Source organism: Gordonia terrae, from assembly GCF_001698225.1.
Taxonomy (GTDB): domain Bacteria; phylum Actinomycetota; class Actinomycetes; order Mycobacteriales; family Mycobacteriaceae; genus Gordonia; species Gordonia terrae.
Map to the genome: position 1 here is coordinate 1,948,845 of NZ_CP016594.1, position 56,771 is coordinate 2,005,615.

Below are 56,771 nucleotides of genomic sequence, written 5' to 3' on the forward strand. Positions count from 1 at the left end.
CGCGTTCGCCCTCGGCGGTCCACGCCAGCGGCTTCAGTGCAATGGCACCGGATTTCGTGGTGGCGGAGAGCCCGGCCAGCATCGCGCCGAACTCCTCTTTGTTCTTGGTTCCGGAGATGCCCTCGATCCCGCCGCCCACCCACCAGGTGGCCGTCGGAGCCAGGTAGGACAGGATGGCGTCCACGTCGCCGCGGGAGAACACCTCCATGAATTCCGCGACCAGAGCCCTGTTCTGCTGCTCCGTGCTGACGCTTGCTGTACTGGTTGACACCGATCGGCCTCCTTGTGACTCCCCACCCTGCGGGGCAGGCGAAAAACTGTGTGCAACAACGACGTTATGGGTCGATGTGGTGTGAGTCACCCTTGCGTTCTGCGCCGGTTGTGGGTTGCCACAACCGGGGTGAGGTGTCGTGGGGCCGCGTCATCGTCCACCGCCGTTGAAGGTGTTCATGAGCCCGCCGTCGACGGGGACGATGGCGCCGTACATGTAGGTGGACAACGCGACATCGACGACGACCTGCGCGATCTCCTCCGGCCGTCCCGTCCGCCCGGCCGGGATGGACGAGACGATGCGTGCCCTGGCCCGGTCGCTGAGTCCGGAGGTCATGTCGGTATCCACAAAACCGGGGATGACCAGGTTGACCCGGATGTCGCGCGGGGCGAGTTCGGCGGCGAGGACCTGTGTCATCCCGCTGAGGCCGGCCTTCGCCGAACCGTATGCCACGTCGCCGGGAAATCCGCGAAACCCCACCACGGCACCGACATTGACGATCGACGAGCCGGGTTCGAGGATCGGGACCGTGGCCTTGCACATCTCGAAGGCGCCCGTGAGGTTGGTGGTGAGCACGAGATCCCAGTCCGCGCGACTCAGGTCGTCGACGCGTCCACCGCGGTGCACGCCTGCGACATTGATCAGCCCGTGTGCGCTGCCGTGCTGCTCCTCGACGGTGGCCAGCGCGCGGGCCACCGACGACGAGTCGGTGATGTCGGTCTTCAGTTCGAGGACCTGAGCAGGTCTGGTGAACGGAGTGGTCGACACGCCGCGGGCGAGCGATACGACAGAATCGCCTCGCCCGATGAGGTTCTCGGCGACCGCCCGGCCGATGCCGCGCGATCCGCCGGTGACGATCCAGACCCGTGGACGGGTGTTCATGACGTCAGGAAGCCGGTCAGTTCGGCGAGGTACCGGTCGCGGTCCTCGAGGAACGGCGCATGTCCGCACCCGTCGAATGCCACCAGGCGCGCATGGGGATTCAGGCCGGCCGCGGCCTCGGCACCGGCGAAGGGGACGAACGCGTCGTCGCGACCATGGAGCAACAGGATGGGGATGTCGAGCTCGCCGAGTTCCTTGCGCAGATCGGTTCGGGCGAGGTCGCGAAGTGTCTCGTCGCCGATCGGTCCCATCTCCATGAACATGCCCCAGATCCACTCGAGTACATCGGAACTCGGCGCCGTCGCGAACACTGCGGCGGCGACGCCACGGAATGTGTCGGCACGATTGGCGGCGGCTCCGGCCAAGACGCCGTCGACATCATCGGAGGTGCCGCCGAAAGGCCAGCCATCGGTCGCGGTGTACCGCGGCGATGCACCACCGGTGAGGACCAGCCCCCCGGCACGCGAACCGAGTGCGGCCGCCGCGGCGGTGGCGACCGCGCCGCCCAGCGACCAGCCGTTGATGACCGGAGCGGACAGTTCGAGGTGATCGACCACCTGCACGACGTCGTCGGCCAGCGTCGCGATCGAGACATCCTCGAAGTCGTTGTCGGAGCGGCCACATGCGCGCAGATCGACGAGTACGACCTCGTGTCCCGCGGTTGCGAGCGCGGGAGCGGTGGTGTCCCAGCAGCGGGTGTTGGCGCCCCAGCCGTGGATCAGCACGACGGGTCGCCCTCCTCCGCGGTGGTGCTCGAAGTAGATCCGGCGATCGTTCTCAACCGCGAGATAGCTCATGGACTTCTCCTTCTTCGTCGAACTCGATGTCGAAAAACCTGTCGGTCTGGGTGGCGGGTTCCTCGTGGCGCAGGGCGCGGGGAACCAGCGCCGGGGCGTCCGCGAAATGTGGCATGACATGTTCGGCGAGCAACTCCATGGACCGCACGACGCCCTCGTGGGCCATACCGCCGAATCGCATCCAGCAGATGAGATGATCGAGACCCGTTTCCTCACGCAGGATCTCGATCTCGCGGATGAGTCCGTCCGGGTCGCCGACGTAGCAGATCCCGCCCTCGCGCAGGCCGGTCAAGGACATCGCCCCTTCGGCGGCCGCTTCGGCCAACGCCGCGTATCGCTCATAGCCCGCGGGTGTCGCGTCACCCTGCGGGACCGCGGACATGACGTTGTCGAAGTACCACTCGAGGCTCGGCCGTGCCTCCCGGACGGCTTGTGCGTCGTTCTCGGCGAGATGGATCTGCCAGTTCATCGGGAAGTCGAGCGACAGCGGATCGCGGCCCCGGTCCATCAGCGTGCGTTTGGCGCCGACGACGAACGCGTTGAGCTCGGGCAGGGTCATCAGCGTCGGTGTCACCAGCATGTTGTGTCCGTGGTCGGCGACCAGGTCGAAGGTCTCGGGACTGATCGATGCCACATAGATCGGTGGTGTCGGCCGCTGCATCGGCGTCGGCCGGCAGTCCACGCCGTCGATGTGGAAGTGCCTGCCGTGGAACGTGTACGGCTCTCCGACGGCCTTGGTCCACAGGCCGGTGACGATCTGGAACGCCTCGTCGAAGACCTCACGGCTGACGCCTTGTTTGTCGGCGACGCCCATCGCGCGGAACTCGTGCGGTTGGTAACCGCGTCCGACGCCGAAGTCGAGCCGACCGTCGGAGATGACATCGACCATCGCGAAATCCTCGGCGATCCGAACCGGCCACGCGAGTGTCAGGTTGCTGACCGCGATCCCGATGCGCATCCGGGAGGTCCGGGCGGCGATCGCGGCCGCCGCCACCTGTGGCGAGGGCATCGACCCGTAGGCGCTGCCGTGGTGCTCGGCGAGCCACACCCCGTCGAACCCGAGGCGCTCGGCGATCTCGACCTGCGACAGCATCTCCGCATAGGCCCGGCGGAAGTCGCCATCCGGACTCTCCAACACGTAGAACAGGCTGAACTTCACACTGTCGACGTTAGGAATCGCCGTGCGTCACCGGAACGGGAGAATCCGCGGCGGTTGTGGGTTCCCACAAGTCGGGCGTCCCGGCGGCCTGCTCACGGAGCGCCCGTTTGTCGAGTTTCCCGACGCTCGTCCGCGGGAGACGGTCGACGGCGACGATCAGGTCGGGCACCCACCAGCGCGGGACCCGCGCGGCCAGCTCCGCCCGGACCTCGTCCACGTCGAGGCCGTCCTCGCCGACGATGTAGGCAACCGGTCGTTCCTGCCAGCGCGGATGCGGAACGGAGACCACCGCGGCCTCCTGGATCGACGGATGCTCGAGCAGTGCTTCTTCCAGGGCGACGGAGCTGATCCATTCGCCGCCGCTCTTGATGAGGTCCTTGGTTCGATCGACGATCGAGAGACAACCGTGTTCGTCGATGATCCCGATGTCACCGGTGCGCAGCCAACCGTCGTCGAACCTGTCCGGATGGTCCGCACGGTAGTAACCGGTGGCGACCCAGGGGCCGCGGATCAGGATCTCACCGCGGCTGATCCCGTCGTGGGGCATGACCTGGCCGGCGTCGTCGACGAGTTTCCACTGCAGGCCGGGCAGGAGCCGACCTTGCTTGCGGATGTACGTCCAGCGCGATTCCGGGTCGTCATCGGTCGAGGCAGGAGGGCGTGAGAAGGTCGCCATCGGTGAGATCTCGGTCATGCCCCATCCCTGGAAGACGGGCACGCCGAGATCCTCGAGGTCGCGGATGAGGCCGAGCGTCGGCGTCGACCCGCCCAGGACGAGCGCTCGGAGGCTGCTCAGGTCGGTGCCGGCCTGTCGCGCGTGGACGAGCAGGTCCACCGCCACGGTCGGCACCATGCCGGTGTAGGTCACCCGCTGGGCGGCGATGATGCCGGCGATCTGCGCGGGTGTGGGGTGCGGGCCGGGCAGGATCTGCGACGCACCGGACATCAACGCGGCGAACGGGACCCCCCACGCGTTGGCGTGGAACATCGGGACCACGAGGAGCGCGCGGTCGCGTTCGGAGATCGCGTGGCCGTCCGCGAGGCACGCCGCCATCGTGTGCAGATACAGCGACTTGTGGGAATACCCAACCCCCTTCGGGGCCCCGGTCGTGCCCGAGGTGTAGCAGAGCACCGCGAGGTCGTCGTCGGTGCGGGCGATGGGCGCCGCAAGCGGCTCGGCGGATCCGACCATCGAGTCCAGCGACGGTCGTCCGATGCCCCCGTCACCGTCACCGTTGCAGTTGCCGTCGCCGTCCTCGTCGATCGACACGATCGAGATGTCGGGGCGCTGCGCCCGCACGTCGTCGAGCTGGTACTCCAGCGACCGGTCGGCGAAGATCATCGTGTCGTCGGCATGGTCGACGATGTAGGCGATCTCCGGTGGCGAGAGTCGGATGTTGATCGTGTGCAACACGGCGCCGGCCAATGGCACGGCGAGGTAGAGCTCGAGGTGACGACGGTGGTTCCAGGCGAGTGTGCCGACCCGGTCGCCCGGGCGTACGCCGCTCGCGATGAGGGCGGCCGCGAGCCGCGTCACCCGATCGGCGTACTCGCGATAGGTGTATCGGAAGACCTCCGCACCGTCGATGTGATCCACGATCGCCTTGTCGCCGAACATGTCTCGGGCACGGAAGAGGAAGTCGGTGATCACGAGTGGGTGGGCCGCGGGAGTGGGTCCCTCGGCCCCGATCACGCGGGCACCTCGACCGCCGCCGCGGCGGCGAGTCTGGCCCGGACCTCGGGGATGACCGCGGTGGCCAACAACTCGATGCGTGCGCTGCCGCTGTCGACGTCTTCGCCGGGCAACTGCGCCCAGAAGTGGACATCCTCGATCTGCGGGGTCTGCGTCAGGAGCGTCGTGAGTTCGTCGACGGCGGTTGCGGGATCCCACAATGTGAAGGAGCCGGCGTCGACGAGCTGGTCGGGTTCGGTGAACTGCGGAACGGGTCCGAACGCGCCCATCTCGATGTACTTGTTGATCTGGTAGAGCGCATGGACGCCGATCCGCGACCATTCCCGCTCCGGGTCGTCGGCGATGATCGTCCACTGTCCCGCGAAGATACGTCCCTCCGAGCGGGGTCGTCCGAGGCGTTCGAGTGCGTCGAGGTACGAGGCGTGATGGGCGTTCTGGGTGCTGAGGAACCCGTCACCGATCCGCGCAGCACGCTCGATCGCCGGGTCGGCCATCGCCCCGACGAGAAGGTCCGGGGTGATCTCGGGGGTGGGGGTCACCGGTAGGGCCGGTTTGTGAAGGCGTTTGCCGTCGAACGGGTCGGCAGAGCCCGACCAGCATCGGCGCACGATCTCCACACCCTCCTCGAGCAGGCTCGGGCGGTTGATGAGACGCCGATCGAAGGCGGCGAACTCGGGTGCCCAATATCCCTGGCCCACGCCGAGCGAGAATCGTCCTCCGGTGAGCAGCGAGAGGGTGGCCGCGTCCTCGGCGAGCCGGATGGGATTGTGCAGCGGCGACACCACGAGGTTGGTGCCGATGCGCATGGTCGTCGTCCGATCACCGATCGCGGATGCGAGGAGGAACGGTGACGGGGTGTAACCGTCGTCCATGAAATGGTGCTCGGTCAGCCACGCCGAGTCGATCCCGATGGACTCGGCCCACGCGATCTGGTCGAGTGTCGCGCGATAGAAATCCCCGAAACCCCTGGTGGCGCCGTCACTCGCGGGGTTGCGGAAGTCGTACCAGAGTCCGAAGCTCGCGCTCGACGTTCTCATTGCATGTCCTCTCGACGCCTGTGTGGTCGATGTCACTCTTGATGATCGTCGTCGGTGACGGAAGGTCGCGCGGTCGTGGCCCTTGTCGGAAATCCCAACCGCGGAGATTCGGGGCGATGGAACCGGAGGGCGGCCGCGTGCGTCCAAGGTTCATGTCGTGGCGGTCCGCGTCGGGGTGGGTACGATCACGGCACGTCGTCGAGGGGGTGGGGACATGAACGGCACCGGCAGGCAGCGGATCGCGATGGACACCGCCCAGGTGTCGGCGGTCGCGTCGTACTACCGCAGGTCCTCACTGGTGCTGTCGGCGGTCGCCGACGATCTGGCCGCGCACGACTTCGGGGCCTGGGCTCGACAATCCACGGTGCGGGACGCCGACTCCGTCACCTTCGGACCATCGGCGGCGACCTACGCAGACATGACCACGACCCTGTCGCGCCGGTTGCGCGTACAGGCCGCCGCAGCCGCGGCGCTCGCCGACACCCTGCGCAACAGTGCGCTGACCATGGCCGACGGCGACGGCCGCGCGGCGGTGGAGATCTCGCGAGCGGTACCCGCGGCGGAGGTGGACGGCCGGTGAGGCGCGGCGCGGACTCGCTGTCGGTGCTGAGATCTGATGCCCGGGAAGGCGTCGAGGCGTTGATCGAGCTCGTGTCGGTGGGGCGCCTGATGGGGATCGGTGCGCCCGACGAGTCCACCATCCGCAACGGAGTGGGTGTCGTCGACGGCTTCGACATCGCGGCACTGTCCGCGGACAGTCGGGCCCTGGTGTCGGCGCATCGCGCCGTGTCCGAACAGCTCCACCATCTCCCCGAGCAGCAGGTCCGGCTCGACGACGGCTGGAACAGCGAGTCCGCGACCGTCGCGATCGCCACGGTCATCGATCATCAGCGTCGTGCCGAGTCGGATCTGCACATCCTGCGCACCCTCACCGAGGCCACCTCGGCCGCAGCGTCGGGTATCGACCGGTTGTTACGCACCTTCTATCTGACGCTCGCCCGGTTGTCGGCGCCGGCCGCTGCCGGTGTGCCGCCGGCAGAGCTGCCGCAGGCGGTGCTCACCGGTCGGGTGCCGATGGGGGTGGCGGTCGAGGACATCTCGTCGAGGCTTGCCCTGTTCACCACGTCGCTGGAGACCACGACCCGGGGTGTCGCCGGGATTCTCGACCTCCTGAACCGGTCCGTCGACGGCATCGACGACGAGGCGTATCCGGTCGACGCCGAGCGCTCGGGCCGCGTTCCGTCCGCGATGCCCGATCCGCCGCCCGCGACACCGGACCCACCGGTCGCGTCGGCGCCCGTGCACACCGTCGCAGCGCCCTCGCCGGTCACCCAGACGTGGCTCGCCGAATCGACCACCGAGGACCGAACCCACGAGATCGGTGCCGCGAGTGCATCCGCCGTGTCCGCGTCGGCACCCGACGAGGTCGAGGCAGCCCGCGCCGTCCCCGAACCCGATGACGGAATCGACATCCCGTTTCGGCTCGGCGGCACCGAGGGACTCGACGCACCCGTGGCCACCGTCGAGGAGGCAACCGCCGAAACCGGGCCCGCCGAAACCGAACCCGAACCCGCAGAAACCGGGTCCGCTGACACCGAACCCGCCGGTCCTGATTCACCTGCGCCGACACCGGACGCATCGTCCGACCGGTCCTCGGGTGACCTCGCCCTGGCAGGCGACCAGTGAACCTCGCCGACCAGATCGAGGCGATGGCCCGCACCGCGACCGCCGGTGTCGCCGAGGCATCGCACCGGTTCTCCGCGCAGCGGCGTGACCTCGAACTCGCGATGGCCGACCATCGTCGCAACGCGGTGCGGTCCGAGACACAGCGGCTGCGCGACGATCTCGAGAACGACGCCGATGCCGCGGACGCCACCCCGGGCATTCTGCTGCCGGCCGACGTGGCCGACGCCAGTCCCCATCTGCCGCCGCCGAACACATAGGCTGTCTGCTGTGCCAGGCAAGAAGCAGAAGCCGCAGTCGCCCGCGAAGCTGATGTCCGCGCTCGCCCGACGCGGCCCCCATCGTGTGTTGCGCGGCGACCTCGGGATCGTCGGAACCCCGGGCGTCGTCTTCACCCCCGCCGAGGGCGAACGACTCCCGGCCGTCGCGTTCGGCCACGGATGGATGACCTCGGTCGAGCGGTACCGCGACCTGTGTCACCACCTCGCGTCGTGGGGCATCGTCGTCGCCGTCCCCGCGGGTCAGCGCGGCCTGCTGGTGTCCGATGACGCGATGGCCGCCCAGCTCCGCTCGGCACTGTCGATCGTGACGAGGGTCCCGCTCGGCTTCGGCGAGATCACCGTCGACCCGCGCAAGATCGGGTTCGCCGGTCACGGCTTCGGTGCCGCCGCCGCGGTTCTGGCCGCATCGGAGGGCGTGCTGCACGGCCAGCCGCAACCGCAGGCCCGCGGGGTGGTCGCGCTGTTCCCGGCGCCGACGACCTCCGCGCTGCTGCCCGCGGCCCGTCGGTTGAGTGCTCCGGGCCTCATCGTCTCGGCCATCGGCGAACTCGACACCATCGACGGCAACGCGCTCCCGCTTGCGCAGGCGTACGGGTCGGAGTCGGCGGCCGACCCCCGGCCGGCCGCGGTGCTGCGCACCCCGCCGGGCGCCACCTCGCGCGGACTGATCGAGCACCGGTCCATCAAGTCGTTGCTCGGCGGCAACGGTGCCGACAAGAAGACCCACACCGCGGTACGGGCGATGACCACCGGATTCCTGCTGCACACCCTCGACGGCGACGACCGCTACGAGGCCTTCGCCGACGCCGACACGGTGCTCGGGAAGGTGCCTGCGGTGGATCTCGACGATCCCCCGGAGATGCAGGACAAGATCGCCAAGTTGCTGGGCGCGAAGGAACGCAAGCGCCGCCGCGCGGCGAGCCCGGTGCCGTCCGGTGCGCCGAACGCGGTGGTGCCCGACACCATCGAGTGACGGCGGTGCGGAATCACCCGATCGGGGCTCGTTGTGACCCCAGCTCGGGACGCGACGCGGCGCGCTGCCACTCCCGCGTCCGCAGGTACCCTGACTAGCTATGTGTGGAATCGTGGGATACGTGGGGCGGCGCGATGCCCTGGACATCGTCGTCGACGCGCTGCGACGGATGGAATACCGCGGATACGACTCGGCGGGCGTCGCGATCCTCGACGGCGAGGGAAGCACCGCCATCCAGAAGAAGGCGCTCCGACTGGAGAACCTGGAGAAGCAGATCGCCACTGTCGGTCGCGAATCCCTGTCGGGGACGACCGGCATCGGACACACCCGCTGGGCGACGCACGGCAAGCCGACCGATCGCAACGCGCATCCGCACGCCAGTGACGACGGCAAGCTCGCCGTCGTGCACAACGGCATCATCGAGAACTACGCGGAACTGCGCGCCGAACTCGAGGAGGACGGGGTCGAGTTCACGTCCGAGACCGACACCGAGACCGCCGTGCACCTCGTGTCGAAGTACTACGCGCTGGGTCCGACCGCCGGCGACTTCGTGGCCAGCGCCTACGCGGCGCTCCGTCGTCTCGAGGGGGCCTTCACCCTCGTGTTCACCCACGCCGACCACGCGGACACCATCGTCGCGGCGCGACGGTCGACACCGCTCGTGGTGGGCGTCGGGAAGGGTGAGATGTTCCTCGCGTCGGACGTGACCGCATTCATCGAACACACCCGGGACGCAGTGGAACTCGGCCAGGACGAGGTCGTGGTGATCACCGCGGACTCGTACACGGTCAGCGACTTCGACCAGAACGTCCGCGAGGGCAAGCCGTTCCACATCGACTGGGATCTCGCCGCCGCGGAAAAGGGCGGCTACGACTTCTTCATGCTCAAGGAGATCGCCGAGCAGCCGCGCGCGATCGCCGACACCCTCCTGGGGCATCTGCAGAACGGCCGCATCGTGCTCGACGAGCAGCGCCTGACCGACGACGACCTACGCGACGTCGACAAGGTGTTCGTGGTCGCCTGTGGAACCGCCTACCACGCGGGTCTGCTCGCCAAGTACGCGATCGAGCACTGGACCCGGCTCCCGGTCGAGATCGAACTCGCCAGCGAGTTCCGCTACCGCGACCCGGTGCTCGACCGGTCGACGCTGGTCGTCGCGATCTCGCAGTCCGGTGAGACAGCCGACACGCTCGAAGCCGTCCGGCACGCGAAGGACCAGAAGGCTCGCGTCCTGGCCATCTGCAACACCAACGGCGCACAGATCCCGCGGGAATCCGACGCGGTCCTCTACACCCACGCCGGCCCCGAGATCGGCGTCGCGTCGACCAAGTGCTTCCTCGCGCAGATCGTCGCCGCCTACCTGGTGGGGCTCGCGCTGGCGCAGGCCCGGGGCACCAAATACGCCGACGAGGTCGCCCGCGAGTTCGCGGCCATCGAGGCGATGGCCGATTCCGTCGCCCAGGTGCTCGACACCATGGAACCGGTGCGCGAACTCGCTCGCTCGCTGGCGCACCACAACACGGTGTTGTTCATCGGCCGACACGTCGGATATCCGGTCGCGCTCGAAGGTGCCCTCAAGCTCAAAGAACTCGCGTACATGCACGCCGAGGGGTTCGCGGCGGGTGAGCTCAAGCACGGGCCGATCGCCCTGATCGAGGACGGGCTGCCGGTGATCACGGTCATGCCGTCCCCGGACGGCCGCGCCGTGCTGCATTCCAAGATGGTCAGCAACATCCGCGAGATCCAGGCCCGTGGCGCGCGCACGATCGTCATCGCCGAGCCCGACGACGTGGCCGCCCGTGCGGTCGCCGACGAGTTCATCCCGATCCCGAAGACGCCGACACTGCTGCAGCCCCTGGTCTCGACGGTCCCGCTGCAGGTGTTCGCCGCCAGCGTCGCCCAGGCGCGCGGCTACGACGTCGACAAACCGCGGAACCTGGCCAAATCGGTGACCGTCGAATAGTCGATCCACGTGCCGATCCGCTATCTGACGGCTGACGAGGTCCGCGACGCCGAGCGGGCCTCGGGGGACCTGCTCACCGGCGGCGTCCTGATGCGCCGGGCGGCGCATGGGGTCGCCCAGGTGATCGCGGCGGAGCTGAACCGGACCGGCGGCTGCTACGGACGGGCGGTCGGCGTCGTCGTCGGTGCCGGGGACAACGGCGGCGACGCGCTGTTCGCCGGCGCCGAACTGTGCCGCCGCGGAGTGCGGGTCGCGGCGGTCCTCCTCGCTCCGGACAAGGCCCACGCCGCCGGTCTGGCGGCATTCCGCGCCGCCGGCGGACGGACCGGTGAGCGACTCCCCGACGGACTCGACGTGATCGTCGACGGCGTGGTCGGTCTCGGCGGCCGGGGTCCGTTGCGGACGAACGCCGCCGAGGTCTTCGCGGGTGTCGATCCGGACACCACGGTCATCGCGGTGGATCTGCCGTCGGGCGTCGACGCCGACACCGGCGAGGTCCACGATCCGGCGGTTCGTGCCGACATCACGGTCACCTTCGGGGTCCGGCGTCGTGCACATCTGCTCGCCGCTCCGCAGTGTGGGGCAGTCGTCCTGGTCGACATCGGCCTCGACGATGTCCTGCCCGCGACGAGCCGACTCGCCACACCGACGCTCAGCACGCTCGTCGACGACGAGATCGACTGGCCCACACCGGGTCCCGGAGATGACAAGTACACCCAGGGGGTTGTCGGGGTCATCGCCGGGTCGCACCGGTACCCCGGCGCAGCGGTCCTCGCCACCGGCGCGGCGGTCACCGCGACCTCGGGGATGACCCGATTCGTCGGGTCCGCGCACGCCGAAGTGGTGGCGCGGTGGCCGGAGGTCGTCGCGACGCCCGATCTCGCCGACGCCGGTCGCGTCCAGGCGTGGGTCCTCGGCCCCGGTATGGGTACCGACGACGCCGCCGCGGCGACCCTGCGGACGGTCCTGGCCACCGATCTGCCGGTCCTCGCCGACGCCGACGCACTGACCCTGATCGCCCGCGACCCCGGTCTCGTCGACGGACGGACGTCGCCGACCCTGCTGACACCCCACGCGGGCGAGTTCGCCCGCTTGACCGGTACCGAACTGGGCGCCGACCGTCTCACCGCCGTCTCCGGTCTCGCCGCGAGGTGGGGCGTCACGGTGCTGCTGAAGGGACGGATCACGCTGGTCGCCGACCCGACGGGTCACGTCCTCGGCAACGACGCCGGGTCGTCGTGGGCCGCGACCGCCGGGGCCGGGGACGTCCTGTCAGGGGTGGCCGGGGCCCTGCTCGCCGCCGGGACACCGCCTCGGATCGCCGGTGCGGCGGCCGCGCGCGTCCACGCCCGGGCGGCGGAGCTCGCGAGTGGCGGCGCGCCGATCGGGGCGTCGGCCCTGCTGTCGGCGCTGCGTCCGGCGATCCGCGAGTTCACCACGCGCCGAGCACGAACACGAGTGGGTACAGCGCCGTCAGCGCGGTGAACGCGGTGACCGACGACAGCACGATTGCATCGGCGATGATGCCCGCGCGCCGGAGTGCGCCGTGCCGGATGCGCTGGGTGACCGAGATGGCCAGCGCCGCGCAGGCGGCGACCGCCGCGACGACGCCGACGCCGAAGGCGACCAGGGCCGCGACCCCGTAGGCGTCGGCGGGTTCGCCGGCCATCGCGTGGCCGAGGGCGAGCAGGAAGAGCACCCCGGCCGTGATGAACGCCACCCAGGCCATCGCATTGGCGGCCCAGGAGGTCAGCGAGGCGCTCAGGCCGGGACGGGCGGGGCCGGCAGGCGGGATGATCGGATCGACGGGGGAGAAGGCGGCGAGGTCCTGGCCGTACGGCGGGGGCGCGAGGCGGGCGGGGGCGAACACGGCGGTGGCCTGCGGATTCGGATTGTTGTACATGGTGACTCCGTGGGTGCGGCGACGGTTGGGACTGCAGTGGGGTCCACTCAACCGCCCGGAGCACGCCGGTGCATCGGTGTGACTACTCAGACCCCGTCGGTAGATCGTCGCCCTCCTCTCGCTGCGGGCAGCCGGGGTCGGCCCGACCCGGCGATCTGGGACAATGAACGACGATGACTTCCCCTGCTCTGACCGCGACCGTCGATCTCGGCGCGATCGCCCACAACGTCGGTGTGCTGCGTGCCGTCTCGGGTTCCGACGTAATGGCGGTCGTGAAGGCCGACGCCTACGGCCACGGCGCGCTGCCGGTGGCGCGTGCCGTGCTCGCCGCGGGCGCCACCGAACTCGGTGTCGCGCACCTCACCGAGGCCGCCGCACTGCGGGCAGCCGGCATCGACGCCCCGATCACGGCATGGCTGCACACGCCGGGTGCCGACTTCGCCGGTGCGATCACCGACCGCATCGACATCGCGCTCTCGTCGATCGCGCAGCTCGACGCGGTGGTCGCCGCCGCGCGGCGCGTCGGTCGACCCGCCCTGGTGACCGCCAAGGTCGACACCGGCCTCAATCGCAGCGGCGTCGCGGTGGACGAGTGGGCCGACTTCGCCGAGCGGGTCGCGAAGGCACACGCGGACGGATCGGTGATCCTGCGCGCGGCGATGTGCCATCTCGCGCGCGGAGACGAGCCCGAGCACCCGTTGAACGACGCCCAGGCGCAACGGCTCGACCTCGCGGTGGCCGACCTGGTCCGGCTGGGGGCGACGCCGCAGGTGGTGCACATCGCCAATTCGCCGGCGGCGCTGACCCGCCCGGATCTGGCCCGTGACCTCGTCCGTCCCGGGATCGCCGTGTACGGCCGCACCCCGGTGCCCGCACAGGGCGACTTCGGGCTGATCCCGGCCATGACGCTGACCGCGCGCATCGCGCTCGTGAAGAAGGTGGCCGCGGGGCAGGGCGTGTCCTACAGCGAGACATGGATCGCGCCGCGCGACACGGTGGTCGCCGTGGTCGCCGCGGGATACGCCGACGGCGTACCGCGACTGTTGTCGGGCCGCATCCGGGTCCGGATCGGTGATCGGATGTTCGACGGCGTGGGCCGGATCTGCATGGATCAGCTGGTCGTCGACCTCGGACCGGACGGGGCCGGTGTCCGCGAAGGGGACGAGGCCGAACTGTTCGGCACCGGAGCCGCCGGCGGCCCGACCGCGAAGGACTGGGCGGACGCGATCGGCACCATCGACTACGAGATCGTCTCGCAGGTCGGGACGCGGGTGGTCCGTAGGTACGTCGGCGAGGGGGTCGCCGGGGTAGATTCCGAGGACACGGTGACACCCGAGAACGCGGGGACCGGACAGTGAGCGGGGCACCACTGGTGGACGATTCCGAACGCGTCGGATTGCTGGCCGGGGTGGCGGGGATCGCCGCCCTGGGCGGTATGGCGGCCGTGGGGGCGGCACGAAACATCGCTCGCAAGAGTGTGGTCGGCCGGGCGGACCCACACGCCGACGTCGACCTCACCGCGCTCTACGGCGAGCGGGCGACCACGGTCACCACCGATGACGGCCTCGAGCTGGCGGTGCGGATCGTCGACCTCGGGACGGTGACGGCCGACTCGGCGCCCGACCTGACGATCGTGTTCGTGCACGGCTTCAGTCTTCGGTTGTCGAGCTGGCACTTCCAGCGCGCGCAACTCGCCGCGGAGTGGTCCGACCGCAACTACCGTCTGGTGTTCTTCGACCATCGGGGTCACGGGGAGAGCGACCCGGCTCCGACCGAGACGTGCACGATCGCCCAGCTCGCCGACGACGCGGCAGCCGTGGTCCGGGCCACCGTCTCGGTCGGACCCGTTGTCCTCGTAGGTCATTCGATGGGGGGCATGACCCTGATGGGCCTCGCTCGCCGCCACCCGGCACTGTTCTCGACCCACGGTCCGGTGGCCGGTGTGGGTCTCGTGGCGACGGCATCGCGCGGTATCACCGACGCCGGACTCGGTGAGGGACTGCGCAATCCGGTGGTGGACGCCTTCCGGATGAGTGTCCGCCGCGCCCCGCGCCTCGTACAGGCCGGCCGCGGACTGACCCGCTCGGCTCTCGAACCGGTGCTGGTCGCAGCGAGTTTCGGACCGACGTTCTACAGTCCGGCGCTCGGTGCGGCGGTGGACAAGATGATCCAGAGCACGCCGATCGAGACCATCGTGAACTTCTTGCACGCGTTGGAGATCCACGACGAATCCACCGCCCTGCCGGTGATCGCGCAGGTCCCGACCACGGTTGTGTGCGGCGATCGGGACCGACTGACGCCGCTGCGCAACTCGGTGCGGATGTACTCCCAACTCGGCGCCGACTCGCGACTGGTGGTCGCCAAGGGCGCCGGTCACATGGTCCAGATGGAGGAGCCGCGTCTGGTGAGCGACGCGATCGTCGAACTGGTCGACCGGGCGCGGGTCGCGCTGCCTGCTCCCCGCCGGCGCTGGTGGAAGCGAGGCCGGGGATGAGCCGACCGGGTCCCGGCGGTGCGCGTGAACTCCCCGACGTCGCCGACACCGAGGCCTTCGGTGCCGAGCTGGCGTCGACCCTGACCGCGGGGGACGTGGTCATCCTCGACGGACCGCTGGGTGCGGGGAAGACGGCGCTGGCCCGCGGGATCGGAGCCGGGCTCGGCGTCGTGGGCCGGGTGACGTCGCCGACCTTCATCATCGCGCGCGAGCACCGACCGGGCCGCCCGGACCGACCGGGGATGGTCCACGTCGATGCGTACCGGCTCGGCGGCACCGGGAACGGTTCCGGGGTCCTCGACGAGCTGGACGCCCTCGATCTGGACTCCGACCTCGACGAGGCGGTCGTCGTCGTGGAGTGGGGTGAGGGCGTGGCCGAGCGGCTGGCCGATCGGCATCTCGTCGTGCGGCTGCGCCGGGACGCCGACAGCGATGTGCGACATGTGGAGTGGGAATGGGTGAGCGCCGAATGAGCGAGCGTCTGGTGCTGGCGGTCGACACCGCCACCGACTCGGTGGTGGCCGGAGTGGCCGCCCTGCACGACGGCGAGGTGCGGGTCCTGGCCGAGCGTGTGGTCGCCGACCATCGGCGGCACGCGGAACTGCTCACCAGCCTCATCGCCGAGAGTCTCGCCGAATCCGGCGCCGCCCGAACCGATCTGACCGCGGTCGTCGTCGGCTGCGGGCCCGGGCCGTTCACCGGGCTCCGGGTCGGGATGGCGACCGGCGCCGCCTTCGCCGATGCGCTCGGGATCCCGGCGTACGGTGTGTGCTCTTTGGATGCACTTGCCGCCGAAGCCGATTCGGGCGCCGCCGATGCCTCGTCTCGGATTCTCGTGGTGACCGACGCGCGCCGGCGTGAGGTGTATTGGGCGCTGTACGGGGGCGGCCGCCGGCTGCGCGGGCCCGAGGTGGCCGCGCCCGGGGTGGTCGCCGATGAACTCGCCGCCGACCGGTCCGCAGGACGGATCGGGGCTGCTGCCGGTTCTGCCGCCCATCTGGAGCTCACCGGCTGGACCGGCGGCGCACCCGCGATCGCGGTACCGACCGTCCGCGGGCTCATCGCGGCCGCGGCCGCCGACATCATCGCCGGACGGGAGCCCGCACCCCTTGTCCCGCTGTATCTCCGACGCCCCGACGCCGTCGAGCAGAAGGACCGCCGGGCGGGTGCGGCGCGATGACCACACCCGAATTGATGATCGACGCCCTCACCTACGGCGACATCCCGCGCTGTGCCGCGCTGGAACGGCAGATGTTCGCCGACGATTCCCCCTGGCCGGCAGCGGCTTTCCGGGCCGAACTCAACGCGCCCCACAACACCTATTTCGCGGCGCGGGAACGCGCCGGGGCCGACGTCATCGGGTATGCGGGCGTCTCCCTGCTCGGACAGCCGGACGCCTGGGAGTGCGAGATCCACACCATCGCCGTCGATCCGGACCATCGGGGCCGGGGAGTGGGCAAGGCCCTGCTCGAGGCCATGCTCGTCGTCGCCGACGAGAACGACGCCCCGGTGTTCCTCGAGGTGCGCACCGACAACGACGTGGCGATCGCGCTGTACTCGCGGCACGGGTTCAGCACCGCGGGTCTTCGCCGCAACTACTATCAGCCGTCCGGCGCGGATGCCTACACGATGTTGCGGCTACCGGTCTCGGGCCGGCCGCTCGAACCGGAGGAGGGCCCCGCGTGATCGTCATGGGTATCGAGAGTTCCTGCGACGAAACGGGTGTCGGCATCGTCCGGTGGACGCCGGGCGACGGTGACGCCCCCGGATACGCGACGATGCTCGCCGACGAGGTGGCGTCGAGCGTAAACGAACATGCGCGGTTCGGCGGCGTGGTCCCCGAGATCGCATCGCGTGCGCATCTGGAGGCGATCGTCCCCACGATGCGCCGGGCGCGGGAGACGGCCGGGATCGACCGTCCCGACGCCATCGCCGTCACCATCGGCCCGGGCCTGGCCGGTGCGCTGCTCGTCGGGGTCGCCGCGGCGAAGGCCTACGCACTCGCCTGGGATGTGCCGCTGTATGCGATGAACCATCTCGGCGGCCACGTCGCGGTGGACACCCTCGAGCACGGACCCATGCCGGAGTGCGTCGCGCTGCTCGTGTCCGGCGGGCACACCCACCTCCTGCACGTCACCGATCTCGCCGAGCCCATCGTCGAACTCGGCACCACGGTCGATGACGCGGCGGGGGAGGCCTTCGACAAGGTCGCCCGTCTGCTGGACCTCGGCTTCCCGGGCGGTCCGGCACTCGACAGCGCCGCCCGCGCGGGCGACCCGGGCGCGATCGCCTTTCCGCGCGGGATGACCGGTCCCCGCGACTCGCGGCACGACTTCTCGTTCAGCGGAGTGAAGACCGCTGTCGCACGGTATGTGGAGAAATGTGAGCGCGACGGCGCGGAGGTGCCCGTCGCGGACGTGGCGGCCTCGTTCCAGGAGGCGGTCGCCGACGTGCTGACGATGAAGGCGGTCCGTGCGTGCCGTGACCTCGGAGTGGACACCCTGGTCCTCGGGGGCGGCGCGACCGCCAATTCCCGCATCCGGTCGCTGGCGCAGGAGCGCTGCGCGGCGGCGGGGATCGACCTGCGGGTGCCCAAGCCGCGGCTGTGTACCGACAACGGGGTCATGATCGCGACCCTCGGTGCCCATGTGATCGCCGGGGGAGCCCGGCCGTCACCGCTGACCGTGGCGTCGGACCCGGCGATGTCGGTGCGAGTCAGCCAGCTGTAGTCGAGGGTCGTCGGGCGGATTCGCGGGCAGCGAACACGTCCGGGTTTTTGCAGCCGCCACCCTTGAGTGCTGGCACTCGCATGTATAGAGTGCTAGTTGGCGCTGAGCGAAGCCTCGGATACCCGCGACGACGGGGTTTCACAGGGCCGTGAACGTGCAGATTCTTTCTCAGTACGAAAGTTGAGGACTCACATCGTGGCGAGCGTGAACATCAAGCCGCTTGAGGACAAGATCCTGGTGCAGGCCGTCGAGGCCGAGACGACCACCGCCTCGGGCCTGGTCATCCCGGACTCCGCCAAGGAGAAGCCGCAGGAAGGCACCGTCATCGCTGTCGGCGAGGGTCGGGTCACCGAGCAGGGCAACCGCGTCCCCGTGGACGTCAAAGAAGGCGACACCGTCATCTACAGCAAGTACGGCGGCACCGAGATCAAGTACGCCGGCGAGGAGTACCTGATCCTCTCGGCACGCGACGTCCTCGCCGTCATCGGCAAGTAGGACCGGCCGAGTTAGACCCCGCGAGCCGTTTTCGCGTCTCACATCGCCCCGGCGCCCCGTGCAGGGGTACCGGGGCGATGTGCGTTGCGGCGATCGGCTCCTGCTGAAGAAAGTGATTTATGGCCAAGCAGATTGAATTCAACGAAACCGCGCGACGGGCGCTCGAGCGAGGCATCGACCAACTCGCCGACACCGTCAAGGTCACCCTCGGCCCCCGCGGACGGCATGTCGTCCTCGCCAAGGCCTTCGGCGGACCGAGCGTCACCAACGACGGCGTCACCATCGCCCGCGACATCGAACTCGACGATCCGTTCGAGAACCTCGGCGCGCAGCTGGTGAAGTCCGTCGCCACCAAGACCAACGACGTCGCGGGCGACGGCACCACCACCGCAACGGTTCTCGCGCAGGCGATGGTCAAGGCAGGTCTCCGGAACGTGGCGGCCGGGTCCAACCCGATCGCCCTCGGGCAGGGGATCAGCAAGGCTGCCGATGCGCTCAGCGAGGCCCTGCTCGCCGCGGCCACCCCGGTCTCGGGCGAGAAGGCCATCGCACAGATCGCCACCGTGTCCTCCCGGGACGAGGAGATCGGCGAGATGGTCGGCAAGGCGATGACTGCGGTCGGCGCCGACGGTGTCGTCACCGTCGAGGAGAGTTCCGGACTGAGCACCGACCTCGAGATCACCGAGGGCGTCCAGTTCGACAAGGGCTTCCTCTCGCCGTACTTCGTCACCGACGTCGACAGCCAGGAAGCGGTCCTCGAAGACGCGCTCGTGCTGCTCTACCGCGACAAGATCAGCTCCCTGCCGGAGTTCCTGCCGCTGCTGGAGAAGGTCGTCGAGGCGGGCAAGTCGCTGCTGATCGTCGCCGAGGACGTCGAGGGCGAGCCGCTGTCGACCCTCGTCGTCAACTCGATCCGCAAGACGATCCGCGCCGTCGCGGTCAAGGCGCCGTTCTTCGGCGACCGCCGCAAGGCCTTCCTCGAAGATCTCGCGGTCGTCACCGGCGGAACCGTGGTCTCCTCCGACATCGGTCTGAGCCTGTCAACCGTCGGCCTCGAGGTGCTCGGCTCGGTCCGCCGCGTCGTCGTCACCAAGGACGCGACCACCCTGGTCGAGGGTGCCGGGACCAAGGACGCGATCGCGGACCGTTCGGCCCAGCTCCGGCGCGAGATCGAGCAGTCCGACTCGGACTGGGACAAGGAGAAGCTCGCCGAGCGTCTGGCCAAGCTCTCCGGTGGTGTCGCCGTCATCCGTGTCGGCGCGGCCACCGAGACCGCCCTCAAGGAGCGCAAGCACCGCGTCGAGGACGCCGTCGCCGCGGCCAAGGCCGGGGTCGAGGAGGGCATCATCCCCGGCGGTGGCTCGGCCATCGTGCAGGCGTCGAAGAAGCTCGACGCACTCGCCGAGTCGCTGACCGGCGACGAGGCCCTGGGCGTGCGGGTCGTACGCGACTCCGCGCGTGCACCGCTGTACTGGATTGCCGCGAACGCGGGCCTCGACGGTGCGGTCGTGGTCGACAAGGTCGCAGGCGCGGCCGACGGCTCGGGATTCAATGCCGCCAGCCTCACCTACGGCGACCTGGTCGGCGAGGGCATCATCGACCCGGTGAAGGTGACCCGTTCAGCAGTCGTCAACGCGGCATCGGTGGCCCGGATGGTGTTGACCACCGAGACCGCCATCACCGACCAGCCGGCCGACGAGCCCGCCGGTCACGCCGGTCACGGGCACGCGCACTGACGTAGAACCTCGCCGGTCGCACACCGACGAACACGAGAGCCGGGTATCCCCGCAGGGATACCCGGCTCTCGCCGTCGTCAGATGGGCTCGTCGCCCCGGGCCTCAGCTGGCCATCCGGCGGCCGACGCCGCGCTTCATCAGGATGCTGCGCTCGGATTCGGAGAGGCCGCCCCAGATGCCGTACGGCTCCGCCACCGCGAGGGCGTGCTCCCGGCACTGCGCGATGACCGGGCACTGGTGGCACATCTCCTTCGCGCGGCGCTCACGTTGCGCTCGGGCCCGGCCGCGCTCGCCGTCCGGATGGAAGAACATGGCCGAGTCGACGCCGCGGCAGAGTCCTGACATCTGCCAGTCCCAGATGTCAGCGTTGGGGCCGGGGAGATGATTGGGCTGAGGCATGACAGCTACTCCTTGTCGTGGGCCGCACCGAGGTGCTCGGTGAGAAACGTCGATTTCCTGCAACGCTGAACTCACATTAAGCGGGCCTGAGAAATGGCGTCAATAGGCCCGAAATGGGACGTGATTGCCGCGAAAGTCTCAGAAATGTTAACGGCGGGTTAGGTGATGTCGGTCGGATAGCACAGCAGTGGCGAGGGTTTCATGCGGCCCCTGGATCGGATGGTCTCACCCCATGTGACCAGCGAATACAGCGAACCTCGCGTAGTCTTTGTCCAGCGTGACGTGCGCCGGGGTGTGGTGACGTCGAGCGAACCGATTTACACGTCGGAAATCCTCCGATGATGCACCCGTGATCTGTCCAGAGAATTAACGTTGGGAATCGTTCGTTAAATTCATGCAAACCAAAAAAGTCGGAGTGACCAAGAACACCTGGGCGGCGCTCGAGAACGCCGTTGAGCTGCGTCGACACCCGTCCACCGCGTCGGTGGTGGCACCGCTTCTGCGCGCTTGGGCCGACGCGGTCTCCGCCGGTGGACGCGGGGACTACGCGGGCGCGCTGACGACGCTCATCGATCTCGAGCGGGTCGTCGGTCCGCCGACCGGCCCGTCGACGCCTCCGGGTCCGCGAACCGCACTGCTCTCGCTCTGCCAGAGCACCCGCGCATCGCTGGTGCGTCAGGCCGGGCGTCATCGGATCGCACACGGGATCGACGGCCGGTCCCTCGCGACCGTGGGTCTCTCGGACGCGATGGGATCGCCGGGCCCGGCCGAGGTCTCGCTGACGCGTGCCGCGGTCGCGGACGGACTCGTCGGGCTCGCGGCCGACAATCTCGGCCTGCTGAGATTCGGTGCCTCTCGCCGGCTGCTCGATCGGGCGAGGTCGGTTCTCGACCCGTCTCCCGGACCGGCCCGGGGTGACTGGTCCTGGCAGGTGTCGGACGCCGATTGGGCCACGGCGACCCGCTGTCGGTTGCGCTGGGAGTGGGTGAGCGCCGAACTCGGTCTCTATCGTGGCGACGTCTCGACCGGGCTCGGCCATGGCCGGGCGGGGGCGTTGTTGATCCGGGAGATGCGGGAGGCGGGAACCCCGGTTCCGGCTCGGCATCGCATCAAGACCGATCTCATCGCCGCGGCCGCCACCGCGGGTGGTGGGGATCGCGGCGGCGCGGCGACGGTTGCGCGGGGTGTCGCCGACGACGCTCGCGACGAGGGTCTCCGCCCGCTGGAATGGGCCGCGATCAGTCTGCTGCTGGGCACCGGGTCCGCCTCCGACGACGACGCCGCACGCCACCGCGAGCTCCGCGCCACGCTGATCGGCAAGGGCATGGCGCTGATGCCCGGGGGTTGATCGCTAAGGTGTGTTGGGGTCTGCCACGCCGTCGCCGCCGGGGACGTCGGGGAACGCTGCTCACCAGCCGCGGTCCACGACGGTCGCCACCGGCGGCGTCACCGTGTCGGGGCCCGTACCAGGACTGGCGGCGAGGCCGGTTGGCCGATCTGTAACACGGGGATTCCTACGCGCGATGAAGTTGACAGGTGGTGAGTTGAACGACGCCGTCCGGGCCGCGGGCCAAGGCGATCGTGCCGCTCTCACGTCAGTTCTCGAAAGCGTGCAGGAACCGATCCTGCGCTACTGCCGAGGACGCATCGGGGTCGGGGAACGCCATCTGTTCTCCGCCGACGACATCGCGCAGGAGGCATTGATGGCGGTGATGACCGCACTGCCCCGTTATCGGGACCAGGGCAAACCGTTCATGGCCTTCGTCTACGGCATCGCGTCGCACAAGGTTGCCGACGCCATGCGGGTGGCGGCGCGGGTGAAATCGGACCCGGTCGACGAGATCCCCGAGGTCTCGCACGTCGCCGGCGGTCCGGAGCAGTTCGCCATCGACGCCGACGGCAGCAGACGGATGCGAGCACTGTTGGGCATCCTGCCGGAGAAACAGCGCGAGGTCCTGGTCCTGCGGTTGATCGTCGGCATGTCGGCGGAGGAGACCGCGCAGGCCATCGGCAGCACTGCCGGGGCGGTGCGAGTCGCCCAGCACCGGGCGCTGGCGAAATTGAAAGACGAGTTGAGACGGACAGGAGGTCACGATGAGCGGACAGTCTGATTGGCGTAGACGCCGTGTCGTCGGTGGTGACCAGCCGAACCGACCCGGCCAGCCACCGGCGCATCGCCGTGCGCCGGGTGCGAGTGGCCCGTCGCCGGCCGGTCCCGGACCCCGACCGCTGGACTCGGCTCCGTCAGGCGTCGATCCCGCCTCGGTCGAGGACGACGCCCTCGACCTCTCCGAGGTCAACTTCGACGAGAACTTCCTCGACGCGCTGACCCGCGACGTGCCGGTGCCGACCCGCGACGCGGCCGAATACCAACTGGCCGAGATGCTGTCGGGCTGGAAGTCCGAGATCATGTCCACCCCGGAGCCGGAGTTGGTGTCCGTCGACGATGTCGAACGGGCGATCGGCACCACCGAGCGGGCCAGTCGCGGGCGCCGGATGGTCCGTCACCTCCGCGTCGTGTCGGGTGCGGCCGCGATCGTCATCGTCGCGGCGGCCGGTCTGACCGTGCTCTCCGAGGGCTCGCAACCCGGTGACCCGCTGTGGGGCATCAAGCAGGTCGTGTTCGCCGAGGCGGCGTCGCAGACGCAGGCCGCGCACGATGTCCGCAACAATCTCGAGCGAGCCGAGGCCGCGATCGCGGCGGGCGACCCGGGCGCGGCGGCCGGCCTGCTGGCCGAGGCGCAGGAACGCATGGGACCGATGGACAGCGAGATGCGCGACGAGATGACCGAGTGGATGAACCGCATCCGCGACGGCGCCGGTCTGCCGACCGAACTCACCGTTCCCGCGCCGTCGACCGGCGCGGAACAGCCGGCCACGACCGAGCCGACCCGACCGGATCTGACCAGCCGCGAGGACGAGCCCTCGTCGCCCGGCGAGTCGACCCCGCCCGGTGGCGGTACCGACGAGCCGACCACGCCGTCCGAGCAGACGAGCGAACCGCAGGTGCCGTCGACGGTCCCCTCGTCGAGCGCTCCGACACAACCCTCGACGCCGTCCTCGAGCACCAAGGTCACGCGTTACCCGGCCGAATTCCCCGAGATCCCGTGGACCCCGCCCCCCGGTGTGGATGCATCGGGTCGGCCGATCGGCTGACCCGACCCCGGGACTACGTTCAACGAGTGAGGCCCTGCACCGTAGCGGTGCAGGGCCTCACTCGTATGGTCTGGCCGACGACTCGGTCACCGGACCGGCGAGCCGATGCGGGCTGTCCGCGTTCGTCTGCGGCAGTCAGCGTTCGTCGTCGAGATGGCTGCGTGCGTCTGCGTACCCGCGGCAGTAGTCCCACGTGACGTAGGCATCCGGGCGTGGGTCCACCGCCGGCTCATGGGGTCGGACGGTGCCATCGATGAGAAGCTGGATCAGGTTGGCGCGCAGCATGTCCCAGTCGTGGTAGTGGTCTTCGTGGCAGTCTTCGCAGACCACGACGAGGCCGCGCACACCGCGATTTGTCAGCAACGCCTCGTAGAGTGCGAGATCGGCGAGATCCTCTTCGACCGCGAGCCGTTCGTTCTCGTCCAGCGGGATACCCGGTTCCACGCTGTCCAAGGCGGATGCGGGATCGCTGGGATCGTCGGCGAACGGGTCCGGCGGGAGGCCGGGTGGCAGGTGGTCACGCACCTCACCACCGTAGCCGATCCCCAGCCGCTCGCGCCGCAGGCATTCACGGGTCCCGGCGGCCGTGACCGGAGCGGGTCAGGCGGTCTCACCGGCACGAAGACGCCTGTGTGACGATCGCCGCACCAGGGGAGTCGATACGATGGTCCGATGACTGCTGTTCGTACCGGTGGAGACGATCCCGGCAAGGTCGCGATGCTCGGCCTGACCTTCGACGACGTCCTGTTGCTGCCCTCGGCGTCGGACGTGATCCCCAGCGAGGTCGACACCTCGTCGCGGGTGACCAAGAGCGTGACGTTGCGGGTCCCGCTGGTGAGTTCGGCGATGGACACCGTGACCGAGTCCCGGATGGCGATCGCCATGGCCCGTGCCGGCGGTATGGGTGTCCTGCACCGCAATCTGTCGATCGAGGAACAGGCCGGTCAGGTCGAGACGGTCAAGCGGTCCGAGGCCGGGATGGTCACCGATCCGGTCACCTGCACGCCTTCCCACACGCTCGCCGAGGTGGATGCGATGTGTGCGCGCTACCGCATCTCGGGCCTGCCCGTCGTCGACGACAAGGGTGAGCTCGTCGGCATCATCACCAACCGCGACATGCGCTTCGAGGTCGACCAGAGCCGACCGGTCGCCGAGGTCATGACCAAGGCGCCGCTGATCACCGCCCAGGAAGGGGTCTCCGCGGAGGCCGCGCTGGGACTGCTGCGCCGGCACAAGATCGAGAAGCTGCCGATCGTCGACGGCAACGGCCGGCTGACCGGACTCATCACCGTCAAGGACTTCGTCAAGACCGAGCAGCATCCGCTGGCGACCAAGGACTCCGACGGACGGTTGCTCGTGGGCGCAGCCGTCGGCACCGGCGACCCGCAGTGGGACCGTGCGATGGCACTCGCCGACGCCGGAGCGGACGTGATCATCGTGGACACCGCCCACGCGCACAACCGGCTCGTGCTCGACATGGTGGCCAAGCTGAAGGCCGAGGTCGGCGACCGCGTGGACGTGGTCGGCGGCAACGTGGCGACCCGTGAGGCCGCGCAGGCGCTCGTCGATGCCGGTGCCGATGCGGTGAAGGTCGGCGTCGGCCCGGGTTCGATCTGCACCACCCGCGTCGTCGCGGGCGTCGGCGCCCCCCAGATCACCGCGATCCTCGAAGCGGTGGCGGTCTGCCAGAAGGCCGGTGTGCCCGTGATCGCCGACGGCGGTCTGCAGTACTCCGGCGACATCGCCAAGGCACTCGCCGCCGGCGCGTCGACCGCGATGCTCGGTTCGCTGCTCGCGGGCACCGCCGAGGCGCCCGGCGAGCTGGTCCTCGTCAACGGAAAGCAGTTCAAGAGCTACCGCGGCATGGGCTCGCTCGGTGCGATGCAGGGGCGTGGGCAGGCGAAGTCGTACTCGAAGGACCGCTACTTCCAGGACGACGTCCTGAAGGAGGAGAAGCTGGTTCCCGAGGGCATCGAGGGACGCGTGCCGTTCCGGGGCCCGCTGTCGCAGGTGATCCACCAGCTGGTCGGCGGCCTGCGTGCCGCCATGGGCTACACCGGCGCGTCGACGATCCCGGATCTGCAGACTGCGCGGTTCGTCCAGATCACCGCGGCGGGACTCAAGGAATCCCATCCGCACGACATCACTCTGACCGCCGAGGCACCCAACTACTATTCCCGCTGAACTCCCGAGGCCGTTCCCGCCGGATTCGTCCGGCGGGCCAGGCCGTAGGGTCGTTGTGCAGCTGAACTCCGCAGAAAGGCGCAGTGGTGCGTGACCTCGTCGAAATCGGCATGGGCCGGACAGCCCGACGGACCTACGAACTGGGGGACATCAGCATCGTCCCGTCCCGTCGGACCCGTTCGTCCAAGGACGTCTCCACGGCGTGGCAGATCGATGCCTACCGGTTCTCCTCGCCGATCCTGAGTCACCCGACCGATGCCCTGGTGTCGCCGTCGGTCGCGATCGAGCTCGGCAAGCTCGGTGCGCTGGGGGTCCTGAACGGCGAGGGGCTGTGGGCCCGTCATCGCGACGTCGAGGCCAAGATCGCCGAACTCGTCGCGATCGCGGCGGAGGATCCGGATCCCTATGCAGCGGTTCGGCATCTGCAGAAGCTGCACGCGGCTCCGCTCGACAGCGGCCTGCTGGGCGAGGCCGTGGCGCAGGTCCGCGATGCCGGCGTCACCACGGCCGTGCGGGTCAGCCCTCAGCATGCGCCGGAACTGACCCCGGCGCTGCTGGCCGCCGGGGTCGAGATCCTGGTGGTGCACGGCACGATCATCTCGGCCGAGCACGTGGCACAGGTCGACGCCGACGGCGCCGCGCGCGAACCGCTCAACCTCAAGACCTTCATCGCCGACCTCGACGTGCCCGTCATCGCGGGCGGCGTGCACGATCACCGCACCGCCCTGCACCTGATGCGGACGGGCGCCGCGGGCGTCATCGTCGGCTACGGCTCGGCCGCGGGTGCCACCACGACCGGCGAGGTCCTCGGCATCGGTGTGCCGATGGCGACCGCCATCGCCGACGCCGCCGCCGCGCGACGCGACTACCTGGACGAGACGGGCGGTCGCTACGTCCACGTCATCGCCGACGGCGACATCCACAGCTCGGGCGACCTGGTCAAGGCGATCGCCTGCGGCGCCGACGCCGCGGTTCTCGGAACCTCGCTCGCCGCAACGAGTTCGGCGCCCGGCAACGGCTGGTACTGGCCGTCGGCCGCGGCGCACCCGGACACCCCGCGCGGCGCGCTCCTGCAGGTCGCCGCGGGCGAGGACCGCCCGAGTCTCGAGCGTGTCCTCAACGGACCGTCCGATGATCCCTACGGCGAACTGAACGTCGTCGGCGCGCTGCGTCGTGCCATGGCGAAGGCCGGGTACTGCGATCTGAAGGAGTTCCAGCGCGTGGGGCTGTCCGTCCACGCCTGAGTTCCCCCTGGCCCCGCGTCACGAAGGGTTAGGGTGACCTGGGTCTCCTTATGTGACAATGCGCGTTAGTATGTTCGCCATGGGATTGGACAGGTCGACCGAACACGCCACCGACTTCGACGTTCTGATCGTCGGCTCCGGGTTCGGCGGGAGCGTGAGTGCGCTGCGGCTCGTGGAGAAGGGGTATTGCGTCGGCGTGGTCGAGGCGGGTCGTCGTTTCGAGGACGAGGACTTCGCCAAGACCAGCTGGCGCCTGAACCGGTGGCTGTGGGCGCCGAAGCTGGGCCTGTACGGCATCCAGCGCATCCACGCACTCAAGGACGTGATGATCCTGGCCGGGGCTGGGGTCGGCGGCGGGTCCCTCAACTACGCCAACACGCTGTACAAGCCCCCGACGCCGTTCTTCACCGATCCGCAGTGGAACCACATCACCGACTGGGAGGACGAACTCGGTCCGTATTACGACCAGGCCCGCCGGATGCTCGGCGTGGTGACCAACCCGACGGTCACCGCCTCGGATCGCGTCGTTGCCGAGGTCGCGGCGGAGATGGGTGTCGGCGACACGGTGACACCGACGCCGGTCGGTGTGTTCTTCGGTGCGAAGACGGGCTTGTCCGGGGCGCCCGGCGAGACCGTCGCCGACCCGTATTTCGGTGGCGCGGGTCCGGATCGGACCGCCTGTACCGAATGCGGCGCATGTATGACCGGATGTCGGGTGGGTGCGAAGAACACTCTGCTGAAGAACTACCTCGGTCTCGCGGAACGCAACGGCGCCACCATCATCGACCGGACAACCGTGGACTCGCTGAACCGGCGCGCCGACGGTGTGTGGGAGGTGGGCACCCATCACTCGTCGTCGTGGGGGCCGCTGGGGCGTCGCCGGCGGACGATCACCGCGGGGCAGGTGATCCTCGCGGCCGGCACGTTCAACACCCAGCGACTCCTGCATCACGCGAAACTCGCTACGCTGCCGCATATCTCGGACGCGATGGGCAGGCTCACGCGAACGAACTCGGAGTCGATCCTGGGCGCGATGGGTTCCCGGATCGACCCGGAGAACGACTACTCGCGCGGGGTCGCGATCACCTCGTCGTTCTATCCGGAACCGAACACGCACATCGAGCCGGTGCGATACGGCAAGGGCTCCAACGCGATCGCGTACCTGCAGACCCTGCTGACCGACGGCGGGAGCCGACGCAACCGGTTCGGCCAGTTCCTCCGCCAGGTCGCCCGCAATCCGTTGCTGCTCGTGCGGCTGCTCGTGGTGCGGCAGTGGAGCGAGCGGACCGTGATCGCACTGGTCATGCAGAACAACAACAATTCACTGACCACCTTCGTCCGCAAGCGCGGACCGCTTCGGTATGTCACCAGCAAGCAGGGCCACGGCGAACCGAACCCCACCTGGATTCCCAAGGGCAACGAGGCGACTCGGCGGATCGCGGCGAAGCTGAACGGCGGTGTCGCAGGCGGAACGTGGGGCGACATCGTCAACATGCCGCTGACGGCGCATTATCTCGGCGGGTGCGCGATCTCCGACGACCCGGAGAACGGTGTCATCGATCCGTACCAGCGCGTGTGGAACTACCCGACGCTGCACATCGCCGACGGTGCGTCGGTGTCGGCCAACCTCGGTGTCAATCCGTCGCTGACGATCTGCGCGCAGGCGGAACGCGCAGCGGCGCTGTGGCCGAACAAGGGGGAACAGGATCAGCGCCCCGCACAGGGTGACCCGTACCGCCGCATCGAGCCGACGACGCCGAGGTCGCCGGTGGTCCCGGCCGACGCGCCGGGCGCCCTCCGGTTGCCGATCATCCCCGTCGTACCGGTCACGGCCCAGCGGATCTCGTAGCAACCGTCCGCGGAGCGCGCATTGTGAGCAGGGGATCCCGTTCGGGGTCGTCGCCGGGGTAGGGTCGGCGTGCACGGCCGAACGGGGGAGACGCATGTCGGGCACAGAGTCGCCGACCGTGGTGTTGGCGGGCGGAAGTGGTTCGCTGGGAACGCATCTCGCGACCGATCTCGCCGCGCGCGGACACCATCCGGTCATCCTGACGCGGCGGATCGATCCGTCGTCGCCCTTCGAGCAGGTGATGTGGGACGGCAAGACCCAGGGCGACTGGGTCGAAGTGCTGGCCGCGGATCGCCCGACGGCGGTGGTGAACCTCGCGGGCAAGCTCGTGGACTGTCGCCCCACCGAGGCCAACATCGCCGCGCTGCGGAGCAGTCGGGTGGATGCGACTCGCGCTCTCGTCGTCGCCTCCCGGTCGCGGTCGACCCCCATCTCGTACTGGTTGCAGTCCAGCACGACGGCGATCTGGAGCGACGCAGGCGACCAGTGGTGCACGGAGTCGACGCCGGTCCCCCTCGGCCTGCCACAGATGACCGGCGTCGCGCAGCCGTGGGAGGACGCGGTGGACGGCGCGAACACCGATCACCTGACCGTGCTGCGGACGTCGATCGTCCTCGACGCGGATGCCCCGGCCATGCGCCGTCTCGCCGGCCTGACGAGATTCGGTCTCGGCGGGCGGGTCGGCGACGGCCGGCAGTGGTTCAGCTGGATTCACATCGACGACTGGCTCGCGATCGCCCGCGCGGCACTGCGCGTCGACGACGCGGTGTCTCTTCCCGACGGTGTCGTCGTGGCGGCGAGTCCGTATCCGGTGCGCAACACCGAGCTCATGGCGATGCTGCGCGCGGAGATCGGACGCCCGCCGGCGCCGCCGACGCCGGCCTGGTTGCTGAAACTCGGTGCGGTGGTGCTGCGTACGGATCCGGCGCTCGGGCTCACGGGACGCCGTGCGCGATCGGATGTCCTGGCCGATGTCGGGTTCGAGTTCCGCTTTCCCCGGCTCGAGGACGCACTCTCGGATCTGCTCTGAGTCGTCGTCCGTCGGCGGCAGTGGGGAGTCAGTCCAGGCCGCGCGCGGTGAGGGTGTCGGCGAAGCCGTCGGCGGTGCGCAGCGCGGCGAGCACGACCGGTGCGACGAGGATGCGTGGCCCGGGTCGGAGTCCGCGGGCCTTGCGGGCCTCGTCGACCTCGCGCACCACCTCGACCATCAGTGGGATCGCACGGATGGTGAGGGCCAACGCGATCGCGATCAGGTCCACGCGCACCCCGAAGCGGGCCAGCGGCCCCAGTGCTCGGACGATCGTGTCGAGCATGTCCGTGGTGCGGGTGGTCAGCGAGACGACGGCGGCGAGCGCGACCGACAGCGCGAGGACCCCGCAGATCACCACGGCCCGTCGCCAATCGGTGAACACGACCTGGAACGCGAAGATGAACAGCAGCAGCCACAGCAGCGGGCGCAGCTGCCGCCATGCCTCGCGGGGGCCGATCCCGGCCAGTGCGTAGATCACTGCGACGCCGAGGGTTGCGATCCCGAGCGCCGGCAGCGACCGCACGGTCAGCGACAGCACGAGGATGAGCACGCCCATCGCGAGGAACTTGAATCCGGCGGGCAGGCGGTGCACGAGGGTGTTGCCGGGCCGGTAGACGCCGAGCGCGTTCATGACATCAGCCTGCGGTACGCCGCGAGTGCGGGACCGGGCGAATCATCGGCGACGACCCGGCCCTCGTCGATGGCGATCACCCGGTCGAAGCCGGTGAGGATGTCGAGGTCGTGGCTGACGACGATGAGCTGTTCGTCGAGGGTGTCGAAGACCCTGGTGAGCATGCGGGTGTTGCGCAGGTCGAGCAGGGTGGTGGGCTCGTCGGCGACGATGATCGCCGGGTCGGTCACGAAGATCGACGCGAGGGCGAGGAGTTGCTTCTGCCCGCCCGACAGACGTTGCGCCGGGTGATCGGCGTGGGCGGCGAGTCCGAATCGCGCGAGCACCTCGCGGGCGCGGTCGGTGCGCGCCGCTTTGTCGAGATCGGTACGGCGGAGGGACAGTTCGATGTCCTCCAGTACCGTCGGCATGATGATCTGGCGGTCGGGGTCGGAGAAGATGAACCCCACCCGCCGGCGGACCTCGCGCTTGCTCTTCGCGACCGGCAGGCCGTCGACGGTGACCGTCCCCGAGTCGGGGACGACGAGCGCGTTGATCATCCGCGCCAGCGTCGACTTACCGCTGCCGTTGGCACCGACGATCCCGATGCGGTTCTCCGACAACGTGAGCGAGACGTCACGCAGCACGACACGACCGTCGTAGGCGTGCGAGACGTTCTCGAACTCGATCATCCGGCTCGGGCCACCGCCGCGTCAGCTGCCGGCGACGCCGGCACGCCGCGACAGTCGCATCGGTGCGATGAGTCCGGGCCGCCCGCGATGGACCTGGGCGGCGACCAGCGCGGCGACCACGGCCTTCGCGATGTCACCCGGGATGAACGGGCCGTTGGCGGTCAACGCCGCCCACACCGTCAGGTCGGTGCGCAGGAGCATGCCGACGATCCCGAACACGTAGAGCACGACGATTCCGCCGAGCACGTTGATGCCGATGCCCCAGATCACGCGGTAGCGCGGGGTGGTGCCGACACCGAGCATCATCGCGGTCAGCACGCCGATCACGATGACGGCGGGCAGGAACCCGATGAAGAAGCCCGCGGTGGGCGAGGAGAGCGAGGTGTACCCGTTGCGGCCGCCGGCGAGGATCGGCAGCCCGGCGATCGCGAGCACCATGAAGAGCACGACCGCGAGGGTTCCCTTCTTGGGTCCGAGAACCGCACCGGCGAGGATGACGCCGAGCGACTGGAGGGTGATCGGCACACCGCTGGAGCCGATGTTGATGGTCCCGGGCAGTCCGAGCGCGGCGATCAGCGCGGCGAACACGGCGGCCTGGGTGAGGTCGCCGATGCTCAGCGACCAGCGATGGGGGGTTTCCGGCGATGCAGTCATGTCGATTCCGGAGTATTTCACGCGGGTATCGCGGGCCCGCATCCGCCGGGCGGGGTGACCAGGGACGGGCGCCGGTCCGCCCACTAGACTCGGCCCGGTGACAGACTCTTCTGCGACAGATTCTCCTGCGAACTCCCCCGAGGATTTCCTCGAGGGTCCGCGGCCGGTGCTCGTCGTCGACTTCGGCGCGCAGTACGCGCAGCTGATCGCCCGCCGGGTGCGCGAGGCACGCATCTACTCCGAGGTGATCTCCCACGACGCTCCGATCGAGAAGATCCAGGAGAAGGATCCGGTTGCGATCATCCTGTCGGGTGGTCCCTCCTCGGTGTACGCCGAGGACGCGCCCGATCTCGATCCGGCCCTCTTCGACCTCGACGTCCCGGTGTTCGGCATCTGCTACGGATTCCAGGCGATGGCCGACAAGCTCGGTGGCGAGGTCGCCAACACCGGCGGCCGCGAGTTCGGGCGCACCACGCTGACCGTCAACGGCGAAGGTGTTCTGCATCAGGGCCTGTCGGACACCCAGCCGGTGTGGATGAGCCACAACGACGCCGTGCAGAGTCCGCCCGAGGGATTCACCGTCACCGGGTCGACGCCCGGTGCGCCGGTCGCGTCGTTCGAGAACCTCAAGCGCCGGATGGCCGGGGTGCAGTATCACCCCGAGGTGCTGCACACGCCGCACGGCCAGCAGATCCTCACGCGCTTCCTCTACGAGATCGCGGGCCTCGAGGCCACCTGGACCGCCGCGAACATCGCCGACGCGCTGATCGACGCGGTCGCCGACCAGATCGGCGACGGACGGGCCATCTGCGGACTGTCCGGCGGAGTCGATTCGGCGGTGGCGGCCGCGCTCGTGCAGCGGGCCATCGGGGATCGGCTGACCTGTGTCTTCGTCGACCACGGACTGCTGCGCGCGGGTGAACGCGAACAGGTGCAGCACGATTTCGTGGGCGCGACCGGCGCCAAACTCGTCACCGTCGACGCCGCGGACGTGTTCCTGCGCGAGTTGGCCGGCGTGAGCGATCCGGAGACCAAGCGCAAGATCATCGGCCGGGAGTTCATCCGGTCGTTCGAGGGTGCGGTCAGCGAGGTCCTCGGCGAGGAGGCAGAGGCGGGAGAGAAGGTCGACTTCCTCGTGCAGGGCACGCTGTATCCCGACGTCGTCGAGTCCGGCGGCGGCAGCGGGACGGCGAACATCAAAAGCCACCACAACGTGGGCGGCCTACCCGACGACCTCGAGTTCAGCCTGGTGGAACCGCTGCGGCTGCTCTTCAAGGACGAGGTGCGCGCGGTCGGCCGCGAACTCGGGCTGCCCGAAGAGATCGTCGCACGTCAGCCGTTCCCCGGACCGGGTCTGGCGATCCGGATCGTCGGCGAGGTCACCGGCGACCGTCTGGAGTTGTTGCGCAAGGCCGACCTGATCGCCCGGGAAGAACTCACCGCGGCCGGGCTCGACTCGCAGATCTGGCAGTGCCCGGTGGTCTTGCTCGCCGACGTCCGCAGTGTGGGCGTCCAGGGAGACGGCCGGACCTACGGTCACCCGATCGTCCTGCGCCCGGTGTCGAGCGAGGACGCGATGACGGCCGACTGGACGCGCGTGCCCTACGAGGTGCTCGAGATCATCTCGACCCGTATCACCAATGAGGTGGCCGAGGTCAACCGCGTGGTGCTCGACGTGACGAGCAAGCCGCCGGGCACCATCGAATGGGAATGAGGCGATGAGAAGCGGCCGGTGGCAGATGCCGCTGGCCGCTTCTCTGTCTCCGCCGGGAATCGGGACCGTTGTCGCGGTCAGCGCCGGGAACGAGTCCCGGACACGATCAGCACGAGCCCGATCAGCAGGCCGATCCCGACCGCGACCCACCCGAGGTCGGCGGCCTCGGGCAGTGCCGGCCCGTCGGCGAGTCCCCATCCGGCCACCGCGAGGGCCGCGATCCCGAGGAGTCCGAGCCCCGGTGCGCGATGGGTGGACCCGCATCCCCGGTGGTCGGTGGCCGCCGGGTCGTCTCCGTAGGTGTTGTCGGGTGCGTTCATCGCAGGACCTGAACCTCTCCCATGCCGGTGCGGGCGTCGATCTGCAGGACCGGGCCATCGGTGCCGTCGCGGCCGCCGTCCAGCCCGGTGGGGCAGGTGTAGTCACCGATGCCGGTCTGGCAGTTGGCACGCACGTTCATCGTGTCGGGGACGTGGACCCGGATGGTCCCGACGCCGTTCTCCAGGCGCACCGTCCGGTCGGCGGTGAGATCCACCGCGCGCAGGTCCAGGGTCATCTCGCCGACGCCGAGCGAGTATTCGGCCTGGATGTCGTTCTCGGTCAACGGCTTCCATTCGCGCTCGCCCGCCCCTCCGGCGGGTAGCGGTCCGGACAGCCCGCTCACCCCGGAGATCACGGTGGTGACCACGACGGCGGCTCCCAGGACGATCGCGATGGGCACGAGCCCGGTGCTGTGTTCCCCGGTCCGGCGCCGGACGACGGCGGCGAGCAGGAGTCCCGCGCCGATGACGGCCAGCGAGAGCGAGAGGATGTGCGGCACGGTGAACCAGTCGACGCCGATCTGGTGCAGGCCCGTGCCGACGGCGCCCGCGATGATCGCGAGACCGATCACGATCAGCGTCAGCGGTGAGCGTCGGCGCCTGCGGGCGGGCGGCTCCGCCGGGCTGGCCGGCTCGGGCAGATCCCACGCGAACCGCGCCGCCCCCAGCGGATCCCACGCGGGCGGACTCACGTCGAGGTCGACGTCGTCGCGCGCCCCACTGGTCCCCGAGGTGTGCGGATCGTCGGCGACCGCCCCTCCGCTCCCTGAGGTGTGAGGAGCGTCAGCGACCGCCCCTCCGCTCCCTGAGGTGTGAGGAGCGTCAGCGACGAGCCTCGAAGGGTCCTTTTTCAACTCGACCCGGGGCGCAGGCGTCACCGGATGAGTGCCGGCCGGATCGCTCATCCCTCGTGGTACCCAGCGCTCGAACTGACCGGCGGCCGGCGGCGGGACGACGATGTCGGTGACCGCCGCGGTGTCGATGCTCGTGCCGACCGGTGGAGTCGGGGTGCGCAGATACAACAGGAACCAGCCGCCGAGCATCAGGATCGCGCCGACGAGTCCACCGGAACCCCATGTCCGGTTGGGTCCGACAGACGTGACGATGACGATCGCGAGCACGACCAGGAGGATGACCTGGGGGTTGCCGAGTCCGTGCATCGAGCCGTGCGAGCTGTGGCCGGCTCGCGCGGATTTGACCCGGAGCGCATCGGCGCGTGCGCGGCCGGCGCCCGGGAACGCGACCCAGGCCGCGAGGTAGAGGATGAGTCCGCTGCCACCGAAGAACGCCGCCACCACGAACGCGACCTTCACCAGCGTCGGGTCCACGCGGTAGCGCGCGGCGATGCCGGTGCAGACGCCGGCGATCGTCCGATCGTCGGGCCGATACGGGCGGGTCGACCACATGCCCTGGATCTGCTGCTGGAACTCCTTGGTCTCCATGCCGATCATCGTGCCGCCCACCGGGCCACGAACACATCGGGTGATCCCCTGAATTGTCCCCCGGAGAAATCCGGTGTGCAGGGGTGGTGGAGCGACACACCCTGAGATCGACACGCACGAACCGGGGTTGACCCCGATGTCGCGGAGCCGATCGCATGGGACGATCGAGGAGTGAGTCGAATGGAGGTCGAACCGGTCCCGAGGCTGGTGCGCCGCGACGGCGGGCGCGTGGTCGCCGGCGTCGCCGGTGGACTGGCCGACCATCTCGGTGTCGATGTGTTCCGCGTGCGGATCGTGTTCGTGGTGCTGGCCGCGCTGGCCGGGGCCGGTGTTGCCGCGTACGGTCTGCTCTGGTTCTTCTGCCCCCAGGGGAGCGACACCGCGCCACCGGCGCCGGGTGTGCGCCGTCAGTCGCTCGGACTGGCGATGATCGGGCTGGTGGCGATGGCCGTGGTGGGGTTCGCGGCCTCGGGGACCCCGGCGTCTTACCTCGTCCCGTTCGTGTTCATCGCCCTCGGCGCCAGCCTGGTGTGGCGCGAGTTCGACACGTCCCATCGGTCACCGCGTACCCCGTTGCTCACCTGGACCCGGCTGATCGGCGGCGTCGCGCTCGTCGTCGGCGGTCTGGTCGTCGTGGTGGTCGCGGGCGACCGCAGCTTCGGCGGACTCAACTCGACGATCCTCGCCGTCGGCGCGACCCTCATCGGCGTCGTGTTGCTGACCGTGCCCCTGTGGATGCGCCTGCTGCGCACCCTCAACGAGGAGCGCTCCGCCCGGATCCGGAATGCCGAGCGCGAGGAGATCGCCTCGCACCTCCACGACTCGGTTCTGCAGACCCTGGCGCTGATCCAGAAGAAGGCGGGTCGGCCCGACGAGGTGGCACGGCTGGCCCGGAGCCAGGAACGCGAGCTGCGGGCGTGGCTGTTCGGTGATCCGGCGACCGAACGCGGTTCGCTGGCGGCGGCGCTGCGCAGTGTGGGCGCCGAGGTCGAGGACGCCTACGGTATCGAGGTGGAGATCATCACCGTCGGTGATCTGCGCCCGAACAACACCCGCGACGCCAAACGATGGTCCGCTCTCGTCGGCGCGACGCGCGAAGCCCTGGTCAACGCCGCCAAGCACTCCGGCGAGCGCACGGTGGACGTATACGGCGAGATCACCGACGACGAGGTCGAGGTGTACGTGCGCGACCGTGGCCTCGGCTTCGACCCCGAGACGGTCGACGACGACCGGCAGGGGATCTCCCGGTCGATCCGCGCTCGCGTGGAACGGATGGGCGGGCGCGTGCGGATCACCTCGACGCCCGGACGCGGAACCAACGTGGGCCTCATGATGCCGCGCGGTGACGGGGGTTCGGTGGAGGAGAGATCCGACCCGGAGAGATCCGACCCGGAGAGATCCGACCCGGAGAGATCCGACCCGGAGAGATCCGACCCGGAGAGGTCCGAGCCACCCGCGCGGACCGGCGAGATGAGCATGGATGCGGTCGCCCCGACCGACAACAGGAAGGCACGATGACAGCGAGACCGACGAGCCCCGACCCCTCCGGTCCCGTGACCGTCTACCTGGTCGACGACCACGCCGTCTTCCGTTCCGGGGTCCGTGCCGAACTGGCCGACGAGCCGGGTCTGCGTGTCGTCGGCGAAGCGGGTGCCGTGGCCGACGCGATCGACGGGATCGTCTCGACGGCGCCGGATGTGGTCCTCCTCGACGTGCACATGCCGGCCGGTGGCGGGGTGGCCGTGCTGCGCGGCGTGCTCGATCGGATCGGTTCGGCCGCACCGGGTTCGGTTCCACCGGTGTTCCTCGCGCTGAGCGTGTCCGACGCCGCCGAGGACGTCATCGCGACCATTCGCGCCGGCGCCCGCGGTTACGTGACGAAGACGATCGCAGGACCGGAACTCGCCGACGCGGTCCGTCGGGTGGCCGACGGCGACGCGGTCTTCAGTCCGCGTCTGGCGGGTTTCGTCCTCGACTCGTTCACCGGCAAGTCCTCGGCCCCCGAACCGCCGCTCGACCCCGAACTCGACTCGCTGACCAGGCGAGAACTGGAGGTGTTGCGTCTGCTCGCGCGGGGGTACACCTACCGCGAGATCGCCGAGGAGCTGTTCATCTCGATCAAGACGGTCGAGACCCACGCGTCGAATGTCTTGCGCAAGACGCAGCAGTCCAACCGCAACGCCCTCACCCGGTGGGCGGCCACCCGCCACATCGGCTGAGCGCCCGCCGCGGACGACGGCTCAGCGCACCAGCGCGATCGCGAGTACGACGACCACGGCGAGCACCGCGAAGAACACGAAGATCGACACCGCGAGCGCGGTGCTCGACGTGCCCGACGGTTGCGCGGGCGGACCGTACGACGGCTGGCGTCCATCGGACGGATGGTGCTGTGCCGTGGGCGGTCTCGGCGTCGACGAGTGTGGTTGCGGCGTCGACATCATCGTGGGGGACATGCCCTGTCGGGTGCGCGGCAGGTCGCGGGAGCCGCGATCGGCCGACATCGTCGGGGCGTACGGGGGCAGGGTGGCGCCGGCGGGGCGGTGCGGACCGGTGGTGGACGATCGGTTGGTCCGCTGCGACCAGACCGGCGTACCCGCTCCCGGGCGGGTGATCAGGCCGGTCAGGACCTGATCACGGGTGCCGCGGGAGCCGGCCGCGAACGAGGTGAGGAGATCTCGAGCCTGGCTCATCGTCGGGCGTTTGGTCGGGCTGGGTTCGAGGAGACGCAGCAGGACCGGCTCGAGTTCGGCGGCATTCTGCATGGGATTGATGCGGGCCCGTGCGACCTTGTGCAGCAAGGCGATCGAGTTGTCGTCGACGCCGAACGGCGGCTGGCCCTCGACCATCGTGTAGATGGTCGCGCCCAGTGAGTACACGTCCGACGCCTCTTGTGGATCGGCTCCGCGGGCGACCTCGGGGGCGAAATATGCCGGCGTACCGGTGATCACGCCGGTCTGGGTGAGGGTGACATCGTCCTTGGCTCGTGAGATCCCGAAGTCGGTGATCTTGACCAGGCCCGTGTGGCGGCCGCCCTCGGCGATGAGGATGTTGCCCGGCTTGATGTCGCGGTGCACGATCCCCGCGGCGTGGGCCTCGACCATCGCATCGGCCACCTGCGCGCCGATCTGGGCGGCTTCGGCAGGTGCGAGTGTCTTTGTGGCATGGAGGATCTGGGCGACGCTGCGCGACGGCAGGTACTCCATGACCAACCAGGGTTCGCCCCGGTCGAGGGCCACGTCGTGCATGGCGATCGCGTTGCGGTGGGAGAGTTTGGCGGCGATGCGGCCCTCTCGCATGGCCCGCTGGCGAACATTGTCCGCGGAGTCCTCGGTGAGGCCCTCGGTGGAGACGACCTGCTTGACGGCGACGTCACGGTCGAGGAGCTGGTCGCGGGCGAGCCAGACGGTGCCCATGCCGCCCCCGCCGATCCGCGACTTCAGGCGGTATCGTCCGGCCACCAGATACTGGGGACCCGGGGCATGGTGGGGTCCGGCGGTCGTCGACATACGGAGATGATAGCGGCGCGGACGTCGCGGCGGGCACGCACTTGACAGTCGAGTCGTACGTATGTTCGACTCGGACCATGCGATGGTCCGATCAGGCGGTGGAGGTCGACGACGGGTCGCTCCCCGGGCTGAGCCGCTCGGGTCTGGTTCGGTCGGTACGCACGCCCGACTTCGAGGGTGTCACATTCCACGAGGTGTTGGCCAAGAGTGCGCTCAACCGCGTCCCGGACGCCTCGCAGCTCCCTTTCCAGTTCACGGTCAACACCTTTCGCGGGTGCACACATGCCTGCCGCTACTGTTTCGCCCGTCCGACGCACGAGTATCTGGACCTCGATGCGGGGGCGGACTTCGACACCCAGGTGGTCGTCAAGCTCAACGTGGCGGCGGTGTTGCGCAAGGAGCTCAAGCGCCGATCGTGGACCCGGGAGACGGTGGCACTGGGTACCAACACCGATCCTTATCAGCGTGCCGAGGGGCGATACCGGCTCATGCCGGGTGTGATCTCCGCGCTCGCCGAGTCCCGGACGCCGTTCTCCATCCTCACCAAGGGCACCTTGATCCGTCGTGATCTGTCGCTGTTGCGTCAGGCCGCGGGGGAGGTGTCGGTCAGCGTCGGGATCTCGCTGGCGATCCTCGATCCGGATCTGCAGAAGAAGATCGAGCCCGGGACACCGTCACCGCAGGCCCGGCTCTCGCTGATCCGCGACCTCGCCGACGCCGGGATCGCGCCGCATGTGATGGTGGCCCCCGTCATCCCATATCTCACCGATTCGACCTCGCATCTCGACTCGCTGCTCGAGGCCCTCGCCGACGCCGGTGCGTCGGGCGTGACCGCGTTCCCGATGCATCTGCGGTCCTCGACCAAGCCGTGGTTCCTGGAGTGGCTGGCGGAGGAGCATCCGGCTCTCATCCGCCGCTACCGGGGGCTGTACGGGCGTGGCGCGTATGTCACCCCGGAGTACTCGTCGTGGCTTCGCGACCGGATGAAGCCGCTCGTGCACAAGCACGGCCTGGCGGGGTCCGGTGGTCTCCGGCAGTCGGGTCGCGACACCTCGACTGCGGTGGCCGCACCCGAGTTGCAGCACGCCCTCACCCTGTTCTGATTCCTGCTCTTCCGAGTCGGCGCAGTCCTGATCTGCGCCGATTCGACATGTTCGAGTACGTATGCTGTCGCGCAACGGATTTCGATGTCAGTTGACGCTTGTCGGTGGTTGGTTCTACTCTCGAATCATCGAAAAAGTGTTCGAATGATCTGCGGCCGGGGGTACCCCTCGGGATCACTCGGAAGGCTGTTCGAGACCCTGGTGGCGCGCACCTTCCCGGCTCGCTCGAGTACCTCATGTCGACTGGAGGGTGTCCGGAGATGGATGTGTCAGCTGGTGTTGCCGTGACCGATGTCGCGGCCCGTGGACGCGCCGACGAACTGGCGGGATTGCGTCGGCGGATGGCGGCCATGTCCGGTCGGCCCGATCAACGGGCGGTCGAGGTCCGCGATCGGGCGGTGGGTGTACTCCCGATGCCGGATTCGTTGTCGGAGGTGATGCCGCACAACGGGATTCCGCGGGGTACGGTGGTCGGTCTCGATGGTGCCCGCTCGGTGCTGGTCGCGATGATCGCAGCGGTGACCCGTGCCGGTGGGCAGGTGGGGATCGTCGGTCTGCCACGGTTGAGCTTGTTGTCGGCGGCGGAGATGGGTGCCGACCTGTCCCGTATCGCCACCATCCCCGATCCCGGCCCCGATCCGGTCGAGGTGGCGGCGGTCCTGCTCGACGGTATGGACCTGGTGATCCTGGACCTGGCGGGCGACGGCGTGGGGACTCGCCCACGGACCGAGGTGGTGGCCCCGTCACGTGCCCGGGTGGTCATGGGTCGGGTACGCAAGCAGTCGTCGGTGTTGCTGGTGACCGGTGGCACCTGGCCGGGCGCGCAGCTGGCCATCGAGGCCCGTGTCCTCACCTACCGGCACAGCCCGCACCTTCCGGGCCGAACCGCTTCCCGCGCAGCCGGTCTCGACTCCGCGCGCAGTGGCTACGGCCGCATCGGCGGGATGCGGTTGCAGGTCACGGTGTCCGGCCGCGGCCGGCAGTCCGCGAGCACCGAGGTCGAGCTCCTGGCGGCGGGTCACGGAGCCGACCGCACGGTCGAGATGGTCGCGGCGACGAGTACCTCCCCGGTGCTCGCGGTGGCGAACTGATGCCCCCCGAGGAGACGGGGGCCCGGCGGATTCTCGCGCTCTGGTGCCCGGACTGGCCGGCGATGGCGGCCTCGGCCGAAGCGGACCTGCCCCCACTGCATCCGGTGGCGGTGCTGTCGGCGAATCGGGTGGTGGCCTGCTCGGCGTCGGCCCGGGCGGCAGGTGTCCGCCGCGGGATGCGCAAACGCCAGGCGCAGGCGGCGTGTACGGAGATGACCGTGGTCACCGCCGACGAGAACCGGGACGGGCGGTTGTTCGAACCGGTGGTCGCCGCGGTCGCCGAGGTGATACCAGCTCTCGAAGTGCTCCGTCCGGGTCTCCTGGTGATCGCCGGCGACCGTGCGGCCCGCTACTTCGGGGGGATGGAGGCCCTCGCGGAGGAACTCGTCGACGTGGTGTCGGCGTGTGGCATCGAATCGCAGGTCGGCATCGCCGACGAGATCTTCACCGCCGTCCTCGCCGCCCGGCACGGTCATCAGGTGGAGCCCGGCGGCGACCGGGAGTATCTCGCCGGCCGACCGGTCGCGGATCTCGCCGTCGAACCCAGCATGAGCGATCCGTCCCGTGCTGATCTCGTGGAGTTGCTGCGCCGGCTCGGGATCGGCACGATCGGTGCCTTCGCCGACATGTCCGTCACCGATGTCGCCACCCGGTTCGCCCGGGATGCGGTGGTCGCGCATCGGCTCGCCAACGCGTTGCCGGGGCGCGTCCCCTCGTCCCGCGGTGTGCCGGCCGAACTTGACGTCGACCACACCTGTGACCCGCCGGTCGACCGCATCGACGTCGCGGCGTTCATCGGCCGTACCCTCGCCGACGCGCTGCACCGACGCCTGCGCGATGCCGCGGTGGCCTGTACGCGACTCACGATCACCGCGACCACCGAACGCGGACAACAGCATTCGCGAACCTGGTGGTGCGCCCAACCGCTGACGCCGGAGACGACCGCGGATCGTATCCGATGGCAACTCGAGGGGTGGCTGACCGGCGCGGCACGACGCACCTCCCCGCTCGAAGCCCCCTACGGGAGCACAGTCCAGGGGAGAGGTGCGCAGCGCGTCACGGCGCGGGACACCCGGCCCGACTCGCCGATCGTCCGCTTGCGGCTCGAGCCGGTCGAGGTCGTCGAGGCCGGTGCGCTGCACTACCAGCTCACCGACGATCTCGCCCGTGGCGGACTGGCCGGTGAGCCCGACGTGGAGGAGCGCGCCCGGCGTTCGCTGGTGCGGATACAGGGCTTGCTGGGTGGTGACGCCGTGCGCATCCCCGTGTTGAGCGGTGGTCGCGGACCCGCCGAACAGATCACGATGGTCTCCCTGGGCGACGAGCCTGCTCCGCACCGGGACCCATTGGCGCCGTGGCCCGGGCGCCTGCCACAACCCAGCCCGACGGTGCTGGTGGAGACCGCGATCCATGTGCTCGACGCCGTGGGGCAACCGGTGAAGGTGACCGAACGCGGGGCCTTCACCGCCGAACCGGTGACCGTCGCCCTGGCATCGTCCCGGGCGCGCCGATCGAGCTGGGGGCTGTGCTGGTGGGCCGGGCCCTGGCCGGTCGGGAGCGCCGACCGGCCTGCCGGCGCGCAGGCATCGGTTGCAACGGTCGAGACGGGACTGATCGCCCGAGCCCAAGTGCTGCTCGACGATTCGCGTGCCCTGCTGCTGTGCTACCGCGCCGGGGAGTGGATCGTCGAGGGGGTCTACGAGTGACTAACGAAACGCCCGAGTGCGAAACCGTGCGTCTTCGCCTCCAACATGTCAGTCTCGACGCATGGCACGAACCTGGCTGTCGGTGACCGTGGAACTGCTCGGTGGACGGGGAACGGAGTTGTGGCCCTGGCCCGGAAGGGTTTTCGCTGTCGGACCGGTGCACACCTTCAGAGACCTGGCCACCGCCGTCGACGACGCGTTCGCCCGGTGGGATCGTTCCCATCAGTCACTTTTCACCCTGGACGACGGCAGGGTGGTCGCCGACGCCGCGTTCGGCGCGGAGTTGGCCGGCGGTATCGGCGGCCCGATCTCCGAACCCGTCGACATCGCCACGGCCAAGGTCTCCCGATTCGTCGAGCCGGGTGCCGAGTTCCAGTACACCTTCGACCTCGGCGACGAGTGGACCCATCGGTGCGTCGTGGGGGATCTGAAGGTCGACCCGCTGGACGTGTTGGGCATCCAGCCGAAAGCCCCCCTCCCGTACTTCGGCTGGGGCGACATCCCGGATCAGTACGGTCGTCGATCGGCCGATGGGGACGACGAGACGCCACCACGCCCCACCGTTCCTCATCCGATGCTCGTCGGCCAGTGGCCCGCCCAGAAGGAGATACGCGAACTCGATCTGGGCGAGGTACGCGGGTCGATCTACTCCGCCGATGCCGATCGTTTCCTGGATGCCGTCGTCGGATGTGATCTGCACGACGCACTCCAGCAGGTCGGCCCCGGGGTACCGATGGCACTGCAGAAACGACGCGAACGAGCCGAGCCGGTGGCCGTGTCGATCGTCGAGCAACTCAACCGCCGGGGAGAGCCCGGCGACGCCGAACTCGCCGAGGAACTGCTCGCGATCCTGCGCGGGGAACCCGCACCGGGACGGCCGATAGCGGTGGATCTCGAGATGCTCAGCGACGAGATGGAAGGTGATCCGAACCGGTCGACCGGCGGGCTCATCGACCTGACCACCGGCTTCGTGTACAACGACGAGATGCTCGACCCGGGCGTGCTCGATGACGAGATCGACGTCGAGGAGGAGCCGGATCGCTGGCTGCGTTTCGGCTGCATTGGTTCGCGCGACAGTTGGCGGGACATGGCAGAGTTCGCCACGCGCATCTCCGATCCTGACCTGCGGAATCGTCTGGAACGCGCGATAGAGGGGCGAGGTGCGTTCCGCAGGTTCCGGGACGTCGTCCACGAAGCGGGTGTGAGTCAGCGTTGGTACGCGTTCTCCAGCGACCGCAAGTTCGGGCGGGCCCGCGAGTTCCTGGTCCGTCAGGGCATCCGGCCGATCTGACTCAACTGTTGCGCCCCCGCGCGATGACCGGCCACCGGCTGTCCGAGCCGTCGATCGCCACCAGTTCGTCGACGAGGTTGACCGCGTTGCAGACGTGATTCGGTACCACCCGGATCACGTCGCCCAAGCGGGGGATCGACGCCGATTCCGCCGGGAACTCCACCACTGCATGATGTTCGGACAATTGCACGACACGAGCGTCGGGGTGGTCGAGGAGCCGCCCGTGACCGGTGGCCCAGGCGGCGCGGTCGGCGCCGAGGATCTTGCTGCCGGCGTCGACGACAACTCGGCCGGCGTCGCTCCGCACCACGGTCGTCACCGCGGTCAGCGCGACGTCGTCGAATCCGCAGGCGCCCATCTCGATCTGCTGGGCATCGTTGAGGGGGTACACGCCCGGACGGATCTCGGTGAGCACACCCGCATGCGACGGGTCGCCGACGAATTCGATGGTGGGCGTGGACCCGCCGCTGCGCACTCGCGGATCGATCCCCTGCGCTCGCAGACTGTCCGCCGCCGTACGGAGCGCCGCCACCTCCTGGTCCGCGGCCCGCCGCCGGGTGTCGCCGACGCCGTAGCCGTGACCGGGGAAGGTGAACACGCCGACGACGTCGAGTCCGGCTGCCACTGCTGCCGCCGCGACCTCACCGGCCCCCGCGGGCGCGGTTCCGGTGCGGTGCTGTCCGGAGTCGACCTCGACCAGGGCCTCGATCCGCTGCTCGCCGAGCAGCGCTGCGAGATGCCGTGCGCCCTCGACGGAGTCGATACCCACCCGCAGCGACACCCGGTCTGCGAGGGTGCGCAACCGGGCGGCCTTCGCCGGTGTCGGCCAGATCGGGTAGGCGATGAAGATGTCGGTGCACGCGGTGATCTCGGCGGCGTCGGCGAAGGCCTCGGCCTCGCCGATGGTCGCCACCGCCAGACCCGCGGCACCGAGATCGAGCTGCATGCGGGCGATCTCGGCGCACTTGTGGGTCTTGGCGTGCGGACGCACCGCGACACCGATCGATCGCGCACGCTCGGCGAGGAACGTGAGGTTACGCATCATGCGGTCGACGTCGACCTCGAGATAAGGGGTGTCGATCACGAATTCTGCCCGCCGGCATCACGAGCCGACCGACCGAGCGCCGCTGCCGATTCGCCGAACACGAGGAACTCCTGGTGCAGGATGCGGGTGGTCAGTCCGGGGGTCACCCGGTGCCCGATCTCGGCGACGAGCCCGACGAGCGAATCGACGCGTTTGGGCCGGTCGACGATGGCGTGCAGGACGCGCGCCGCGGCGCGGTCCACATTCCAGGTCCCGGGCTGGTTGTCGTAGGCCTCGGTGGGCGCGATCATCCGCGTCTTCACCAGGGGAAGACGGACGTTGGAGAAGGTGACATGGTCGGAGACGGTCTCGGTGCCGGTGACGTCGCTGAACGCCTCCAGTGCGGCCTTCGACGCCGCGTATGCCCCGAATCGCGGCCCGCGCGACTGCACCGCGACCGACGTCACGTTCACCACATGGCCTGCCTGCCGGGCGACCATGTGCGGCAGTAATCCGAGCACGAGGTTCACCGCGCCGAAGTAGTTGACCGCCATCACCCGGTGGTAGTCGTGCGACCGATCCACCGAGTTCAGGGTGGCTCTACGGATCGACCGCCCGGCGTTGTTGACCAGGACGTCCACGTGACCGTGCGCGGCCAGGACGGTCTTGACCAGCGCGTTGACCGACTCCTCGTCGGTGATGTCGCACTGGTACGAGGTCACCTGGCCGGGCGGGATGCCCTTCTTGCTCGTGGTCGAGTTCAATTCCTCGGTCGCCGAGGCGAGTTCTTCGGCATTGCGGGCGACGATGAGGACGTTGGCACCGCGGGCGACACACATCCGGGCGGTGGCCTTGCCGATCCCGCTCGACCCTCCGGTGATGAGGATGTTCTTGCCGACGAGCGGCCCGCGCGGATCGGTGCGACGGTTGCGCGACCGGTCGAGGTGTCGCGACCAGTAGGTCCACAGGCGCGGAGCGTATTCGGCGAAGTCGGGCACGGTGATGCCGAGGTCGTGCAGAACCGCGACGGTGGTGTCGGCGCGGAAGTCGACCGGGATCGTCACCGCATCGAGCAGTGCCCCGGGGATCCCCTGCTGAGCGGCGACGAGGTTGCGTCCGACACGCGCGATCCCCATGCCGGACAACGCCATCACGGGTTCCACCGCCGACCGCGGGATGGCGTCGAAACCGCGCGGGGCGCGGAAGGCCGGTGCCAGTGCGTTGTACATCTCGGTGGTCGTGAGCGACTTCGGGTCGCTGAGATGGAACACCAGTCCGCTGCGGGTGGGATTGACGCCGATGAGTGCCACCATCGCGTCGGCGACGTAGTCGACGGGCACGATGTTCAGCGTGCCCAGGTCGGGCATCGGCAGCCGCAGCACCGAGGGCAACCGCCCGAGCGCTCCCAGATGGCCGAAGAAGTAGTAGGGACCGTCGATCTTGTCCATCTCGCCGGTACGCGAGTCACCGACTACGATCGACGGCCGGTAGACGCGCCAACGGAGTCCCTCACGTTCACGGACCACGCGCTCGGCCTCGAACTTGGTGCGGTGATAGGCGGTCGGGAATCCCTGTCCGACTTCGAAGTCCATCTCGGTGAAGCGTCCACGGTGGTCACCGGCCACGGCGATCGAGGAGACGTGGTGGAACAGCGCATCGTGTGCGATCGCGAAGTCGGCGGCGCGCGAGGTCCCGACCACGTTGGCGGCACGCTGGGACTCCGCGTCGGCGGCCATGTCGTAGATCGCGGCGAGGTGGATGACATGGTCGATCGCGGGGACCGCGTCGGGTGCGATGCCGAGCCCGGGCGCGGTCAGGTCGCCGACCACGGGTGTCACGCGGTCGCTGGCCCCGAGGTCGTCGAGCATCGCGACGAAGGCCGCGCGCGACGACTCGCGTACCAGTGCGTGGATCGTGTCGTCGGGAGAGGCTGTCAGGAGACGGTCGAGAACGCGTCGTCCGATGAACCCGCTGCCCCCGGTGATGAAGTAGCTCGTCATGTGAGAGATCCCATCAGATGGGCGGGCCGACGGCCCGCTGGCTGTCCGCGCCCCGCGGGCCGCGGATCTGTCTGGTACTCAGAGTGACACTAACTTGCGGTGATGGCAACGACTACGCGCCTCGGCGTCGCGCACCCGAATGCGTCGACTGTGCGCCCGATCGCGTCGACTGTGCACCCCGATCACCCGACCAGGCCGACTGCCGGAGCAGACGTGCGCCGTTGAGGGCGACCAGAACGGTGGAACCCTCGTGACCGGCCACGGCCAGGGGGAGGGGCAGGGTTCCGATCAGGTCCCAGGTCACGAGGGCGACGATCACGGTCGCCGCGATGCAGAGGTTGGCGATCACGTAGCGACGGGCGAGGCGTGACAACCGGATCAGTGCGGCGACCGCGGTGAGATCGTCCCGGACGATGATCGCGTCGGCCGTTTGAACTGCGAGATCAGCCCCACGGCGCCCCATTGCGACGCCGGTCCCGGCTGCGATGAGCGCCGGTGCGTCGTTGATCCCGTCGCCGACCACCAGCACGTGCCCGCCCGCCTCGCCGACGACCCGGACCTTGTCTTCCGGCAGGAGGTCGGCGTACACCTCGTCGATGCCGGTCCGGGCGGCGACGTCGGCCGCGACCGACGGTCGGTCGCCGGTCAGCAGCAGGACCGGACCCGGCGTGACGTCGCCGATCAGACGTACCGCTTCGGCCGCATCGTCCCGGAGGCGGTCGACGAGCTCGATCCGGCCGATCTCCCGGTCGTCGACGAACACGCCGACCACGGTGCCGGTCGAGTCGGCGAGGGTGCGCTCGACGGTGACCCGGCGTCCACCGACCGTGCCGGTCACGCCGCGCCCGGGCAGTGCCCGGAAGTCGTCGACCGCCGCGACGTCCAGCCCCCGGTCGGCCGCGGCCGTCACGATCGCGCGACCCAGCGGGTGCTCGCTGGGGTGCTCGACCGCTGCGGCGAGCGCCAGCACCTCCGACGGCTCGCGACCACCGAGTGCCGTCACGTCGACGACCTGAGGACGCCCCTCGGTCAGGGTGCCGGTCTTGTCGAAGGCGACGACGGACGTGCGTCCGACCGACTCCATCACCGCGGCGGATTTGACCAGGACGCCGTGGCGACCCGCGTTGGCGATCGACGCCAGCAGCGGCGGCATCGTCGACAGGACGACAGCGCAGGGTGAGGCCACGATCATGAACACGATGGCTCGGCGCAGGGACTCATCGAAGGCGCTGTCGGACAGCAGCATCGGGATACCCAGCACCAGAAGTGTGGCGACCACGACGATCGCGGAGTATGCCTGCTCGACCTTCTCGATGAAGAGCTGGGTCGGCGCCTTCGTCTCGGAGGCCTCGGCGACGAGTGTCGCGATGCGCGCGATCACCGACTCCGACGCCGGACGTGATACTTCGACGATCAAGGCGCCGGTGCCGTTGACGGTGCCGGAGAGCACCTCGTCACCGGCCTCGCGCACGATGGGTACCGACTCGCCGGTCACCGCCTGCTGGTCGACCTCGCTCCGGCCGCGGACGACCACTCCGTCGGCGCCGATCCGTTCACCGGGTCGGACGAGGATCTGTTGTCCCACGTCGAGGTCGCGACAGTCGATCTCGTGTGTCGTGCCGTCGGCTGCGTAGCGGGTGGCCCGCTCGGGGGCCAGCCCGAGCAGCGCGGTCACCGAGTCGGCGGTGCGCTGGGTGACGACGACCTCCAGTGCGCCCGAGGTCGCGAAGATCACGATCAGCAGCGCGCCGTCGACGACCTGTCCGATCGACGCGGCCGCGATGGCGGCGACGATCATCAGCAGATCGACGTCGAGTCGTCGCTGCCGGAGTTCCTGCAGGCCTGACCGGGTCGGTTCCCACCCGCCGCTCAGGTAGCACGCGAGAAACACGGTCCACCACGACCATTCGGGCGCGTTGCCGAGTTGGAGCAACCACCCCGCGAGGAACAGAGCCAGCGCGATACCCGCTCGGCGCACCTCGGGCAGGCGGAGCCCGGTCCGGATCAACGACGGCGGGACGACGCTCCCGCGTTCGGCTCGCTGTCCCGGTGCATCGTCAGGTGCCGCGCGTTCCGTCGTGTCGGTCGCTCTCGTCGCGCCCATCGTGTCTCCCGTCTGCCGCCGACCCTCCTGCTGGTTGAGCCGGCACCGAGCGCCAGCGAGGCGCCGAGTCGAAGCCACTCGCCGACAATCACCTCTTAGACAGTAACAGTTCATATGAAGATATATTCATGTGAAGGGCAACCGGTAGCATCTCGCTGCATGGGACACGGCATCGACGAGGGGATGCGGCCGGCTGCGCGGCTCGACCCGGAGTCGGCTGTGCATGTCGCCACCACGCTGCAGGCGCTCGCGACCCCGAGCCGATTGCTGATCCTCACCGCGTTGCGCTCCGGTCCGCGTTCGGTCACCGATCTCGCCGACGCCGTGGGCATGGAGCAGTCCGCGGTCTCCCATCAGCTCCGGTTGCTCCGGAATCTCGGACTCGTCACCGGCACGCGATCGGGTCGGTCGATCAGTTACAGCCTGTACGACAGTCATGTGGCCCAGCTGCTCGACGAGGCCGTCTACCACAGTGAACACCTGCGGCTCGGGCTCGCCGAGCGTCCGCCGTCGGCGGGTTGACCCCGGCGGCACGCGCAGGCGACGAACCGAAAGGCAGCGCATGAGTAGTGATCAGACGTCCACGCCGGTCGAACCGCCTCTGTTGATCGAGCAATCCGGAAGAGTGCGGACGCTCGTCCTCAACCGTCCGGAGGTCCGGAATGCGCTCAGTTCCGGCCTGATCGACGCTCTCCGAACCGAGCTGGCGAACGCGGATCACGCCGATGACGTCGACGTCGTCATCCTCACCGGCGCGGGGTCGGCATTCTGTGCCGGCCTGGACCTGGCCGAGTTGGGCTCGTCGACCGAGAGTGCTCGACTGCTCGATCATGCGGACGTGCCCGTCGGGCATCCGTGGCGCCCCATCTCGAAGCCGATCATCGGCGCCGTCAACGGCGTTGCGGCCACCGGTGGTCTGGAGTTCGCCCTCGCGTGCGATGTCCTGATCGCGTCCGAACGGGCTCGCTTCGTCGACACCCACTCGCGGGTCGGAGTGCTGCCGGGCTGGGGTTTGACGTCCCGATTGCCGGAAGCGGTCGGCCGGGGTTTCGCGCGCCGCATGAGCTTGTCCGGGGAGTTCGTCGATGCCCAGACGGCGCTGCGGGTCGGTTTGGTGACCGAGGTGGTGGCCCACGATCAGCTGATGGTCTCGGCGATGGACCTCGCGGTGTCCATCGCCGGGAGTGACCAGCTCGCGGTGCGGACCATGCTCGACTCGTACCGGCGTGCCGAGGATCATCTCGTCGGTCCGGCACTCGATGCGGAGCACTCCACCTCGGTGGAATGGATGGCGGGTTTCGACCCCGCTCGGGTGGCCGACCGTCGGTCCGGCATCGTCGAGCGTGGCCGGGTCAACAACAGCTGATCGACGGGGGCAGCACTCCCGCTGTCGTATCGAACTCATGTTCGATAAACTCTGTGAGTGGGCTGGGATCAAGGGCCTCCGACATGGTCGGAGATGGAGCGGGTGCTCGCGGGCCGAGCGCCCGGGAACGCCGACCGGCCAGGCACCGAATTCGGCCCCGATCTCAGCGAATGGGCACCGTTTCCCGGCGACGGGGGTGACAGTCCGGCGTGGTCGCGCAAGCGCGGCGCCTATCAGGCCGAGGACATCTCCCGTGGTTCCTCGGCGGTGTCCTACGCCGAACTCCACGCGCACAGTTCGTACAGCTTCCTCGACGGTGCGTCGATGCCGGAAGAGCTGGTCGAGGAGGCGCAACGACTCGGTCTCCGCGCCCTGGCCGTCACCGATCACGACGGGTTCTACGGCATCGTGCGCTTCGCCGAGGCGGCCCGCGAGTTCGAGATGCCGACGGTCTTCGGCGCCGAGTTGTCGCTGGAGCCCGACGTCGCTCGGACGGGTCAGAACGATCCGCCGGGAGAGCATCTGCTGGTCCTCGCCCGGGACGGTGAGGGCTATCGGCGCCTGTCCCGGACCATCGCCGCCGCGCACATGGTCGCCGGGGAGAAGGGGCTGCTCCGCTACGACCGCGACGCCCTGGCCGGTGCCGGTGGCGGGCACTGGCTCATCCTCACCGGGTGCCGGAAGGGTGCTCTGCGCCGCGCCCTCGATCGCGGCGGCATCCCGGCTGCCGAGCAGGCGCTGCGGGAACTGATCGAGACCTACGGCCACGGCAACGTCGTCGTCGAGCTGACCGCGCAGGGCATGGCCGACGACGACGAACGCAATGCGGTGCTCGCCGGCCTCGCCGCCGGTGCGGGCGTGCCGACCGTCGCCACCACCGGCGCCCATTTCGCCGCGCCGCGACGCCGGCGGCTGGCGATGGCGATGGCCGCCGTTCGGGCCCGCACCGACATCGACACCATCTCGGGGTGGATGCCCGGGGTCGCCGGAGCGCACCTGCGCAGCGGTGACGAGATGGCCCGCCTGCTGCCCGCGCATCCCGATGCCATCGACAACGCGGTGAACATCGCCGCGGACTGCGCATTCCATCTGGGCCTCATCGCGCCGCAGTTGCCGCCGTTCGACGTCCCCGACGGTCACACCGAGGCGAGCTGGTTGCGCGAACTCACCATGACCCGGGCACGCCGCCGGTACGGCACTCCGGCTGAACATCCGCAGGCCTACCGGCAGATCGAGCACGAACTCGCGATCATCGAGACGCTCACGTTCCCCGGCTACTTCCTCGTCGTCGCCGACATCGTCGACTACTGCAAGGACAACGACATCCTGTGCCAGGGTCGGGGGAGCGCGGCCAACTCGGCCGTCTGCTACGCCCTCGGCATCACCAACGTCGACCCGGTCGCCAACACGCTGCTCTTCGAACGGTTCCTGGCCCCCGAGCGCGACGGGCCGCCCGACATCGACATCGACATCGAATCCGACCGACGCGAGGAGGCCATCCAGTACGTCTACCGCCGCTACACCCGGGAGCGCAGCGCGCAGGTCGCCAACGTCATCACCTACCGAGGGAAGTCGGCGATCCGGGACATGGCCCGGGCGCTCGGCTATGCGCCGGGCCAGCAGGACGCCTGGGCCAAGATGCCCGACACGGCACCGACCGACGTCGCCGAGCTGGCCGGCGAGATCCTCGGGATGCCACGGCATCTGGGTATCCACTCCGGCGGCATGGTGATCTGCGACCGGCCGATCGCCGATGTCTGCCCCACGGAGTGGGCGCGGATGGAGAACCGCAGCGTCCTGCAGTGGGACAAGGACGACTGCGCCGCCATCGGGCTGGTCAAGTTCGACATGCTGGGCCTCGGCATGCTCTCCGCGCTGCACTACGCGATCGATCTGGTCGCCGAACACAAGGGGATCGACGTCGACCTGGCCACCCTCGACCTCGGTGAACCGGCAGTGTACGAGATGCTCTGTCGCGCAGACTCGGTCGGCGTGTTCCAGGTGGAGTCACGTGCGCAGATGGCCACGCTCCCGCGGTTGAAGCCGCGCTGCTTCTACGACCTCGTCGTCGAGGTGGCACTGATCCGTCCCGGCCCCATCCAGGGCGGCTCGGTGCATCCGTTCATCAAGCGGCGCAACGGGGAAGAGCCGGTGACGGTCGAGCATCCGTCGATGAGCAAGGCGCTCGAACGCACTCTGGGAGTGCCGCTGTTCCAGGAACAGCTGATGCAGCTGGCCGTCGACGTGGCCGGCTTCGACGCCTCCGAGGCAGATCAGCTGCGCCGGGCGATGGGATCCAAACGGTCGCCGGAGAAGATGGAACGTCTGCGGCAACGCTTCTACGAGGGGATGGAGAACCTGCACGGCATCACCGGGGACATCGCCGACCGCATCTTCGAGAAGATGGCAGCGTTCGCCAATTTCGGTTTCCCGGAGAGTCATTCGCAGAGTTTCGCGTCACTGGTGTTCTACTCGTCGTGGTTCAAGCTGCATCATCCGGCGGCATTCTGCGCCGCGTTGCTGCGGGCTCAGCCGATGGGCTTCTACTCGCCGCAGACCCTGGTGGCCGACGCCCGGCGGCACGGCGTCGCGATCCATCGTCCCGACATCAATGCCTCACTCGCGCACGCCACCCTGGAGAACGAGGGTCTCGACGTCCGGTTGGGTCTCGACGGGGTGCGCGGGGTCGGGGAGGAGGCGGCGCAGCGCATCGTCGAACGGCGGTCCGACGGCCCGTACCTCGACATCACCGATCTCTCTCGCCGCGCCGGGCTGACGACCAAGGAACTCGAGGGACTCGCCGGCGCCGGCGCCTTCGACGGGTTCGGCCTCAGCCGGCGCCAGGCCCTGTGGGAGGCGGGGGCCGCCGCGACGGTGCGTGATGATCAGTTGGCCCTGGAGTCGGCGCAGGCGACCCCCACACTCCCGGGACTGTCCGACGTCGAACTCGCGGCCACCGACGCCTGGGCCACCGGGATCACACCCACGTCGTACCCGACGCAGTTCCTGCGCCCCCGGCTCGACGCGATGGGCGTGCTGGCCGCCGACCGACTGCTGTCGGTGCCCGACGGTTCGCGGGTGCTGATAGGTGGTGCGGTGACCCACCGCCAACGACCCGCCACCGCGTCCGGGGTGACCTTCATCAACCTCGAGGACGAGACCGGGATGGTCAACGTGGTGTGCTCGGTCGGCCTGTGGGCGCGGTACCGTGTACTCGCCCAGACGGCGCCCGCACTGCTGGTCCGCGGACGGGTGCAGAACGCCGAAGGTGCTGTGACCGTCGTCGCAGATCGTCTGCAACGCATGGATCTTCGGGTGGGAAGTAGATCCAGGGACTGGCAGTAGTGCTCGAGCAGAATCAGGGAAAGAGTCGATGCCGCAACAGGTCGTGGTGACCGTCAAACCGAAGAGCAGCAAGGGCCCGTTGGTCGAGACGGGGCCCGACGGCGCGATCACCGTCTACGTCCGCGAGCCTGCAACGGAGGGCCGGGCGAACAAGGCGGTCTCCGAACTGCTCGCCGCTCACCTCGGGGTTCCGAAGAGCAAGATCGCGCTCATCGGCGGCGCCACGGCACGAACCAAGCGCTATCGCGTCGGCTGATCCTAGACAGCACCGGAAAAGCCGTGCTGTCGCCACGCCTCGTACACCACGATGCTCGCGGCGTTGGCCAGGTTGTGGGAACGACGACCGGCGAGCATGGGGATGCGCACCCGGTCGGTGACCTCGGGTTCGTCGAGGACCTCCGCGGGCAACCCGGTCGGTTCCGGGCCGAACAGCAGCACGTCACCGGGCCGGTAGTCGACGTCGGTGTGGTACCGCTCGGCGTGGGCGGTGAACGCGAACACCCGCTCCGGCTTCAGCGTCGTCCAGGCGGTCACCAGGTTGGGATGAACCGTGACGTTGGCCATCTCGTGGTAGTCGAGTCCCGCGCGTTTCACCTGCGCGTCGGACATGGAGAAACCGAGCGGTTCGATGAGGTGGAGCTCGCACCCCGTGTTGGCGGCCAGCCGGATCGCATTGCCCGTGTTCGGCGGGATGCACGGCTGGTAGAACATGATTCGGAACATGATGGTGTCAGCGTAGTCGGTGCCGTACGACGCGGATCCCACTCGATCCCGCCCCTCACACCGCCAATGCGGTGTTGGCCCCGCACAGCACGATGCACAGCGTCGAATCGGGTTGCGGCCGAATCTGTCCCGAGGTCACACCGGCGACGGCCGTGGCGGTACCGTGTTCGACGAGGATGCGATGGGAGTCCCAGAGCATCCGTCGCGCCGCGATGATCTGGTCGTCGGTCACGATTATGCTGCGGACGGCGGGGTTCTCGGCGACGGCATTCCAGCACAGGTCGCCGACCCGGGTCGCGCCGAGAGAGTCGGCGGCCACGCTCTCCAGTTCGACGGGCACGGGCGTCCCTGCGGCGAGTGCCTGGTGCAGGCACGAGGCACCGAGCGGTTCGACGCCGACGAGGTGATCGCCCGGGCGTAGCGTCGCGGCGAGGCCGGCCAGCAGTCCGCCACCGCCGACACAGACGACGGTCGTGAGTGGCCCGGGCACGTCGTCGATGAGCTCGAGACCGATCGTGCCCGCGCCGGCGACGATGTCCGGTAGATCGTAGGCGTGGAGCGCCAGTGCGCCCGTCTGGTCTGCGAGCTCCTCGGCCGCATCGGCGGCCTCGGAGTAGCGCCGTCCGATGAGATGCACCCGCGCACCCGCGGCGCGCAGCGCGTCGATCTTGACCGGCGGTGCCGTCTCGGGGATGACCACGGTGACCGGGACGCCGACGATCCGCGCCGCGACCGTCGCGCCGATCGCGGCATTGCCGCCGGAGGCGACGAGCACACCGGCGTCGGTCAGAATCCCCTGGTCGCGGGCATGCAGGGTCGCCCACAGACTGCCCCGCGGTTTGAAACACCCGCCGAGCTGGGTGTACTCGAGTTTGAGGGCCACGTCGACCGGGCCGTCGACGGTGTCGATGACCGTGCGCAGCATCGGCGTGCGTCGGAGATGGGGACTGATCGCCGCGCAGGCGAGGTCGACGTCGACGGGCACCACGGTCACCACCCCGACCCTAGTGGTGCAGGACCCATCCGTCCGTCGATGACGGATTACCCGGGCACGAGTGGAAGAATGTCGGGCGTGACCGCGATACGACTCGATGGGAAGACCACGCGCGACGAGATCTTCGCTGATCTGGCCGAACGGGTGGAGAAGCTCCGGCTGGCGGGTGTCACCCCTGGTCTCGGCACCGTTCTGGTCGGCGATGACCCGGGTTCGCACTCCTACGTCAAGGGCAAGCACGCCGACTGCGCGCGCATCGGCGTCGCCTCGATCCGCAAGGATCTCCCGGCCGACGCCACGACCGAACAGCTCAACGCCGCGATCGACGAACTCAACGCGGACCCGGCCTGCACCGGCTACATCGTGCAGTTGCCGCTGCCCCGGCACCTCGACGAGAACGCCGCGCTCGAGCGGATCGATCCGCTCAAGGACGCCGACGGACTCCACCCGATCAACCTCGGGCGGCTGGTCCTGGGCAAGGAATCGACGCTGCCCTGCACCCCGCGCGGCGTCATCCACCTGCTGCGCCGCTACGACGTCCCGCTGGCCGGAGCCCGGGTCACCGTCGTCGGGCGCGGCGTCACCATCGGCAGGCCCATCGGTCTGCTCCTCACCCGCCGCAGCGAGAACGCCACGGTCACCCTGTGCCACACCGGGACCACCGATCTCGCGTCCGAGATCGAACGCGCCGACATCGTGGTCGCCGCCGCGGGTGTGCCGCACCTCATCACCGCGGACATGGTCAAGCCAGGTGCCGCGGTGGTCGACGTGGGGGTCAGCCGCACCGACGAGGGTCGTCTCGTCGGCGACGTACACCCCGACGTCTGGGACGTCGCCGGCCACGTGTCACCGAACCCCGGCGGCGTGGGACCGCTGACGCGAGCGTTCCTGCTCGTCAACGTTGTCGAACGCGCGGAGCAGACGCTCGCCTCCGGGGGTGGCGGCGACGCGTGACCCGAGACGAGCGCCCGAGTGAGTCCGCTCACTCCCAGCCGCGTGGTGTCGACAACTCCCGCCCGGGAGGCCGGACCCGCGCTTCCGCCGACCGCACCCGCCTTCGGGAGATGCTCGTCCAACTCCCGTATCTGCTGGTGATGGTGGGTGTGCTCGTTGCGGCACTGCTCGTGA

Annotated in this window: 53 protein-coding genes and 2 pseudogenes (2 of these 55 cut by a window edge); 34 read left to right on the forward strand and 21 right to left on the reverse strand. The window is 69.3% G+C overall.

The window, feature by feature from the left end; genetic code table 11:
* The 6 genes from BCM27_RS08835 to BCM27_RS08860 all read right to left on the reverse strand — a co-directional run.
* Positions 1 to 271, reverse strand: the 5' portion of a protein-coding gene (locus BCM27_RS08835) for a nuclear transport factor 2 family protein (protein ID WP_004019324.1). Its footprint begins 152 nt before the window's first position; only the first 271 of its 423 coding nucleotides appear in the window; the start codon lies at positions 269 to 271; the stop codon falls past the left edge of the window.
* Between the two features lie 150 nt (positions 272 to 421).
* The gene (locus tag BCM27_RS08840) at positions 422 to 1,153 is read right to left on the reverse strand and encodes an SDR family oxidoreductase (protein ID WP_004019323.1); all 732 of its coding nucleotides are present in this window, start codon (positions 1,151 to 1,153) and stop codon (positions 422 to 424) included.
* Positions 1,150 to 1,950: an alpha/beta fold hydrolase gene (locus tag BCM27_RS08845; RefSeq protein WP_004019322.1), complete on the reverse strand. Its 801-nt coding sequence runs from the start codon at positions 1,948 to 1,950 to the stop codon at positions 1,150 to 1,152. Before BCM27_RS08845 ends, BCM27_RS08840 begins: the two co-directional genes overlap by 4 nt.
* On the reverse strand, positions 1,931 to 3,109 hold the full coding sequence (locus BCM27_RS08850; RefSeq protein WP_004019321.1) for an LLM class flavin-dependent oxidoreductase: 1,179 nt from the start codon (positions 3,107 to 3,109) through the stop codon (positions 1,931 to 1,933). The genes BCM27_RS08845 and BCM27_RS08850 overlap by 20 nt, the downstream gene beginning before the upstream one ends.
* A 10-nt stretch (positions 3,110 to 3,119) precedes the next feature.
* On the reverse strand, positions 3,120 to 4,802 hold the full coding sequence (locus BCM27_RS08855) for a long-chain-fatty-acid--CoA ligase (protein WP_004019320.1): 1,683 nt from the start codon (positions 4,800 to 4,802) through the stop codon (positions 3,120 to 3,122).
* Entirely contained in the window at positions 4,799 to 5,839 is a 1,041-nt protein-coding gene (locus tag BCM27_RS08860; protein WP_033203608.1) for an LLM class flavin-dependent oxidoreductase, read from the reverse strand. Before BCM27_RS08860 ends, BCM27_RS08855 begins: the two co-directional genes overlap by 4 nt.
* Before the next feature lie 214 nt (positions 5,840 to 6,053).
* Here BCM27_RS08860 and BCM27_RS08865 point away from each other — a divergent pair, with 214 nt between their 5' ends.
* From BCM27_RS08865 to BCM27_RS08890, 6 genes are all read left to right on the forward strand, one after another.
* Complete coding sequence (locus BCM27_RS08865; RefSeq protein WP_004019170.1) at positions 6,054 to 6,419, forward strand: hypothetical protein; 366 nt, start codon at positions 6,054 to 6,056, stop codon at positions 6,417 to 6,419.
* Entirely contained in the window at positions 6,416 to 7,525 is a 1,110-nt protein-coding gene (locus BCM27_RS08870) for a hypothetical protein (RefSeq protein WP_004019171.1), read from the forward strand. Before BCM27_RS08865 ends, BCM27_RS08870 begins: the two co-directional genes overlap by 4 nt.
* Complete coding sequence (locus BCM27_RS08875) at positions 7,522 to 7,782, forward strand: hypothetical protein (protein ID WP_004019173.1); 261 nt, start codon at positions 7,522 to 7,524, stop codon at positions 7,780 to 7,782. Before BCM27_RS08870 ends, BCM27_RS08875 begins: the two co-directional genes overlap by 4 nt.
* A 10-nt stretch (positions 7,783 to 7,792) precedes the next feature.
* On the forward strand, positions 7,793 to 8,776 hold the full coding sequence (locus BCM27_RS08880) for a dienelactone hydrolase family protein (RefSeq protein ID WP_004019174.1): 984 nt from the start codon (positions 7,793 to 7,795) through the stop codon (positions 8,774 to 8,776).
* Between the two features lie 100 nt (positions 8,777 to 8,876).
* Positions 8,877 to 10,739 carry a glutamine--fructose-6-phosphate transaminase (isomerizing) gene (glmS, locus tag BCM27_RS08885; protein WP_004019175.1) on the forward strand — a complete coding sequence of 621 codons (1,863 nt, stop codon included), beginning with the start codon at positions 8,877 to 8,879 and terminating at the stop codon, positions 10,737 to 10,739.
* 9 nt (positions 10,740 to 10,748) lie between these two features.
* On the forward strand, positions 10,749 to 12,224 hold the full coding sequence (locus BCM27_RS08890) for an NAD(P)H-hydrate dehydratase (protein WP_004019176.1): 1,476 nt from the start codon (positions 10,749 to 10,751) through the stop codon (positions 12,222 to 12,224).
* Here the strand turns inward: BCM27_RS08890 and BCM27_RS08895 are convergent.
* Positions 12,172 to 12,642, reverse strand: coding sequence for a hypothetical protein (locus tag BCM27_RS08895; RefSeq protein ID WP_004019177.1), 471 nt, complete (start codon positions 12,640 to 12,642; stop codon positions 12,172 to 12,174). The genes BCM27_RS08890 and BCM27_RS08895 overlap by 53 nt on opposite strands.
* Positions 12,643 to 12,815: 173 nt before the next feature.
* Between BCM27_RS08895 and alr the strand changes: the two genes are divergently transcribed.
* From alr to groL, 8 genes are all read left to right on the forward strand, one after another.
* Complete coding sequence (gene alr, locus BCM27_RS08900; protein ID WP_004019178.1) at positions 12,816 to 14,000, forward strand: alanine racemase; 1,185 nt, start codon at positions 12,816 to 12,818, stop codon at positions 13,998 to 14,000.
* Positions 13,997 to 15,136, forward strand: coding sequence for an alpha/beta fold hydrolase (locus tag BCM27_RS08905; protein WP_004019179.1), 1,140 nt, complete (start codon positions 13,997 to 13,999; stop codon positions 15,134 to 15,136). The genes alr and BCM27_RS08905 overlap by 4 nt, the downstream gene beginning before the upstream one ends.
* Entirely contained in the window at positions 15,133 to 15,609 is a 477-nt protein-coding gene (gene tsaE, locus BCM27_RS08910; protein WP_004019181.1) for a tRNA (adenosine(37)-N6)-threonylcarbamoyltransferase complex ATPase subunit type 1 TsaE, read from the forward strand. The genes BCM27_RS08905 and tsaE overlap by 4 nt, the downstream gene beginning before the upstream one ends.
* Entirely contained in the window at positions 15,606 to 16,316 is a 711-nt protein-coding gene (gene tsaB / locus BCM27_RS08915; RefSeq protein ID WP_004019182.1) for a tRNA (adenosine(37)-N6)-threonylcarbamoyltransferase complex dimerization subunit type 1 TsaB, read from the forward strand. The genes tsaE and tsaB overlap by 4 nt, the downstream gene beginning before the upstream one ends.
* Positions 16,313 to 16,822, forward strand: a complete 510-nt coding sequence (gene rimI, locus BCM27_RS08920) for a ribosomal protein S18-alanine N-acetyltransferase (RefSeq protein ID WP_004019183.1) — start codon at positions 16,313 to 16,315, stop codon at positions 16,820 to 16,822. The genes tsaB and rimI overlap by 4 nt, the downstream gene beginning before the upstream one ends.
* Positions 16,819 to 17,865, forward strand: coding sequence for a tRNA (adenosine(37)-N6)-threonylcarbamoyltransferase complex transferase subunit TsaD (gene tsaD, locus BCM27_RS08925; RefSeq protein WP_004019184.1), 1,047 nt, complete (start codon positions 16,819 to 16,821; stop codon positions 17,863 to 17,865). Before rimI ends, tsaD begins: the two co-directional genes overlap by 4 nt.
* Positions 17,866 to 18,060: 195 nt before the next feature.
* Complete coding sequence (groES, locus tag BCM27_RS08930) at positions 18,061 to 18,360, forward strand: co-chaperone GroES (protein ID WP_004019185.1); 300 nt, start codon at positions 18,061 to 18,063, stop codon at positions 18,358 to 18,360.
* A gap of 119 nt (positions 18,361 to 18,479) precedes the next feature.
* A complete protein-coding gene (gene groL, locus BCM27_RS08935) occupies positions 18,480 to 20,096 on the forward strand; it encodes a chaperonin GroEL (protein WP_004019186.1) in 1,617 nt (538 codons plus the stop codon).
* A gap of 102 nt (positions 20,097 to 20,198) precedes the next feature.
* Here groL and BCM27_RS08940 read toward each other — a convergent pair whose 3' ends face one another.
* Entirely contained in the window at positions 20,199 to 20,495 is a 297-nt protein-coding gene (locus tag BCM27_RS08940) for a WhiB family transcriptional regulator (RefSeq protein ID WP_004019187.1), read from the reverse strand.
* Between the two features lie 415 nt (positions 20,496 to 20,910).
* Between BCM27_RS08940 and BCM27_RS08945 the strand changes: the two genes are divergently transcribed.
* The 3 genes from BCM27_RS08945 (at position 20,911) to BCM27_RS08955 (ending at position 23,651) form a co-directional block, all read left to right on the forward strand.
* Positions 20,911 to 21,843 carry a hypothetical protein gene (locus tag BCM27_RS08945; protein WP_033203603.1) on the forward strand — a complete coding sequence of 311 codons (933 nt, stop codon included), beginning with the start codon at positions 20,911 to 20,913 and terminating at the stop codon, positions 21,841 to 21,843.
* A 175-nt stretch (positions 21,844 to 22,018) separates the two neighbouring features.
* Positions 22,019 to 22,606 carry a sigma-70 family RNA polymerase sigma factor gene (locus tag BCM27_RS08950; protein WP_033203601.1) on the forward strand — a complete coding sequence of 196 codons (588 nt, stop codon included), beginning with the start codon at positions 22,019 to 22,021 and terminating at the stop codon, positions 22,604 to 22,606.
* Positions 22,590 to 23,651, forward strand: coding sequence for an anti-sigma-D factor RsdA (locus tag BCM27_RS08955; protein ID WP_004019190.1), 1,062 nt, complete (start codon positions 22,590 to 22,592; stop codon positions 23,649 to 23,651). The genes BCM27_RS08950 and BCM27_RS08955 overlap by 17 nt, the downstream gene beginning before the upstream one ends.
* A 135-nt stretch (positions 23,652 to 23,786) precedes the next feature.
* Here BCM27_RS08955 and BCM27_RS08960 read toward each other — a convergent pair whose 3' ends face one another.
* Positions 23,787 to 24,176, reverse strand: coding sequence for a DUF5319 domain-containing protein (locus BCM27_RS08960; protein ID WP_004019191.1), 390 nt, complete (start codon positions 24,174 to 24,176; stop codon positions 23,787 to 23,789).
* Positions 24,177 to 24,323: 147 nt separating this feature from the next.
* Between BCM27_RS08960 and guaB the strand changes: the two genes are divergently transcribed.
* From guaB to BCM27_RS08980, 4 genes are all read left to right on the forward strand, one after another.
* Positions 24,324 to 25,835, forward strand: a complete 1,512-nt coding sequence (gene guaB, locus BCM27_RS08965; protein ID WP_004019192.1) for an IMP dehydrogenase — start codon at positions 24,324 to 24,326, stop codon at positions 25,833 to 25,835.
* 86 nt (positions 25,836 to 25,921) lie between these two features.
* A complete protein-coding gene (locus BCM27_RS08970) occupies positions 25,922 to 27,079 on the forward strand; it encodes a GuaB3 family IMP dehydrogenase-related protein (RefSeq protein ID WP_033203751.1) in 1,158 nt (385 codons plus the stop codon).
* Positions 27,080 to 27,149: 70 nt separating this feature from the next.
* The gene (locus tag BCM27_RS08975) at positions 27,150 to 28,928 is read left to right on the forward strand and encodes a GMC family oxidoreductase N-terminal domain-containing protein (protein ID WP_004019194.1); all 1,779 of its coding nucleotides are present in this window, start codon (positions 27,150 to 27,152) and stop codon (positions 28,926 to 28,928) included.
* A 94-nt stretch (positions 28,929 to 29,022) separates the two neighbouring features.
* Positions 29,023 to 29,958 carry an epimerase gene (locus tag BCM27_RS08980; protein ID WP_004019195.1) on the forward strand — a complete coding sequence of 312 codons (936 nt, stop codon included), beginning with the start codon at positions 29,023 to 29,025 and terminating at the stop codon, positions 29,956 to 29,958.
* A 28-nt stretch (positions 29,959 to 29,986) separates the two neighbouring features.
* On the opposite strand, the gene BCM27_RS08985 is transcribed toward BCM27_RS08980, so the two are convergent.
* From BCM27_RS08985 to BCM27_RS08995, 3 genes are read right to left on the reverse strand one after another with little or no spacing between them, the layout of a single operon-like run.
* Complete coding sequence (locus BCM27_RS08985; protein WP_004019196.1) at positions 29,987 to 30,589, reverse strand: energy-coupling factor transporter transmembrane component T family protein; 603 nt, start codon at positions 30,587 to 30,589, stop codon at positions 29,987 to 29,989.
* Positions 30,586 to 31,260, reverse strand: a complete 675-nt coding sequence (locus BCM27_RS08990) for an energy-coupling factor ABC transporter ATP-binding protein (protein ID WP_004019197.1) — start codon at positions 31,258 to 31,260, stop codon at positions 30,586 to 30,588. Before BCM27_RS08990 ends, BCM27_RS08985 begins: the two co-directional genes overlap by 4 nt.
* A gap of 21 nt (positions 31,261 to 31,281) precedes the next feature.
* On the reverse strand, positions 31,282 to 31,914 hold the full coding sequence (locus BCM27_RS08995; protein WP_004019198.1) for a biotin transporter BioY: 633 nt from the start codon (positions 31,912 to 31,914) through the stop codon (positions 31,282 to 31,284).
* Between the two features lie 97 nt (positions 31,915 to 32,011).
* Here BCM27_RS08995 and guaA point away from each other — a divergent pair, with 97 nt between their 5' ends.
* Positions 32,012 to 33,628 (forward strand): glutamine-hydrolyzing GMP synthase, encoded by a 1,617-nt coding sequence (guaA, locus tag BCM27_RS09000; RefSeq protein WP_033203599.1) that lies wholly within the window; start codon positions 32,012 to 32,014, stop codon positions 33,626 to 33,628.
* A 77-nt stretch (positions 33,629 to 33,705) separates the two neighbouring features.
* Here guaA and BCM27_RS09005 read toward each other — a convergent pair whose 3' ends face one another.
* Together BCM27_RS09005 and BCM27_RS09010 are read right to left on the reverse strand one after the other, a co-directional pair.
* Positions 33,706 to 33,948, reverse strand: a complete 243-nt coding sequence (locus BCM27_RS09005; protein ID WP_004019200.1) for a hypothetical protein — start codon at positions 33,946 to 33,948, stop codon at positions 33,706 to 33,708.
* Positions 33,945 to 35,399, reverse strand: coding sequence for a PspC domain-containing protein (locus BCM27_RS09010; protein WP_004019201.1), 1,455 nt, complete (start codon positions 35,397 to 35,399; stop codon positions 33,945 to 33,947). Before BCM27_RS09010 ends, BCM27_RS09005 begins: the two co-directional genes overlap by 4 nt.
* Positions 35,400 to 35,570: 171 nt before the next feature.
* Here BCM27_RS09010 and BCM27_RS09015 point away from each other — a divergent pair.
* Positions 35,571 to 36,668, forward strand: a pseudogene (locus tag BCM27_RS09015) (PspC domain-containing protein); the annotation flags it as partial.
* Positions 36,669 to 36,793: 125 nt separating this feature from the next.
* Here the strand turns inward: BCM27_RS09015 and BCM27_RS26295 are convergent.
* A pseudogene (locus BCM27_RS26295) lies at positions 36,794 to 36,868 on the reverse strand (hypothetical protein); the annotation flags it as partial.
* A gap of 36 nt (positions 36,869 to 36,904) precedes the next feature.
* On the opposite strand from BCM27_RS26295, the gene BCM27_RS09020 reads away from it, so the two are divergent.
* The gene (locus BCM27_RS09020; protein ID WP_004019203.1) at positions 36,905 to 37,609 is read left to right on the forward strand and encodes a LuxR C-terminal-related transcriptional regulator; all 705 of its coding nucleotides are present in this window, start codon (positions 36,905 to 36,907) and stop codon (positions 37,607 to 37,609) included.
* A 21-nt stretch (positions 37,610 to 37,630) separates the two neighbouring features.
* On the opposite strand, the gene BCM27_RS09025 is transcribed toward BCM27_RS09020, so the two are convergent.
* Entirely contained in the window at positions 37,631 to 38,896 is a 1,266-nt protein-coding gene (locus tag BCM27_RS09025) for a serine/threonine-protein kinase (RefSeq protein ID WP_033203596.1), read from the reverse strand.
* A 77-nt stretch (positions 38,897 to 38,973) separates the two neighbouring features.
* Between BCM27_RS09025 and BCM27_RS09030 the strand changes: the two genes are divergently transcribed.
* The 4 genes from BCM27_RS09030 to BCM27_RS09045 all read left to right on the forward strand — a co-directional run bounded on the left by BCM27_RS09030 (position 38,974) and on the right by BCM27_RS09045 (position 44,087).
* A complete protein-coding gene (locus BCM27_RS09030) occupies positions 38,974 to 39,999 on the forward strand; it encodes an Rv2578c family radical SAM protein (RefSeq protein WP_004021715.1) in 1,026 nt (341 codons plus the stop codon).
* Positions 40,000 to 40,259: 260 nt separating this feature from the next.
* Positions 40,260 to 41,090, forward strand: a complete 831-nt coding sequence (locus BCM27_RS09035; RefSeq protein WP_033203595.1) for a hypothetical protein — start codon at positions 40,260 to 40,262, stop codon at positions 41,088 to 41,090.
* Positions 41,090 to 42,796, forward strand: a complete 1,707-nt coding sequence (locus tag BCM27_RS09040; RefSeq protein WP_004021713.1) for a DNA polymerase Y family protein — start codon at positions 41,090 to 41,092, stop codon at positions 42,794 to 42,796. The genes BCM27_RS09035 and BCM27_RS09040 overlap by 1 nt, the downstream gene beginning before the upstream one ends.
* Before the next feature lie 61 nt (positions 42,797 to 42,857).
* Entirely contained in the window at positions 42,858 to 44,087 is a 1,230-nt protein-coding gene (locus BCM27_RS09045; RefSeq protein ID WP_004021712.1) for a UPF0158 family protein, read from the forward strand.
* A gap of 1 nt (position 44,088) precedes the next feature.
* Here the strand turns inward: BCM27_RS09045 and BCM27_RS09050 are convergent, their stop codons facing one another.
* The 3 genes from BCM27_RS09050 to BCM27_RS09060 all read right to left on the reverse strand — a co-directional run bounded on the left by BCM27_RS09050 (position 44,089) and on the right by BCM27_RS09060 (position 49,215).
* Complete coding sequence (locus BCM27_RS09050) at positions 44,089 to 45,171, reverse strand: alanine racemase (RefSeq protein ID WP_004021711.1); 1,083 nt, start codon at positions 45,169 to 45,171, stop codon at positions 44,089 to 44,091.
* On the reverse strand, positions 45,168 to 47,111 hold the full coding sequence (locus BCM27_RS09055; RefSeq protein ID WP_033203594.1) for an SDR family oxidoreductase: 1,944 nt from the start codon (positions 47,109 to 47,111) through the stop codon (positions 45,168 to 45,170). The genes BCM27_RS09050 and BCM27_RS09055 overlap by 4 nt, the downstream gene beginning before the upstream one ends.
* Before the next feature lie 112 nt (positions 47,112 to 47,223).
* Positions 47,224 to 49,215, reverse strand: a complete 1,992-nt coding sequence (locus tag BCM27_RS09060) for a heavy metal translocating P-type ATPase (RefSeq protein WP_004021708.1) — start codon at positions 49,213 to 49,215, stop codon at positions 47,224 to 47,226.
* Between the two features lie 159 nt (positions 49,216 to 49,374).
* Between BCM27_RS09060 and BCM27_RS09065 the strand changes: the two genes are divergently transcribed.
* From BCM27_RS09065 to BCM27_RS09080, 4 genes are read left to right on the forward strand one after another with little or no spacing between them, the layout of a single operon-like run.
* Positions 49,375 to 49,737, forward strand: coding sequence for an ArsR/SmtB family transcription factor (locus BCM27_RS09065; protein WP_004021707.1), 363 nt, complete (start codon positions 49,375 to 49,377; stop codon positions 49,735 to 49,737).
* A 40-nt stretch (positions 49,738 to 49,777) separates the two neighbouring features.
* Positions 49,778 to 50,581: an enoyl-CoA hydratase gene (locus tag BCM27_RS09070; protein ID WP_051987107.1), complete on the forward strand. Its 804-nt coding sequence runs from the start codon at positions 49,778 to 49,780 to the stop codon at positions 50,579 to 50,581.
* 57 nt (positions 50,582 to 50,638) lie between these two features.
* Positions 50,639 to 53,926 (forward strand): error-prone DNA polymerase, encoded by a 3,288-nt coding sequence (locus BCM27_RS09075; RefSeq protein ID WP_033203593.1) that lies wholly within the window; start codon positions 50,639 to 50,641, stop codon positions 53,924 to 53,926.
* A gap of 28 nt (positions 53,927 to 53,954) precedes the next feature.
* Entirely contained in the window at positions 53,955 to 54,182 is a 228-nt protein-coding gene (locus BCM27_RS09080) for a DUF167 domain-containing protein (RefSeq protein ID WP_004021704.1), read from the forward strand.
* Between the two features lie 2 nt (positions 54,183 to 54,184).
* Here BCM27_RS09080 and BCM27_RS09085 read toward each other — a convergent pair whose 3' ends face one another.
* Both BCM27_RS09085 and BCM27_RS09090 read right to left on the reverse strand, forming a co-directional pair.
* Positions 54,185 to 54,649 carry a tRNA (cytidine(34)-2'-O)-methyltransferase gene (locus tag BCM27_RS09085; protein ID WP_033203743.1) on the reverse strand — a complete coding sequence of 155 codons (465 nt, stop codon included), beginning with the start codon at positions 54,647 to 54,649 and terminating at the stop codon, positions 54,185 to 54,187.
* A 55-nt stretch (positions 54,650 to 54,704) separates the two neighbouring features.
* Positions 54,705 to 55,574 (reverse strand): pyridoxal-phosphate dependent enzyme, encoded by an 870-nt coding sequence (locus BCM27_RS09090; protein ID WP_239450696.1) that lies wholly within the window; start codon positions 55,572 to 55,574, stop codon positions 54,705 to 54,707.
* 147 nt (positions 55,575 to 55,721) lie between these two features.
* On the opposite strand from BCM27_RS09090, the gene BCM27_RS09095 reads away from it, so the two are divergent.
* Both BCM27_RS09095 and BCM27_RS09100 read left to right on the forward strand, forming a co-directional pair.
* Positions 55,722 to 56,597, forward strand: coding sequence for a bifunctional methylenetetrahydrofolate dehydrogenase/methenyltetrahydrofolate cyclohydrolase (locus BCM27_RS09095; protein ID WP_197505665.1), 876 nt, complete (start codon positions 55,722 to 55,724; stop codon positions 56,595 to 56,597).
* Positions 56,598 to 56,707: 110 nt separating this feature from the next.
* Positions 56,708 to 56,771: the 5' end (the start) of a DUF3017 domain-containing protein gene (locus tag BCM27_RS09100; protein ID WP_004021699.1), read on the forward strand. It continues 200 nt past the right edge of the window; only the first 64 of its 264 coding nucleotides appear in the window; its start codon is at positions 56,708 to 56,710; the stop codon falls past the right edge of the window.

What these genes read in the sequence shown, in the direction of transcription:
- BCM27_RS08840 (WP_004019323.1), bottom strand. Translation starts at nt 1,153, where the DNA reads ATGAACACCCGTCCACGGGTCTGGATCGTCACCGGCGGATCGCGCGGC.
- BCM27_RS08845 (WP_004019322.1), bottom strand. Translation starts at nt 1,950, where the DNA reads ATGAGCTATCTCGCGGTTGAGAACGATCGCCGGATCTACTTCGAGCAC.
- BCM27_RS08860 (WP_033203608.1), bottom strand. Translation starts at nt 5,839, where the DNA reads ATGAGAACGTCGAGCGCGAGCTTCGGACTCTGGTACGACTTCCGCAAC.
- BCM27_RS08865 (WP_004019170.1), top strand. Translation starts at nt 6,054, where the DNA reads ATGAACGGCACCGGCAGGCAGCGGATCGCGATGGACACCGCCCAGGTG.
- glmS (WP_004019175.1), top strand. Translation starts at nt 8,877, where the DNA reads ATGTGTGGAATCGTGGGATACGTGGGGCGGCGCGATGCCCTGGACATC.
- BCM27_RS08895 (WP_004019177.1), bottom strand. Translation starts at nt 12,642, where the DNA reads ATGTACAACAATCCGAATCCGCAGGCCACCGCCGTGTTCGCCCCCGCC.
- alr (WP_004019178.1), top strand. Translation starts at nt 12,816, where the DNA reads ATGACTTCCCCTGCTCTGACCGCGACCGTCGATCTCGGCGCGATCGCC.
- tsaE (WP_004019181.1), top strand. Translation starts at nt 15,133, where the DNA reads ATGAGCCGACCGGGTCCCGGCGGTGCGCGTGAACTCCCCGACGTCGCC.
- tsaB (WP_004019182.1), top strand. Translation starts at nt 15,606, where the DNA reads ATGAGCGAGCGTCTGGTGCTGGCGGTCGACACCGCCACCGACTCGGTG.
- rimI (WP_004019183.1), top strand. Translation starts at nt 16,313, where the DNA reads ATGACCACACCCGAATTGATGATCGACGCCCTCACCTACGGCGACATC.
- groL (WP_004019186.1), top strand. Translation starts at nt 18,480, where the DNA reads ATGGCCAAGCAGATTGAATTCAACGAAACCGCGCGACGGGCGCTCGAG.
- BCM27_RS08940 (WP_004019187.1), bottom strand. Translation starts at nt 20,495, where the DNA reads ATGCCTCAGCCCAATCATCTCCCCGGCCCCAACGCTGACATCTGGGAC.
- BCM27_RS08950 (WP_033203601.1), top strand. Translation starts at nt 22,019, where the DNA reads ATGAAGTTGACAGGTGGTGAGTTGAACGACGCCGTCCGGGCCGCGGGC.
- BCM27_RS08955 (WP_004019190.1), top strand. Translation starts at nt 22,590, where the DNA reads ATGAGCGGACAGTCTGATTGGCGTAGACGCCGTGTCGTCGGTGGTGAC.
- guaB (WP_004019192.1), top strand. Translation starts at nt 24,324, where the DNA reads ATGACTGCTGTTCGTACCGGTGGAGACGATCCCGGCAAGGTCGCGATG.
- BCM27_RS08975 (WP_004019194.1), top strand. Translation starts at nt 27,150, where the DNA reads ATGTTCGCCATGGGATTGGACAGGTCGACCGAACACGCCACCGACTTC.
- BCM27_RS08980 (WP_004019195.1), top strand. Translation starts at nt 29,023, where the DNA reads ATGTCGGGCACAGAGTCGCCGACCGTGGTGTTGGCGGGCGGAAGTGGT.
- BCM27_RS08985 (WP_004019196.1), bottom strand. Translation starts at nt 30,589, where the DNA reads ATGAACGCGCTCGGCGTCTACCGGCCCGGCAACACCCTCGTGCACCGC.
- BCM27_RS08990 (WP_004019197.1), bottom strand. Translation starts at nt 31,260, where the DNA reads ATGATCGAGTTCGAGAACGTCTCGCACGCCTACGACGGTCGTGTCGTG.
- BCM27_RS08995 (WP_004019198.1), bottom strand. Translation starts at nt 31,914, where the DNA reads ATGACTGCATCGCCGGAAACCCCCCATCGCTGGTCGCTGAGCATCGGC.
- BCM27_RS09005 (WP_004019200.1), bottom strand. Translation starts at nt 33,948, where the DNA reads ATGAACGCACCCGACAACACCTACGGAGACGACCCGGCGGCCACCGAC.
- BCM27_RS09010 (WP_004019201.1), bottom strand. Translation starts at nt 35,399, where the DNA reads ATGATCGGCATGGAGACCAAGGAGTTCCAGCAGCAGATCCAGGGCATG.
- BCM27_RS09020 (WP_004019203.1), top strand. Translation starts at nt 36,905, where the DNA reads ATGACAGCGAGACCGACGAGCCCCGACCCCTCCGGTCCCGTGACCGTC.
- BCM27_RS09025 (WP_033203596.1), bottom strand. Translation starts at nt 38,896, where the DNA reads ATGTCGACGACCGCCGGACCCCACCATGCCCCGGGTCCCCAGTATCTG.
- BCM27_RS09030 (WP_004021715.1), top strand. Translation starts at nt 38,974, where the DNA reads ATGCGATGGTCCGATCAGGCGGTGGAGGTCGACGACGGGTCGCTCCCC.
- BCM27_RS09035 (WP_033203595.1), top strand. Translation starts at nt 40,260, where the DNA reads ATGGATGTGTCAGCTGGTGTTGCCGTGACCGATGTCGCGGCCCGTGGA.
- BCM27_RS09040 (WP_004021713.1), top strand. Translation starts at nt 41,090, where the DNA reads ATGCCCCCCGAGGAGACGGGGGCCCGGCGGATTCTCGCGCTCTGGTGC.
- BCM27_RS09045 (WP_004021712.1), top strand. Translation starts at nt 42,858, where the DNA reads ATGGCACGAACCTGGCTGTCGGTGACCGTGGAACTGCTCGGTGGACGG.
- BCM27_RS09055 (WP_033203594.1), bottom strand. Translation starts at nt 47,111, where the DNA reads ATGACGAGCTACTTCATCACCGGGGGCAGCGGGTTCATCGGACGACGC.
- BCM27_RS09060 (WP_004021708.1), bottom strand. Translation starts at nt 49,215, where the DNA reads ATGGGCGCGACGAGAGCGACCGACACGACGGAACGCGCGGCACCTGAC.
- BCM27_RS09065 (WP_004021707.1), top strand. Translation starts at nt 49,375, where the DNA reads ATGGGACACGGCATCGACGAGGGGATGCGGCCGGCTGCGCGGCTCGAC.
- BCM27_RS09070 (WP_051987107.1), top strand. Translation starts at nt 49,778, where the DNA reads ATGAGTAGTGATCAGACGTCCACGCCGGTCGAACCGCCTCTGTTGATC.
- BCM27_RS09080 (WP_004021704.1), top strand. Translation starts at nt 53,955, where the DNA reads ATGCCGCAACAGGTCGTGGTGACCGTCAAACCGAAGAGCAGCAAGGGC.
- BCM27_RS09085 (WP_033203743.1), bottom strand. Translation starts at nt 54,649, where the DNA reads ATGTTCCGAATCATGTTCTACCAGCCGTGCATCCCGCCGAACACGGGC.
- BCM27_RS09090 (WP_239450696.1), bottom strand. Translation starts at nt 55,574, where the DNA reads ATGCTGCGCACGGTCATCGACACCGTCGACGGCCCGGTCGACGTGGCC.